Source organism: Paenibacillus sp. N3.4 (assembly GCF_008017805.1).
Lineage (GTDB): Bacteria > Bacillota > Bacilli > Paenibacillales > NBRC-103111 > Paenibacillus_E.
Map to the genome: position 1 here is coordinate 1 of NZ_VRTT01000018.1, position 57,671 is coordinate 57,671.

Sequence of the window (57,671 nt, forward strand, 5' to 3'; positions counted from 1 at the left end):
GAATATTCGAAATTTGAATGCTTTATGATGCAACATGGCGAACACGACCTCCTTTCGTCTTGGCATATACATCTATTATAGCACATATGTTCGCTACATAGCATGGTTTGTAACCGTTTCCTAGATATGTGTCGGATCGTTGACGTGGCAAAAGCCACGCCCTATCCGAAATTTTCTAACTCACGACTGAAGTCACGAGTTTGCGAAAGCTGTTCACCAAGCCGAGAATGCAACGCTAGTGATTATATGCTTTTTCTGAAGAATCTTTTCTTTGCCACAATCGGGTAAAAAGAAAAACCGCCAGAAAATCCTGACGATCCTATCGTAAGCACGGTTTTCAGCGTTAAAGTGGCGTTGTTGCTTGGACTGACTGCTGTAGCACTGAAAAACAGCGTTAATATTCCAAATATGTCACTTTTGATCTACTTGTCTATCAGTAAGCACAGTTTTCAGCGTTATAGTAGAGTTGTTGCTTGGACTGACTTCTGTAACACTGAAAAACAGTGTTATCTTTCTAGACATACCGTTTGCGGAACCATTTCCTTTTGGGACTCTTCGTAGGTCATGACATCCTTTACAGACTAAGTGTTTAAACCCGTTCCATGGAGCGCTTCAATTTTGGTACTTCCGATTACGTTCATCGCCAAACATCATCTCAAGTAGGTTTGACTCCACATGTTTAACAAAATATGAAATAAGGGTTAAGCTTCCGCTTAGCCCAAACCAATCTCTTAACGAAAAGAACCGCGCAGCGCGCGGATCTCCTCTACGGATAGATGTTACATAAAGCTAACTCCCATATACCGAATACGGATGTCCAATGCTTGGCAGTGTCCCTATAAGCGACAGTTAGCCTAGTCTCCTCGACTAAAGCGGAAAAAGCGCTAACGTCGTCTTCCCCTCAAGAGCCCCAACCATCTCGTGCCACGACTTTGGCTTATTAGGTAAGAAGGAATAATACTGTTTCAGAAACTGAGCTACCACATCTGCATTCAACTCCACTTGTTCCTCGGTAGTAGGTAGAAAACAGAGGTCCAGCTCTTCGACAGCTTCGCCATTATTCTCCCAAGATGGATGCACATAGTCAAAGTCCAGACGCTTGTAACCCATGTGCGACAATACTTCGCGGCGCACATAAGGGTCCATTGGCTTCACCCCGCCGAAAGCATGTCCTTCAATACGATATGGATCGTAAATCTCAGCAAACATCCCTTGCATAGGTTTGCCCGATGCCAAGGCTAAGCTCTCCAAATCGCTCCATCGTTTCTTGGCCAGGAATCTGCCAATACCAAGTCCGGCTTGTCCAATAATCGTAAAATCCGTCATCGCCACTTGAAAATCTTCGTAATACCGATATTCCGTAGCTCCCACGACTTTCCCTTCATATACAGCCACAAATACACGAATTCCCGGATCTTCCAACGGTTCTTTCCATAGGGAGTATTCCAACACCTCTTCTGGTGGAAACACCTCTTTCATCAAATCGTGCATAGAACGAAACAACGGATTTTCTATATGGGTAATTCGAATATACTCCACCCTCGCTCACTCCTTCGGTTCATTTAGAAAAGGATTACGCCACTCCATCAAAAGACCATAATCGAGCGATTCCTCATCCTTTAAATAATTCTTCACAACCTTCACCGGTGTTCGTCCACATCGCAGCAAGAAGGTAATCACAGGGTCCTTCAAGGAACCATCCAGCAACGCCGCCACATAGGCATCCACACTCATAGCAGCAGCAACCCGCTGATAGCCAGGCATTCGTCCCCCTCCAATCAGCCGCTGCAAGCCTTGGTTGACGACAACCTCGTACATGGACTGCATCATCCATTTACCGAGTCCAAACTTCCGATAAGCGGGCCTAATGCATATATCCACGATATAGAGGGTATTTCCATCAGGAAGATGCGTACGAATGTAACCATCATCTGTTAAAGCAGACCAAGTATGTTCCACAGCCTGCTCCACATCATAATTCACGCGAAGTCCCGTCATGGACCCGACAACTTCACCAGCCACCTCTACACACAGAGCTCCTTCAGGATATCTTTGCACATGCTCAGTTAGCTGCTCTTCGTTCCACCACTGTTCAGGCGGATACGGCGGTGGAAAGCTTTCTTCCTGTACACGGATCAAAGCTGGGAAGTCATCTTTCGTGTACGTACGAATGACGGCTTCCACTGGCCTGTTTTCGTCAAATACGAATAGCTTTTTGTAGTACAGATAGGCAGGATCGTATATCCTACTATCCTCAGACTGGCCCATCGCTCCCACCCCCCCTCTCTGGTCCGCTTTAGGACCAATCGGTGTATAAATCCGTGCGGCGATCACGCCATGTGGTGACGGTACCTTTTTCTCGCACTAAGGTTAATAGCGCCAGATCGAGATCAGCCGTAACCACCATATCTCCGTTGATTTCGCCTTCCACAAGAATCCCTTTCGGCGGAAAAGGCACATCGTTAGGTGTAAGGACCGCCGCCTGACCGAAGTTGCCTCTCATAAAATCAACCGTTGGCAATGAACCAACCGTCCCCGTTGTGACCACATAAATTTGATTTTCGATCGTTCTTGCATGACAGGAATAGCGCACACGGTGAAAGCCGTGTCGATCATCCGTGCAGGATGGCGCGAAAAGCACGTCGGCTCCACGGGCTCTGGCCATTCGAACAATTTCCGGAAACTCCATATCATAACAAACGAGGATCGCAATTCGACCTTTATCTGTGTCAAAAACCTGTAGACTATCCCCGGCACCCATATTCCAATCCTTCACCTCAGAAGGCGTGATATGCAGCTTCTTCTGTTCAGCCACTCGTCCATCCGGATAAAATAAATGTGCCGTATTATACAATTTGCCTTCTTCGGACGTAATGTGCGTGCCGCCAATCAAATGCATGCCCGTTCGCTGCGCCAAACCTTGAAAAAGACTGCGATAAGCTTCCGTATAGGAAGGCAGCGCATCAATGCGCAAAGCTTTGCCTTGAGCGTCCCCTATCGACATCAGCTGGGTCGTAAACAATTCCGGAAAGAGCACAAAATCAGCCTCGAACTCCTGGGCTATCTTCACATAATGTTCCACCTGAGCGGCGAATTCCTCAAAGCTGTGTATCGTATGCAAATGATATTGCACCGCAGAAACTCTCATCTTCAACGCTAATCTCTCCCCTATTTTCATGTTGCCATTCACTTGTTAGTCGGATAATCGAACAAGAATCCGTCCACGTACCCGGCCGTCAAGCACCTCCTGTGCAGCTTCCTTGACAGTATCCAGTGTAACTTCTCTATAGACAGTTCGCTCTAGCATGACAGGTTTCAAATCATTAGCCAATCGATCCCAGAGGCACTTTCTCATTGGCATCGGACAATAAACCGAATCAATACCTAATACATTCACACCGCGGAGTATAAAAGGATAGACAGAAGCCGCGAATTCACCGCCCCCTGTCAACCCGCTCAGGGCAACAGAACCGCCATATTTGATACAGCTTAGCACGTGGGCAAGCGAATCTCCGCCTACCGGATCGATTGCCGCTGCCCAGTATTCCTTATTCAACGGCTTGCTTGCTGCGGACGCGACCTCTTCCCGGGTCCGTACTAATTTAGCGCCAAGTTCCAGCAGGTAGCCATGGTCCGCAGACTTCCCTGTGCTTGCTTCTACCTCATAACCGAGGGCAGCCAGCATGGATACACTGTTGCTGCCCACACCACCGGTTGCACCTCGCACAAGCACAGGACCCTGCTCCACACGAAGTCCGTTCTCTTCTATTCGCTGGATCGAAAGGGCCGCGGTAAAGCCAGCCGTCCCTAAAATCATCGCTTCGCGATGCGTCAGTCCTTGAGGCAAGGGTACGACCCAATCAGCTGGTACACGCGCATACGCACTCATACCTCCATAATGTCCGGTTCCCAACTCGTAGCTGGTCACCAGCACGTCATCTCCTTCTCGAAACCGGCTGTCCGCAGAAGCTACAACAGTACCTGCCAAGTCAATGCCTAGCACCATCGGATAGGAACGCACTACACGGATCGTCGGACTGCAAGCCAAAGCATCTTTATAATTAATTCCGGAGTACAAGACACGGATCGTCACTTCACCGGCTGGCAAATCCTCAAGCAGCAGTTCTCTCACTTCGACCGTAAAATGCGTCTCTGTCCGCTCTACCAGTAACGCTTCAAAGCTGTCCATTTGCATATCCTCCTTCAAGGGGATTACGTTTCTTCGCTTCCTCTCTATCTTACTAAATTCACCTTCCTGATGCCATCCATGCTGCATACTTTAGTCCCACGAGGATAAACGACTTCGTCGTCCTTTAGGGACGAGCGAGTTTACCAAGATAGATGCGAAGCAAATGTATAGAATTATACTTTCTTTTTGCAAAAAAAGCCTGAGGGATATCCCCTCAGACTACGTTTGCTTCTATTTTTATTGTGCTGTAAAACCCGCAGCGCTTAGAAAACGCCCGAATGCGGCTTGCCCGGCGGCATCTCGCTTGAACACGCCTGCGTCGAGCAGTACGTCAAGGAACTTGCCGCCGACTTCGCTCTGCAGCACAGCGTTGGCTGCGTCTGCCTGCAGCGCAGCTCCGTGCTTCGCGAGCAGCGCTTCAATCCATCCCGCATGCTTATGCAGCGGATGACCGGCATCTTCGCGGATGTCGCTGTCGAATTCGGCTTCGCCGGCAAGCAGCTTAGCGATGTCCGCCAGCTCCATTTGCAAGCGGCCTGGGAGCACCGCGAGCCCCATAACCTCAATCAAGCCGATGTTCTCCTTCTTGATGTGATGCAAGTGCTGATGCGGATGAAAGATGCCATCCGGATGCTCATCACTGGTACGGTTGTTCCGCAGCACCAGATCAAGCTCGTACTCGCCCCGCGCATTGTTGCGGGCGATCGGGGTGATCGTGTTATGCGGTACCCGCTGTCCGTCCTTCTCGCTGAAGGCGAGGACGTCCGCTTCCGCATCACTGTAAGCACGCCAATCTTCTAGCAGCTTGCTCGCAAGTTTGTACAGCAGCTGCTTATTATGGCCGCTTAAGCGCAGCACGGACATCGGCCATTTCACAATGGCTGCTTTCACGCCAGCAAATTCCCCATGCGAGAAAGCCTTCTCGCTTGACGCTTTTTCCATAGGGAACTGATGTCTTCCGCCTTGGAAATGATCGTGGTTCAGAATAGAACCACCCACAATGGGCAGATCGGCATTCGAACCGATGAAGTAATGCGGGAATTGATCGATGAAATCGAGCAATCGATAGAATGTGCTCGCTGTTGTTTTCATCGGAATATGATTCTCGTGGAAGATGATGCTGTGCTCATTGTAGTACACATAAGGCGAGTACTGAAACAACCATTTCTCGCCATCAAGTTCAAGCGGAATCACACGCAAATTTTGTCTCGCCGGATGATCGACACGTCCTGCATAACCCAAGTTGTCTACACATAGTAAGCATAAAGGGTAGCTGCTTTGGGGCAGCGTCTTGAGCAAAGCGATTTCCTTCGGATCCTTCTCAGGTCTGGAGAGATTAATCGTGATCTCAAGATGGCCATAGTCGGTGTCAGCAAGCCAATATTCATTTTTCCGTATGCGGTCCATGCGAATATAATTGGAATTGATCGATTGTTTATAGAAGTAATCCGTTGCACGCTCTACACCCGATGATTTGGCTGTGTTCCAGAAATGGTGCACAACCTCGGACGACGCGGCATCAGCAGGCCCATAATCCGCGCGTCCAACAAATCCCGATAAGTTGTCGTGTTCTCTTTCAAAAGGCCCACCTCATAAGCGGCATCCAGCAGTTGTTCGAGCAAAACAACCGGACTATCCAGCTTCTCGGTCGGAACTTCACCTTGATAAGGTTCAGCAAGTCCGAATACATCAAGCAGCGCATTTCGGGATGTGAATACATCAAGGTGTTCCACCAGCCCATTTTGTAAAGCAAACTGCAAAAGGCGTTCTATCGTCAGCGCCGCAAGCTGCGGCACATTGTTTGTTCGTTCCATGTGACTCATTCCTCTCTGCACAAACCTACTTTTCGTAACCACTCGGATGATTTTGATGCCAGTTCCATGCGCTCTCAATGATCGATTCCAGCGAATCACGAGTCGGCTTCCACCCAAGCTCCTCTCTCGCTCGGTCAGAGGAGGCAATCAAGGAAGCAGGGTCACCTGCTCGGCGCGGCTCAACAATAGCCGGAATTGCATGGCCTGTCACTTTGCGAGCAATGTCAATCACTTCTTTGACGGAGAAACCTGTTCCATTCCCTAAATTATAAATATTGCTTTCTGCACCATCGCGCAGCTTCTCAACTGCAAGGACATGCGCACTGGCCAAATCGCTAACATGAATATAGTCGCGTACACACGTGCCATCTTGTGTTGCATAATCTTCTCCGAAGATCGAGATATGGGTTCTTTGACCCAACGCCACTTGAAGAATGATTGGAATCAGATGAGTTTCCGGGCTATGATCCTCGCCAATTTTACCGCTTGCGTGAGCCCCGGCGGCATTGAAGTAGCGAAGCGAAACATATTTAATCCCATGGGCGGTATCGAACCACTTCATCATTTTCTCCATCGCCAGCTTGGTCTCACCATACGTATTCGTTGGCAGCGTACGATCGCTCTCCAGGATAGGAATGTTCTCAGGCTCCCCGTAGGTTGCTGCCGTGGATGAAAATACGATTCTTTTTATATCGTATTCTGTCATTTTCTCAAGCAGGCAAAGCGTGCCATACACATTATTATGATAATATTTAGCCGGATTCGTCATACTCTCGCCAACTAATGAATTTGCTGCGAAATGGATAATAGCGTCAATAGCGTTCTCTGTGAATACCGTGTCCAAAAAAGCTCCGTCACGCAGATCGCCCACGTACAGCTTGCCCCCAAGTACCGCATCGCGGTGTCCTTGCTGCAAATTATCTACGATGACCACTTCTTCACCTTTAGCTAACAACTCAGCTACAGCATGAGATCCGATATACCCTGCTCCACCCGTTACCAGAATAGCCATCTTACAACGCCTCCCTTACTTGCTCTACACCGTTACCAATATCACAAACATAAAAACTTGGAATTAAGTCTGTTTTCTCCGTGTATTCTTGACCGACTTGATCAATAAATAGTTGTACACTATCTTCATGAACAAGTGAGACTGTACACCCGCCGAATCCTGCTCCTGTCATACGTGCGCCTAACACACCTGGGACTTTGAGCGCTGCCGCAACCATTGTATCTAATTCTAAGCCTGTTACTTCATAGAGGTCGCGAAGCGAATCGTGCGAACCGATCATCAGCTTGCCAAACGATTCAAGGTCATTCGCTTCCAAAACCTCAATAGATTTCAGGACGCGATCAATTTCCTCGACTACATGCTGCGCTCTGCGGCGTACGGTTTCATCCGTAATTAAATGTTTGAACTCGTTAAACTGCGTCAGGTTGATTTGGCCTAGTAACGTGATGTCGGGGAATTGCTTTTGCAAATAGGTCACAGCCTGCTCGCATTGACTTCTTCTTTCATTATAAGCGGAGTCAACAAGACCTCTTCGTTTGTTGGTGTTACCAATAACCAGCTTGTAGCTGCCACTCTGGAATGGCACATGGCGGTACTCCAGTGTATCGCACATCAGCAAAATCGCGTTATCTTTCTTGCCATTCGCGACTGCAAACTGGTCCATAATGCCACAATTGACACCGACGAATTGATTTTCCGTTTTTTGTGCCAACAGGGCAATTTTCACCGTATCGATAGGGTAGCTTTCAAGCGTCAACAAACTATATGCCGTTACTACTTCAATCGAAGCAGAGGAAGAAAGTCCCGCACCATTCGGAATTTCACCGTGGAATAGTAGATCGTAACCTTTCGTTACCGGGAAGCCTTCTTTCGCCAGATGGACGAAAATCCCCTTCGGATAATTCATCCAATCATCCTCTTCATGATAAGACAAATCATCTATGGAAATTTGTTTACGGAGTGTCAGATTGGTGGATGCAAAACCAATGACACGATCTTCTCTCGGACGAATGATCAAAGTCGTTCCGAAGGTTAAAGCTGCCGGAAAAACATACCCACCATTATAATCCGTATGTTCGCCGATCAAATTAACTCGACCCGGCGCGTGAAATGCTGAAATCGCCGCAGTGGATTCACCGTAAATGTCAATAAACGTGTTTTTTAGTATTTGCAAATCTGCCATTCTGGCACCGCCTTTAGAGGTATTAGAAGTCATATAAATACGTATGATTGTAACTTCAGTATAAGAGAATAATCTAGGATTGGCTATGGATGCATGTTATTTTAACATGGATAAATATGATTTATGTATGCCTTCAAGTTTAAAATTTATGTTATAGTGTTGAATATCAAGAAGCACATCGAAGAGGAGAAAACGCGATGGCGAAGTCGGCAAGTTACTATGTGGTATCGAATCCACTGCCCTTACATGAGAATGAGTTGACCGTACTTTTCGCTGGAGAGAGCCAAACCAAGCCTGAACATCGGCTAGGTCCCAAAGTGTATGACTATTATTTGATACACTACATCATTTCCGGCAAAGGCGTCTTCTCCTCTCAAGGACAAGACTACAAGCTGGGGGCCGGAGACAGCTTCGTCATTGAACCGGAGCAGCTTATTAGCTACGTCTCCGATGAGTGTGATCCTTGGCACTATTGCTGGATTGCCTTCACGGGCGCACAAGCAGCTGCACTCGTTGCTTCAACAGGCGCTACGCCTTTGCAGCCTGTTATTCATACAGAGCGGAACCGCCATATTTCCGTCCTTTTTCGCCAGATCCAACAAGCCTTAAAGACTAAACGTACGAATGCCCAACTAAAGGCGATTGGTTATTTGCATCTATTACTCGGTGAGTATTGCGAAACCTTGTCAGCCTCTGCCTTAATCGGGGATATCACGCATGCAGAAAATGACCGTATCGTTCAGCAAGCTATCCACTATTTATCCACCCAATATGCGGAGCCAATCACCATCGAGCTAATGGCAGAGAGCTTAGGCTATAACCGCGCCTATTTATCCCGCATGTTTAAGCGACATACCCAAGTCACCCCCGTCACATTTCTCCTAAAGCTTCGTGTCGATAAAGCTCGTTTGCTGCTAAGAGAACGCTTAGAACTAACGATTGAGCAAATCGCTTCTTCCGTAGGATTTTACGATCCGTTATATTTCTCTAAACAATTTCGAAGGTGGTATGGAGTATCGCCAAGTGAGTATCGCAACCAAATAAAATCACTTTGAAAAAAAAACATGCATAGCTCAGGGTTGCCCCTAAGTCTATGCATGCTTTTGTTTTAACGCTTACCTGGATCGTAAGGCTCACCAACGCCGATGGCGCTTTAGCACGGCCTACTGCGCCTGCCAGAACTAGAATGGTCAGTACGTACGGCAGCATGTAAAGGAATTCCTGCGGAATATTTTTCGAAAATTCGAATAGTCGCATGAAGTTGTTCAATGCCTGCGCCATCCCGAAGAATACCGCAGCACCTAAGGCCCCAAACGGGTGCCACTTACCGAAGATCATCGCAGCCATGGCGATAAAACCCTGGCCGGAGATTGTGTTATGCGAGAAGCTGCTTGTAGTCGTAAGCGTAATCGTCGCTCCGCCTAGTCCGCCTAATGCCCCGCTGATCAATACAGCCAAGTAACGCACTCGCTTCACTTTGATCCCTACGGTGTCAGCAGCACTCGGATGCTCGCCCACAGAGCGAAGACGCAGACCGAAAGGTGTTTTGAATAACACATAATACGTGACAGCAACCAGAATTAAAGCAATGTACGTAGTCGGATAAGCGGTGAAGATGGCATAACCGAGGTAAGGTATTTGGGACAGCAACGGAATCTCAACTTTAGAAAAAACATTGTTTAACGTTTCCGTTTGACCAGCTCCGTGGAACAAAACTTTAACCAAATATACAGTTACACCCGCAGCCAAAAAGTTAATGACTACACCACTGATGACTTGATTCGCTTTGAATGTGATCGTAGAGACTGCATGAATCAAAGCAAAAATTAACGCAAACAGGATAGCTGTTAGCAAACCAATCCAAGGTGACCAAGCGCCCATGTTGGCTTCTTCCGCATAATAAGCCCCTACCGCAGATGCAAAGGCCCCAGAAACCATTAAGCCTTCAATCCCGATATTGACAACACCGGAACGCTCCGAGAAAATCCCACCTAAAGCTCCGAATATGAGAGCTGTCGAGTAGACAAGCGTCGTATTAATAAGTTCACTGAATTTCGTAAAAAATGCGTTAAGCATGGTGAGCATGTCCATGTTACGACGCCCTCTCTTTCTTGCGCTTGCCATAGAATGGGATAAGAACCCATTTGACAATGCCTTGGGTAGCTACGAAGAAAATCACGGAACCGATGACGATTCGCACGATTTCAGGCGGAACATCCGCACCAAAGCTCATCCCCGCTGAACCGTAGGATAGTCCTCCAAACAAAGCTGCTCCCAGAACGATTCCTATCGGGTTATTCGCTCCCAACAGAGAAACCGCAATACCATCAAAACCATAACCTGGCGATGCCGCGGCTATGACTTGATAATGAAACACGCCCAGAATCTCGAACACACCAGCCAGTCCGGCAAAAATACCACTAATAAACATGGCCTTAATAATATTCTTATTCACATTCATCCCCGCATATTTGGCGGCATCGATATTATGACCCACGGCGCGCAACTCATAACCTTGCTTGGTTTTCCAAAGGATGACATAGAAGGCCACCGCCGCTAAAATCGCAATCACGGTCCCCCAGTGCATTCTGGCATGATTGAGCAGCTCAGACAACCAAGTGATGCTAAGAGAAGCAGAATCCTGAATCATGTAAGAACGCTGCTGCTTCGGCTCCAGCAGGAATTGATTCACGATATAGTTGGACAAGAACAAGGCGATCCAGTTCAACATGATCGTTGTGATGACTTCGTTGACGCCTCTTTTGGCTTTCAAATAACCCGCGATAGCGCCCCATAGGCCGCCGAGGAGAGCTCCAACAATAACAGCTAACGGCGCATGGATAATCCAAGGAAGTCCATGTATTTTCACACCGATAAAGGTTGCGCCTGTCATCCCCATGACTACTTGTCCCTCAGCACCAATGTTAAACAGGCCCGTACGGAAAGCGAATGCGACCGATAATCCGGTTAAAATCAGCGGTGTTATCGCCCTGATGGCTTCACCCATATCATAAGCATTACCGAATATCCGAGAAAATAATGCGCCATAGGCCGTAATAGGGTTATATCCGCCGGCGAGCATAACGAGCGCTCCGAATATAAGTCCAAGCACAATCGCCACAATTGGATTTACTGCCGATTCACTTGTAAAAATACGAGCAACCTTATTCATGAGCAGCTCCTTTCTCTGTGCGCTTACTGCCAGCCATTAGAAGACCGATCTCTTGATCGTTGGTCTCTTGCGGCATGACTTCCCCGACAATTTGTCCTTCATAAATAACAGCAATACGATCTGAGACATTCATAATTTCGTCCAGCTCAAAAGAAATCAATAACACGGCTTTCCCATTATTCCGCTGCTCAATCAATTGCCGGTGTACGAACTCAATGGCTCCGACATCCAAACCTCGGGTAGGTTGAGCCGCAATGAGAAGGTTCGGGTTCTTATAAATTTCCCTGGCAATAATAGCTTTCTGCTGATTACCGCCTGATAGAGAGCGCGCTTTATTGTAAATGCTTGGCGTCCTAACATCGAACTTCTTCATGAGTTCTTCGGCATGACGATCAATTGCCTCGTAATTCAAGAATCCGCCCTTACTATATGCAGGGTGAAAATACGTTTCCAACACCATGTTTTCGCTCATTGAAAAATCCAATACGAGTCCGTGTTTATGCCGATCCTCTGGAATATGCGATAACCCAGCTCCGAAATCTGTCTCGGTGTATGGTTCGTAATATCCTTGCCCAGCAGCAGCACACGTCCGCTATCAATAGCTCTCAAGCCAGTCAATGCTTCAATTAACTCACTTTGACCGTTCCCATCAACACCAGCAATACCAAGGATTTCTCCGGCTTTCACTTCAAAACTGAGCCCTTTTAACGCAGGCAAACCTTGATGATCACGGGACAACAGATCCTGAACTTGAAGAACAGGCTCACCCAATTTCACATCTTCTTTATTTACCTTGAAAGTAACATCGCGACCAACCATTTTCTCTGCCAAAATCTGTGGATTCGTGTCGGAGATCGTTAAGGAGTCAATGACTTTTCCTCGACGAATAATCGTCACTTTATCCGCAATCTCCATGATTTCTTTAAGCTTATGCGTAATGAGGATGATTGATTTTCCCTCTTTGACCAAATTTCGCATAATGACGATCAATTCTTTGATTTCTTGCGGTGTTAGAACTGCCGTAGGTTCATCAAAAATAAGGATGTCCGCGCCGCGATACAGCGTTTTCAAAATTTCCACACGCTGCTGCATGCCGACGGATATATCCTCAATTTTCGCTTTAGGATCAACGCGGAGACCATATTGTTCAGAAAGCTTACGAACTTTATCTTGTGCTGTTTTGTAATCGACATTCATGCCCTTTTTGGGCTCCATGCCGAGAATAATATTTTCCGTCACGGTAAAAGGCTGAACCAGCTTGAAATGCTGATGCACCATACCGATGCCTAGCTCAATCGCACGATTCGGGCTATCAATGTCAACTTCTTTACCCTGAACCTTGATGTGACCTTCATCTGGCTGATATAGACCGAACAAAATATTCATCAATGTCGATTTACCAGCGCCATTCTCACCAAGCAAGGCATGAATTTCACCATGCTGCAGCTTCAAGCTGATTGAATCATTTGCGATAATGCCCGGAAATCGCTTCGTAATGTTGCAAAGTTCAACAACAGGGGTTAATTCACTCATCAGATCACCCTAAGGATCAATTTTTTTTATAAAATGCCTCTTAAACTAAAGAACAAGGCTAGTTAGTATAACTAGCCTTGTTTCAACGGTAATAAACAGATCGTACCTCACCTTTAAACGGACTCAGTTACTCTTGCCGATTAAGGTTTTTCAGGAACTTTGATTTCGCCGCTGATAATTTTTGCTTTATACTCATCTACTTTTTTCAAGATGTCAGCAGAAACATTTTTCTTGGATGTCTCAGGAAGGCCTACACCATTGTCCTTCAGACCCAGAACAACGACTTTACCACCTTGGAATTTATTGTCGATCACGTCTTTGGATACACGAGCAACCGCTTCGTCAACACGTTTCAACATGGACGTCAATGTCACTTCATCACCAAACTCTAAGGATTGGTCTTTATCTACGCCGATAACCCATACTTTTTTACCGGATTTTGTACGGTCTTTCGCTTCATTGAATACACCGTTACCTGTGGAACCAGCAGCTGGGAAAATGATATCCGCTCCATCGTTATAAATGGTTGCTGCTGCTGCTTTACCTGCATCGGGCTTGTCAAAAGCGCCTGTATAGTTAATGGTTACTTTTGCCGCTGGGTTTACAGCTTTAACACCTGCAACGAAACCAGCCTCGAAACGTTTGATAACCGGGATTTCCACGCCGCCAACGAAACCGATTTTATTCGTTTTTGTCGTCAGACCTGCAACAACCCCTACAAGATAAGATCCTTCTTGTTCGGAGAAAGTAACAGATTCAACGTTAGGTGCTTCAACAACATTGTCAATAATAGCTAATTTAGCATTTGGGTTCTGTGTAGCTACTGTTTTCAGTGCATCGCCCATCAAGAAGCCGATACCCCAAGTCAAGTTGTAGTTATCTTTAACAAATTGGTTTAAGTTCGGTGTATAGTCGGCATCGCTTTTACTTTCAAGATTTTTGACTTTAGCACCTGTTTGTTTCTCAAGCGCCTTCAAGCCTTCCCAAGCGCTTTGATTAAAGGACTTGTCATTAACCCCACCGATATCTGTAACCATACCGATTTTGAAATCTTTACCGCTGTTATTACTAGGTGCCGCTGATGTGCTTGCAGCTGGAGCTGCCGAAGATCCTGGTTTCGTATCTTCTTTTTTAGCACATCCGGATAGAGCCAATGCCGAAACTGTTACAGCCATAAGAACTGTCGTAAACACTTTTCTCATCATGATTACCCCCGAAAAATATCGATTTTTTTTCTTCCTGGGTTCCCCCATTGTAGGTTGGCCAAAATCAATGAAATTATGTAAGCCTACCTTATTTACAATAGTATCATTTTAAAGCTCAAGATAGAAGAGTTACATTAGAAAAATGTGATAATTCGTGATGTTAAACAAGTTAACATGGTCTAACTGTCATTATCCACAATGTTGGCCACAACCCAATTGCTTATTATACTACCAGCGGTTAATTAAATCCAGATTATCCTATGTAAATTCCTCATGGAAAAGCCTTACAAATTCTTTAGGTTCAAGCGGACTGCTGAATAGCTTTCCCTGTGCCTCCGTACACTGCAAGTGCCTTAAACAGGCCAACTGTTCTGGTGTATCAACGCCTTTCGCGATCAAGTTCAAGCCCAAACGCTGAGCCATTCGAATAATGGCGGCAGCTAACAGTTGATTTTCATCATCATCAACCAAATCTCGGATTAGCGTCTGATCGAGCTTGACGCGATCTAACGGCATACGTTCAAGTCCACTTCTTGTAAACAGTCCTGTACACAGGTCGTCCATCGCAATGTGAACACCTAGTTTTTTGAGCATGAGCAGTTTCTCATTTGCCTTTCGAACATTGGATGAAGTAATACTTTCCGTCAGATCCAGTTCTACCTGTATCGAATCTATCCCTGTTTCGCTCAAAACAGCAGCAAGTTCCTCTATAAAATGCTCGGCTTTAAATTGCGAAGCCGTAATAGCAACTGTTACTCGCATTGCGGCAAAGCCGTTATCCTGCCAGCTTCTCATTTGTGCACACGCCGTTCTCAAAACCCACATCCCTATTGGAACCATAAGGCCCAATTCTTCAGCAACTTTTTTCCAATCGATATCTTGGAGAGGAGGACTCTGCCCTTTGCTCCAATGAATCGTCGCTTCCATGCCAATCAACCTATCCGTCGAGAGATCATATTGAGGCTCATACCGTAGTTCAAACTGAACATTTTCCAAGGCGCAGCGGAGCTCTGTTTCCAAATAGGCCTTTTGCTTCACCAGCGCATCGATATCGGAAGCATAAAATTGGAACTGGTTATTTCCTTGATTTTTGGCGATGTACATCGCTTCATCAGCATGTCTTAACAGTTCTTCAGACTTTAACCCGTCTAGCGGGTATAAAGCGATACCGATACTGGCCGTTATCGAAACGGGCAAGCCTTGTAAAATAAATGGTTCCTCCAGAGCAGCTTGAATCCGAGATGCCACCATTCTTACGTCCTCCGGCTTCGTAAAGGATTCCAAAAGAATGGTAAATTCGTCTCCCCCTTGTCGATAAACGGTATCCGACTCTCGCAGACAGCTAAGCAATCGTTCTCCCGCCGAGCGTATTAATTGATCCCCAAATGCATGGCCTAACGTATCATTTACATCCTTGAAGCGATCCATATCCAAAAACATAACAGCAGCAAGCTGTTCACTGCGCTGAGCATGAAGCAGCGCCTGCTTCAATCGATCATCGAATAATCGGCGATTGGGCAGTCCCGTTAACGTGTCATGATAAGCCAAAAGAGCTAGATGCCTGCTTTGCTCTTCCTGCTGTTGTTTAGATAAAAGCAAATAACGCATGCCACCGGCAAAAAACAAACAAATCACGGTTTGAACGAGTATTCCTATTATTACCCGTGCATGCAAGGAATAAGACGCGGTCGCAAGCAGATTAACAATCAACAATATGAACCCCAGTAAGCCGCTATAAGCCCATGCATGCGCTCTCATATGTTGTATCCCCTTGAACTTTTCTCCCCGTCCCATGCTTATCCCTTCCTCTCTTTATACAATAAAAAACGCTATTCCATATTGGAATAGCCGTTAGGTGTACCTTAAATAGGTAAACTTCAACCTGTCGCAGCTCAGCCATCATCGTTGCGTAGGCAACCTTAGACCTGAAGCTTTGCGTCCTTACCTTTCGGTAAGTTTGCCTTTTTCACGATATCGTAATAAATGGGATTATTTTACTATATCATACCCATTCTTCAATGACTAATACAATATCATTCGGAAAATCCCTGCAAGTCTGTATCAAATCAACAGATTGAACAGTTTCGGGTCCTTATTGATTTCTATGTAGCCATAATCTTTTTGGGAAAGACGCTCGATCAATCCCTCGTAGTCGTCCTTATTTTTGAGTTCGATTCCGACGAGCGCAGGTGCATCGTCCCGATTATTCTTCTTCGTATATTCGAAACGAGTAATGTCATCAGTCGGCCCTAAGACTTCCTCCAGAAATTCACGCAGCGCCCCCGCACGTTGAGGAAAGTTAAGAATAAAGTAGTGCTTCAAGCCCTCATAGACGAGCGACCGCTCCTTAATCTGCTGCATACGATCAATATCATTGTTGCCACCGCTGATGATACAGACCACATTCGTACCGCGAATTTGTTCCCGATACGCATCAAGCGCCGCAACAGGTAACGCGCCAGCCGGCTCTATGACGATTGCATTATTGTTGTAGAGCTCTAGAATCGTTGTACATTCCTTACCGGAAGGGATAATAACGATGTCATCCAGCTTCTCCTTGCAAATATCAAAAGTAAGCTGACCAACTTGCTTCACGGCCGCACCATCAACAAACTTCTCCAGTGTCGCTAGCGTAATAACTTTCCCTTGTTGGAGCGCCTCCGACATACTCGCCGCACCTTCAGGCTCCACACCGATGATGCGTGTCCTAGGGGACACGCTTTCCACATAAGTCGCCACTCCGGCAGCAAGACCGCCGCCACCAATCGTTGCAAAAATAAAATCCGGCGTTTCCGGCATCTGGTTCATAATTTCCAAACCAACTGTACCTTGTCCAGCAATCGTGCGAACATCATCAAAAGGGTGAATAAAAATCTTATTTTCTTGTTGGCAATACGCTTTCGCATGTGTAGAGGAATCGTCGAAGGAATCTCCCGTGAGAATCACTTCGACGAAGGAACCGCCAAAGAGTTTAACTTGGGAAATCTTTTGTCTAGGCGTCGTAGTCGGCATAAAGATTTTGCCCTCTATGCCCAACGCCTTGCAAGAATAAGCCACACCCTGCGCATGATTTCCGGCACTCGCACAAACGACGCCAGCTGCGCGCTCCTCTGCGGTCAGGCTTTGAATCACATTGTAGGCCCCTCTTATTTTGAAGGAACGCACCACTTGCATATCTTCACGTTTAAGATAAACGTTGCATTCATATAAGTTAGAAAGCAGTTCGTTGCGCTGTAAGGGGGAAGGATCTATCACTTTGCTGAGCACATGATTGGCCCTAATAATATCTTCCAAACCTACTTTTCCGGAAACAACCATATTCTCATACTTCCTTTCTGTGCATGCTGTTCAAAGTTTTAAAGCTTATTGTAACATATCCAGAACAACCTGTGAGGAAATATGAAAAAAGTGACTGAAGGATACATGATCCCTCAGTCACTTTTGCCGTTTAGTAGTAGTATCTAGGCTGCTCCTGCAGTTCCGAACGTCTTTGTAAGAAACGGAAGAAGGCGCTGGCCGCTTGCGCTTTGGTTACTTCTTGTTTCGGCACGAATTGTCCGTTATTCAGCGACATGATATCCAAGCCAACCACAATAGCTGCTACACCCACATTTTTGACTTTAGCTGCATCTGTGAAGCTTGTGTTGAACACGCCATCAAACTTCGTCAAGCTCTTGTAGCCTAACGCTTTCACAATAAGCTGTGCCATATCTTCCCGATCCATGACGGCTTCAGGATTGAATTCTGCCCCAATATCGATGAGCCCACGATCAACGGCATTTTCAACATAAGCAAAATACTGCGAAGTGGCGCTGACGTCCGAAAACGAAGCCTTACGTTCCGCCCCGTAGTAGATCCCCCCATTACCGCCGTTCATGGCGATGACAAGCATTTTGATCAACTCACCACGCTTAATGGTTTGATCTGGATTAACCTTTCCATCTTTAACATCCAGCGCTTGATAATCCAGCATAAGTTGAAGCTCATTTTTGGCCCAGTGTTTGTCAATATCGTCCACTTTCACTTTTTCCAAAGAAATGTTTTCACCTGTATTCGCATCTCTCCACTGACCAGTTTGCGCCTCTAGGAAAAACGTTTCCCGATTATATTTAGGAACCAGGGAGTAGACTAGCTTTGCTTCTACCTTTTGATCCGCTTGATCCGGAGATGGCATTTGCGAAATCTGACCTGCGGCCACCATCACTCTATATTTCTCGATGGGCAACCCCCCCAGAAATCCACTGCTATCCACGACATAGTTCAACTTGATGTCATATTGACTCATCCAGAGTTCCTTCGCCTTATCCACAGCGAGTACGCTTGGTTTTTTGTTTGGATACGGCAACGTGCTGATGGAGAAATTATAAGCGACAATTTTGCCTGTAAGACGGTCAATACTTATGTTCACGTTCTCATTGTTTGCGATGACTCCGTCGATGACTCGTTTGAAACGAATATCCCAATTACGCATATGCTTCAGCTGCTCGGCGGAATAGTCTTTGGCTGCGGGGACATCAAGAACGAGCTGATCCGTATAAGCAGGAAGATATTTCTTCACAAAGTTAACCCCTGTTGCTTTTGCGTCATCAAGGGAGATCTTGCCCTCGATTTCTTTATCAGCATCCGAACCGTAAAAAGCATAGCTGTAGAAGTTCGTAATCTCGCCCGTCTTACTGTTCACATTCGCATTGGCGCTTCTTCCACCCATTTTGCCTAAGGGATCTTTGTCGTTTGGTTGGTTCCAATTTAAATTCCAGTAGGAATTCGTCTCCCCGGTCTCTGGATCTGTTGATTCATTGTAGCCGGCTCCTTGAAGCTTGTAGTCCGCAGGTAAGTCAAATACAGACGTCACCTTCTCCACAGCCTTCTCCTTCGTTAAATCTTGGTTAGCCAAAGGCTTATCTCCCAGTGGTTTATCCGTTAAAGGCTTTTCACCATCCGCAGCCAGTGCGGGTCCCATTCCCGAATTCCATTGTTCTCCGGTTTCTGCATTTAGAGAGAAGGCATCCATGACATAAGAAATAATCGGAGTTTTCTTACTCTTAGCCGAGTAAGGAATTTGGTACACTAAAGAAAGCTTGGCTTTATCGCTGAAGAGCTGGGCGGCCTTCTCCTTCGTAATCGGTGTCACGTTCTGTTGGAAGGTCACATTATCGTCCCAATTGTAATTGTAGCTCACTACTTGTCCTTCACCATTGACACTCACATTAATGCCGTTATTGGCAAAAGCTACGCCACCTACAGAACGGTCAAAGCGAATATGATATTGATAGTTCCCATTCAATGGCGTACGGAATGCATTCTCTTCTGTATCGTTATAAATCAGATCTTTTTGTTTCTCCGGGTTCACCTTGGCAATTAGAGCGGAGGCCACATCTTTGGCTGCTTTAAAATCAACTTTAGGCGGATAGCTCGGTTTATGATCAGGATCATTATCATTGATTGAAAAAGCAGTCAAGGTGCCGTCCATACCGTTAATGGACACGTTTAAGTAACCGTAGTTTTGCTCCTTCACCTTTTTCGTGTAATTGATATTCCAAGTAGGAAAGTTACGCCCGTTCATGCTGTAGAGAGCATTCAAGCTAATGGATTGCAGAACAAAGCCTTCCGGTATCGTAATGTAGTTTTTAGCTCGTTCCAGCGCTTGCTCTTTCGAGATTTTAGCGTCCAACTGTTTACCGTCGTCCTTACCTGGCATAATCGGGAGCGAAACCGCCTTGGATTGCACGATCGCTTCGTCCGCCCGTACCCCTGGTGCCGCCGTCAGCAGCAGCGTTGATGCAAGAGCTAACGAACCTGCTTGTTTGAGTATTTTCAATACCATCTTCCTCCTTAACGTGGATGAGAATCTCCATAATATTTCTTAACGTGGCAGGATGAATAAAGGTTGCTCAATTAGCGGCCATAATTTACCTTTTTTTTATTATCGAACATACATCTGTATAAGGACCACAGCCGCTCACCAAGGATAACGACTTCGTCGTCCTTCAGGGACGAGCGAGTTTGTCAAGGTAGATGCGAAGCAAACGTATAGACATAGTGTGCTTATCTACCAAAAAAAGCACGAATGGCTTTCAGCTCAAGGGCTGTTTCCATTCATGCTTATTACGGCTACTTACCCGCTTTGGAGCTGTCCTGACGAAGTGTCAGCATGAAATCCTGTACTTCGCCCTGCGTTAAATTCCGCCACTTGCCCACCTTTAGATTGCCCAGATGGATATGCATAATCCGTATACGCTGCAGGCGCACAACACGCAAGCCAAATGCCTCGCACATACGCCGAATTTGGCGATTTAATCCTTGTGTAAGAATGATACGGAATACGCGATCCCCGATCTGATGAATTTCACAAGGCTTTGTCATCGTCCCGAGAATGCGAACTCCGCTCGCCATCCCCTGCAGAAACATCGGTGTAATCGGACGATTCACGGTCACAATGTACTCTTTATCATGATTATTTTCCGCCCGCAAAATCTGGTTGACGATATCTCCATTATTGGTTAGGAGAATGAGTCCCTCCGAATCTTTATCAAGTCGCCCTATCGGGAAAATACGCTCCGAATGCCCAACAAAATCAACGATGTTGCCTCGAATATGCGCTTCCGTTGTACTTGTGATACCCACAGGTTTATTGAGTGCGATATACACATGCTCCTTTTTCTCGCCGATCGGTCGACCGTCGACTCTTACCTCATCACCGGGACCTACGACACTGCCTAATCCGGCAGCTTCCCCATTAATGGTTACGCGCTTCGCTTCTATCCACTTGTCCGCTTCCCGTCTGGAGCAAACACCGGTTTCACTAATAAATTTATTAATTCTCATTCGTGGGAGTTCCCCTTCTCATTATGTATCCGTTACTTGCCTACAGCCTTATTATGCTGGATTCACTCACGAGGTTCAAGTCGAATAACCAGGATGTGCAGGAAGCCTCTTTTTGAGGTGCTTGCACCTATTCTGGTATACTAAAGCCAACTACGAACCGGATAAGGGGGTTAATTCTATGCGTATCCTTCTATTAGGAGCCACAGGCCGAGTCGGCAAAAAGATTCTTAAACAAGCCTTGAGCGATCAGCATGAGGTGACTGCGTTAGTTCGCTCTCCTGAGAAAGTGGAGTCACCCCCTAGTGGGCTTGCTTTACTTCAAGGAGATGCTTGTAACGCTGCACATTTGCAAAATGCCCTCCGCGGAGCAGAAATCATCATAAGCTGTCTGGGAACTGATGGCGGCTCTGTCTTGACCACATACACGCCGATCCTCATTGCGGCTATGCAGTCACAGGCGGTGAGCAGAGTCGTCACGATTGGTACCGCCGGCATCCTCCAGAGCCGGGAACATCCAGGGCTACTCCGTTACGAAGCACCTGACTCCAGACGCTCCTCTACACGGGCTGCGGAAGAACACCGCCGATCCTGGGAGCTCTTTGAAGCCTCGGGCTTGGAGTGGACTGTGGTGTGCCCAACCTATTTGCCCGATGGCGAGCCTATTGGCCAGTACCGCTTCGAACGAGATTACTTGCCCGATGGCGGCATGTCCATTTCTGTTGGGGATACCGCAGCGTTTACTTATAGAACCGCCTTGGAGAACCAAGATATAGGCTTTCGTGTAGGGCTTGCTTATTAAACGGCTTCTGCCGAGATCACCATAAGCAAGCAAAAGACGGATTGCAGTCAGCGAAGCTGATTACAATCCGTCTTTTGTATAAACAGCGCCTAATTATGTCTTCTTCTTTCATTGGACAAGGCCACGATATTGATCCAAGAGATGAGGATACCGAGCGCCCGGAACAAATACCCCACCACGGGAATAAAGCTTAAGAAAGCCATGATGATATTGAGCACAGTCTTGATCGTTGTGCCATTGCCTGTAAGCAGAGCCACTATGAGATTCACGAACACGAGCGGGATGACCCACGAACACGACCATAAGTAGAAAAACGGAATGAGACCGAGCAAATAACCCACTGCAATCGCAATTTCGGATAAAAGCTGAACGACATTTAAAAGGCGAATCGTATCAGAACGCATGAGTCATCCTCCATTTCAGGTAAGTGCATTGTAAACTAACGCTTACATTGTAGCATAGCCTTATCACTGAGTCTTTAGCCTTTTTTCTCAATTTGTCCACGAAAGCCCTCAGAAACATGTTCGGCAGTTTCCTCACACCAATGGGATTCCATTCGGCGTCTCGACTCCAGCCTTATGGGTCTTAGCCATTGCCTGATGTCCCTGCTGCAGCTGGTACATTTGGTAGTATCGGCCGCGGAGCTGCATCAGCTCTTCGTGACTGCCCTGCTCGACAATTTCGCCGTGGTCGAGTACCAGAATCTTGTCGGCGTTCTTGATCGTCGACAAGCGGTGTGCAATGATGAAGGTGGTCCGCCCCTTCGAGAGTACATCGAGCGCGGCCTGAATGATGGCCTCAGTCTCGGTATCGATCGAGGCCGTCGCCTCATCGAGGATCAAGATCGCCGGGTCGAACGCTAACGCCCGAGCGAAAGAGATCAGCTGCCGCTGCCCTGCAGACAGCGTAGAGCCCTTCTCGATGACGGGCTCATCTATGCCCCGCGGCAGGCTCTTGAACATCTCCGCTGCGCCTACGTCGCGCAGAGCCGCTTCTACCCGTTCCCGGGTGATGGACGGATCGTCCAGACTTACGTTGGACGCAATCGTCCCTGTGAACAGGAACGGGTCCTGCAGCACAATACCCATGTGCTGGCGCAGCTGCTGCTTAGGTATTTGGCTGATATCTCGGCCATCCACGGTGATTCGGCCTTCATTTACATCGTAAAAGCGGAATATCAAGTTCAAGATCGAGCTTTTGCCCGAACCTGTGTGTCCCACCAGTGCAACCGTCTGCCCCGGCTTTGCCTCGAAGGAGATGTCCTTGAGTACGTCCTCGCCTGCTTTGTAAGCGAAACGAACATGCTCGAACTTTACATGTCCGAGATAGCGCTCCGCCTTCTCTGCGACGACATCCAATCCCTCTTCATCCAACAGTTCGAAAACACGATCCGCTGAGACGATAGCTCGCTCCAGATTCGGCAGTTGATTCACAATACCAACCATCGGATTGAACATCCGGTTCAAATAATCCACGAAAGCGTAAAGCACACCAACCGTAATCAACGTATTCAAAGAACTTCCCCCGACATACCAGATGAGACCGAAGAAGAATACGTTTCGAACCACATTCATCAAATTATGGGACATCAGCGAGTTCAGGCTGAGCAGTTTGTTCTGATAATTCGTGTACTCTTCGTTTAATTGATCGAATTCCTCGATCGTTTCCTTTTGCCTGCGAAAAGCTTGAATAATCGTCATACCTTGAATCGCTTCGTTGATCATTCCGTTAATCGATCCAATTTTTTCACGGATGATGTGATTATAGCGGGAAGCATATTTCCGATACACGATAATCCATACATAGAGCATCGGAATAACCGGAAGCGTAAATAAAGCCAGCCTGTAATCCAGCAGGAATAAAGCTGCGATAATCCCTACAATATAAATCGTTCCTGTGAAAAAGTTCGCTAGCACCTGCACATATAAGTCCCTTATCGATTCCGTATCATTCGTAATTCGCGAGACAACTTTGCCCGCGGGCTGATTGTCAAAATAGTTAATAGGGAGCCTCTGAATTTGTGCAAAAACATCGCTTCGCATCCGTTGAATAATTCGATTCGCAGCCGATTGCAGCAAATAGCGCTGACCATACGTAAATCCGGCCCCAATCAAGATAAGGATAAAATACAGACCTGCAAGCTTCATTAAGCTGTTAAACTCGGGTTCGTAGAACGTGTACAGTTCTTGAATACTTAGCTTTTGGGCTGCATATTCAGCCTGCTCCTTGCCTTGGGTAATCGTGAGCCTATTATTCCCAACCAACTTGCGGACGCCATCAAAAGAAATCGGCTGTTCGATCCATACGAACTGACTGCCAACCTGCAAAATACGGACCTCCTTGCCCTTCGGTTCGCCTTCCGCAAAGTTATCGCTTCGCTTATACCACGTGCCATTATGCGGAACGGCTTGAAACGTTTGCGTCACGGATGTCGTGGCATACCAAGGCTTCTCAATGCCAAGAATGTGACGGTCGATCATTTGCTTCGCGATGAAGGGTCCTGCCAGCTCCGTCGCCACCGCGACCGATAAAAACAGCAGCGCGATGAGCAGCGGCTTTTTGAAAAAAGCCGCATATTGAAATAGTCGTTTTCCAGTATGTTTCATAAGGGTTCTCACCTTCTTTTTTATCTGTTGTGTGTCCCATTTAAACCTGTGCTTGTTCCTTCAAGCTGCTGTCGGTCGTACTGTTCTTTGTACCAGCCGCCAAGCGCCAGAAGCTGTTCATGCGTGCCTTCTTCCACCACATAGCCTTCATCCAATACAAGAATCCAGTCAGCATGCTGAACTGCGGAAAGACGATGCGTTGTGATCAACGTCGTTTTACCGGCTCGCTCGGTGCGAATGCCGCGAATGATTTCCGCTTCCGTCTTCGCATCGACTGCCGAGAGCGCGTCGTCCAGCATCAGGATTTCAGGATTGATATAGAGCGCACGGGCAATGGAAACTCGCTGTTTTTGGCCTCCGGATAAGGCGACGCCTTTCTCACCAACCAACGTTTGCAGGCCATCCGGCAAGAACTCGACATCCTTGCGGAATGCGGCAAGCTCCAACGCCTGCATCAGTTGTTCCTCTGTTCCTTGGCTGCGGCCAAACATCACGTTTTCTCTCACTGTTTTGGAGAAAAGCAGCGGTTCCTGCGGCACATAGCCGATCCAGCCATGTACGGTATCCATCGTCAACCGCTCAATCGGAGTCCCCGATAAGGCAATCTTACCTTGACCTAGCGGATACTCTCTAAGCAATTGCTTAAGCAGCGTCGTTTTCCCGCTTCCTGTTCTACCCACGATTCCTAGCGTTTGCCCCCGTTCTAAATGGAAATTAATATTCACCAAGTTATCAATCGAGGAGGAGGGATAGCGAAAGGTAACCTTTTCAAAGATGATCGAATTCGGCACCAACAGCGTTGTTGCACTTGGGTCTTCTTTGACATCCGGCTTATAACCCAGTGTTTCATTGACGCGGTCCAAAGAAGCGTTCCCCCGCTGCATAATGTTCATCAGTTCGCCAATGGCAAACATCGGCCAGATCAGCATTCCTAAATAGGTATTGAAGGAAACCAGCTCGCCAAGCGTCAATTGACTATGAAATACCAGATAACCGCCATAGCATAACCCGATTAGATAGGAAATGCCGACGAGAATTTTGACTGTAGGCTCAAACAAGGCATCGATGATGGCTACTGCGATATTTTTACGATATACATCGTCTGTCATCGTTTTGAAGCTTCGTTCGCTAGCCTTCTCTTGGACAAAAGCACGAATTACGCGGACGCCAGCGATGGTTTCCAGCACGCGGTCATTCATTTGGCCGAAGGCATCCTGCGCAAGCATGAATCTTTCGTGAATCCGCCCGCCGTAAATCGTGATGGCAACAGCCATAATCGGCAGAGGCAGGATCGAAACAAGCGTCAATTTCCAGCTTATGAAAAAGCCCATCATGCCTAGAATCGTTAACATGAAAAGCGTAGAGTCTACAAAGGTGAGAATACCAAACCCTGCGGTTGTTGAGACAGCCTGCAGGTCATTGGTTGCTTTGGCCATTAAATCTCCCGTACGATTGCGCTCATAAAATGTAGGCGTCATGCGCAATAAATGCCTCATATACCGCGAACGCATAATGCGTTCTAAGACAAAGGCACCCCCGAAGAGCTGATAAAGCCAAATATAGGTTAATCCATAACCAACCACAATCAATGCGCCCCAAAAGGCAAGCAGTTGAAACAACTTGCTGCCGGTCAATGTACCCATGTGGATGCCATCAATGGCGTAACCAATTAGCTTAGGCGGAATCACATCAATAAATCCTACGAAGATAAGCAATCCCACAGCAATCGAGTAGCGTTGCCAATTCATGCGGAAAAACCAGCTTAATTTCTTTAACACGGTAAACATGCGATACGTTCACTCCCTTTCAAATAGCACCAATGCGCAGCAATTGTATAGACATCTGCTCTCTTATCCATGCAAAAAGGCACACCGCGTGCTGCGATATGCCTTCTAATGAACATAAAAAGCGCACGTTACGAACTTCTTCGTAACCCGCGCTCACTGAAACCTATGTTAAGGTTGCGGCACAACCTGGCATATAAAATCCAAGCTTCTTGCTGATAGACGGGCTACAAAATATGAAATTGTATGGTTAGCCTTACTTGTATGGTTAACAATACCCTTCATCTTGTTCCCCTCCTTCTCCAATAGTTGGTTATTTTTCCTTACAAAGGTGATCTTAACACCCCTCCTGAGCCGATGTCAATCGGATAAAAAGACTATAACTAAAGTCTCATCTCCTCTGATTTCGTCACACATGATTCATAAATAGAGCGCATATGGTGAAAGTAAACGCTTATATGGAGGGGCTTAGGATGGTCGATCACGTATTTGCTTTGATGGGTTGGATCGTAGGGTTCGGATCTTGTGTGGGAGGAGTCGTTGCTGCAATTGCTCACTTCGTGCGTGTCGATTCCACCCAATATGATAGGGAATTTCTATGGAACTTTCGCTACTCGCTGGAAGAGCTGGAGTTGAACAAAGCGGATTAGGTGCTGCAAAAAAGTGTTAATAAAAATATTTATTTTGACTGCCGAGTGGCTTTCGGATCCTGGCCGTCAGTGCCGCCTTGGTTATTTTGACCTTGGCCTGCTCCATTCTGCCCTTGTCCAGATCCACCCTGGCCGGGAGAGCCCTGTCCAGGACCCCCTTGCATGTTAGGGCCACCATTAGGGTTAAGGGGTCTATGTACCATTTGACCGCCCAGATGACCGGTATATGATACCAGAATAACAACGGCAAGCGCGCCGACCAGATAGATCGGATGACGTCCGATCTCTTTCTTCTTCCAGATGAGCAGTCCTACTCGGATAACGGTGAGCAGAATAGCCGTATATAAAGCAATCGGGAAATGACACTACACCTTGTAGTGTGTTTGTATAAAAAAAGATTTAGGTGAAGGTCACCAAAATCAGTAAAGCCAATATGGAGATGACTGTACGCAGGAAAGGCATCCGGAGGGAGAGCTTTGTTTGCGGCTCCAAAATGTGCAAAATCCGCACGTTAATCGATGTTTCAGCAAATGAAGCGTACGATACAGACGTATGCGGTGCTTGTCCTTGTTTAAGCATCTTAATCAGTGCGCCGCCCAAATCGGTGACATGATGAATTCTGGATAAAGCAAATTGGTCAGCCATAATCTCGATGATAATTTTGTATTTATCAAGCACCCATCGGTATAGAGGAATGTACCACATCGAAATGGCTAGCATCGATAACAAGAAGATAGCTAACGGATCTCTATGTTTCAAGTGAAATCTCTCATGCTCCAACACGGCTTGCAGCTCGTCCTCCTCCAATAATTCCAAAAGAGCGGTGGACAAAATAATTCGGGGACGAATGATTCCAAGTGTGAGCGCAATGGGTACTACATTATGAATGATCATCAGCTCATGCTCTTGCAATAGATACTTACGGCTGTAAAACTGGGTGCGCGCAGTATCAAGCTGGCGGTTAAGCCGCCGCGTCGAGCGAACCGACACGAATAGTTGTCGGCTGATTACCCATAGACAAGCGGCAAGCGTATACAGCACAATTGCATGAATCAAATAAAAAACCAATGGAGAACGAAGAGAATGAAACAATTCAATACACAGCTTAAACATATTAAAAGAAATACGGATTCCGAACAGCATATGCAGCGAAAAGAAGGCCATTTGCAACATCATAAAGCCTGCTGTTAGGAGAGAAGCGTAAAGCATCCATCTAGACCTAGTTTCCCACATATGTTATCTGTCCTTTTTCAATTGTTTAATTTTCTGCTCCAACCGATCCAAAAGCGCTGGATCAACTTGATCCAAGGCATCGACCATATGCACGACGGCTTGGGAGCCAAATTCCTCAATCAGATCAAAAGTAAGCTCTTTGGACTGCGCCTCCATGAATGCTTCACGAGACATGACAGGACGGTACACAAAAGACCGGATCTGTGAACGTTTCTGCAATATACCTTTGTCGACAAGACGATTCATGACCGTCATCACCGTGTTGAAGGACATAGCCTTCTCCTGGTCAAGCTTATGATGGACATCCTTAATGGTAATTTCCTCAGCGGAACTCCACAGGATTTCCATAATCTTGGCTTCTAAGGGACCGAAAAAACGCTCTAAACCGCTGCTTTGAAACTTGAAATTATGCATTTTCATTGTTCAAACACTCCTTACACTACATATTGTAGTAGCAAGAAAACCACACGTCAAGCCTTGTATTCGCCGACTGGTAAGGAAGATCATTTCTTGGTCTTATCGTTAGATTAGACTGCTAATGTGATGGCACATTGACAGTCCGAAGGTAACGAGCTACAATACTTACATATAGTTAGTAAGTTATTTAATTAAAGTTAATAGAAGGAGTGATTGCAATGGGTATTGAACTCTTTTCCGCTGGTCAGCAGGGAGTTGGCGCTTTTGACGGAGGTAAATTCGTCGAGCAGCGGCCCATCTCTTTTCCCGGAGAGAAAACAGCCGTTAATCGGGTTGGTTCTTTATTTTACTGGGCTTGGGGCAAAGCTACCGAAGTTGCCGAAATTGGCATGCATCCACATAAATCATTTGAGATTTTAACTTATGTCATTGAAGGTATCGTGGAGCACCGCGACTCTCTTGGATCGTTAGAAACAGTGACAAATGGCGGTGCCCAGGTCATACAGGCCGGCTCCGGCGTGTATCACTCGGAAGCTTTCCGCACGGCAGGCAGTGAAGGCTTGCAGATCTGGTTCGAACCGCATCTGAGTGTGACGGTGAAGCAACCGGCGACCTACCATCAGTATCAGCACGAGCTGTTTCCAAGCAGCAATGAAGAGGGAGTAACTGTCAAAACCGTGATTGGCGGAGAAGCTCCCATTAAGCTGGATACGGAAGCGACGATGTACGATTGGACATTCGAACCTGGAGCCTCATATCGCTACAAATTAAGCCCAAACCGTCTGCTTGCTTTGCTCGTTATTCGCGGCCAGGGCACAACCCAGATTGACGTAGAAGCATCAGGCACACTTTCTCACAAAGACTTTGCCGTTGTCCAAGCCACTGGAGAGCAAAATCTTCTTCAATTAACAGCAGATAGCGAACAAGGCTTACGCATCATTGCCATTGAAGTGCCCGAGGATCCCGGTTACCCGCTCTACCATAAATAAGCTGTTTATAGAGAAACAGCCCCATTCCTCTAAGAAAGGGAATAGGGCTGTTTCTTTTTATTGCAGAATTTGTAATTTGGATTTCTCTTCATTTAGCGACTGCTGGGCTTGCTGCACGGCCGGTTGATCGGACTGGTCCATCGCCTGCTCCAATGCCCTTTCTGCTTGCGCAATCGCGTTTTGAGCCTCTTCAATCGTTTGCGAAGTAGGATGCGATAGCGCATGGGAAACGGCGTAATGAACGTTATCCACTGAATTTTGAGCTGAAGAAATAGGGTTTTGTGATTGCAAGCTTGAATCGGGCTGTGTCATCGACGATTCTCCTTCTAACATATTAATACGGTACATCCGCTATGTTGAGGATTAAAGCGATTTTTTATGCACAGCGGAGCATCCTAATTCTTGGAAGGAACCACAAACTTCATAGACTCAAATGCTTTATTTAACCGTTTCTCATTGGCATCGGTACGGACCGCTTCATCAATACGGAGGGTTACCGTGTAGGAGATATTATTTTGACGGAACATGTAGATGGTTTCTGTGTAAGGAATTTTGGCACTTACATAGGTAACGACATATTGCCTCGCATTCACATCATTGAACACCGTAACATCTGAGCTAGTATACGTATAATCATTATCATTATCATGGCTCTTTTTCTGAGCGGCTTCCTGCTCTTTTATCAAATCCTCGTAAGACATCTTGGTATCTGCCTTAACGCCGAAGTACCCGCCTGTGAAAAGGAACGTCTTATTGACTTGATCCTTGTTATCATAAGACTTACTGCTCCAAATCTCCGGAATTTGCAGGTAATATTTATATTTATCGTTTTGGTACACAACCGTGCGATTAGGGTCTGTCAGTTCGTCCAGATCTTGAATGTAACGGAGTTCCTGATCCATGTCGGCTTTATCCACTTGAATCGAACTCGTTAATGTCATCAGAAGCCCTTGAATCTCAGTCTCGTCCTCATTTTTGGGATACGTAAACTGTACTTCATACTTATATTTTTCCTTAATGAAGAAGAGCGAGTAGCCTGCTGTCCATTTATTGCCAAGCGTGTTCGCATAGGCTACTTTCAGAGCTGGCACCCCAGCAAGCATGAGTTCCTCAGAAGCATGGATATTGCGGTATTTAGGTGTATAGAGAGCTTCTAACTGCGCACGTTGACGATCTACCCAAGCTTTGAGTGTATCCCCGGAGGAAACCGACGTTACACGAACCTGCACCGTCTGTGAGTAGTCATCCTTGAAGAAGGAGGAGCCGCTTTTCTGCCAGCTGGTGGGCAGGTCAAAAGATAATCCATACTCATTCTTGTACGTCGTGTTTCCATTTGAAAATACCGAAATATCTTTGAGTGCATCGTCTTTCTCATTGAAAGACAGCTTAAAGCTATCCAATAAATCGTTATAGCTATTCTGTTTGAAGTTATTATTATAATGATCTTTGCCAACAAATAAATGAACGGTATACAAACGACCTGCATGAAGATAACCTCGCGTTTGAATGTAGCCGTAGTCGCCTGAACGACTGACTACCTTGGCATACGGGCTGACTTCTCGCTTGATATACTGCCGTTCCAGAATGGTTGAATTTCCACCCGCGTAACTGCCATTCTCGCCCCCTGTCAGTTTATTCAGCAGAGCCGAAGGGGACAGTTCGTCGCTTTGGTGATTTTCTACTTGCACCATGATGGAAAATTCACCTTTAGCATCTACAAAGCTGACTTCATCTCCATCATCAGACTGATGATTTTTGACCAAGCCTGCCGGATACTTCATCGACCAACCGAAATGGCTGTCACCAATTCTTGTTTTGCCGCGGTCTGCGTCCAGATATGAACCGTCTGCATCCTGTGTCCATTTGGTCGCCTTATTCTCAGCTTCTCCCAATGTAACTGACTTTGCTAAGTCCGAAGAACCGGATTTAATCGTGATGTCTACCTTTTCACCAGGCAAATAGTTTTTAAGAACCTCATTATAATCGACCAATGTCTTCACTTTATGGCTTCCAATGGACATGAAAATATCATCCTGCTGGATGCCGGCCTGCGCCGCAGGGGAGCCCGGATCGACGTAAGCGACTCTTAGCCCCGTTGAGCTTGGTAAACCAACAACCGCCTCCCAGCTATCTTCCAACTCCAGACCGAGATAAGGACGCTTCACTTTCCCATAAAGACTGAAATGCTTCAACACATACTTAACTGTATCGATCGGAATCGCAAAGCCTAAGTTCTCGACCCCAAACTCTGCATATTTCATGGTATTAATGCCGATGACCTCACCATTCATATTAATCAGAGCCCCGCCGCTATTCCCTGGGTTAATCGCCGCATCGGTTTGGATGAGCTGGTATTGAGAATTAACGGAGCGGTCAATCCCGCTCACAATACCTACCGTAACCGAGTTTCTCAAAGCAAAGGAAATTGGTGTCCCGATGGCAGCTACCGTTTCTCCGACTTTAATATCCGAGGATGAAGCGAACTTGGCAGGTGACAGGCCTGAAGCTTCAATTTTGACCAACGCCAGGTCGCTTTCCTCATCTATATTTGTTGCGTGCCCATTGTACGTCGTACCCTCTGATGTAACAACGATGATATTTCTCATGTCCTTCACAACATGCGCATTGGTGACAATAACACCGTTTGATTCAACAATAACGCCGGTTCCATGCGCAAGATTGAAACGATTCTTCTCTAGTGACTTATCCGAATTGATGGATGGTTTACCGATAATGGCTACGACGGACGGTGATGTTCTTTCGACAACTTTGGGAATCTCTGTGTTACCCTCCGCTGCATAGCTAGGTGCCGGAGCCACGAAAGACATAACCAATAGGGCGGCTAACAGCGCCACAACCCCTTTATTCATAAAACCTTTCCAATTCCCCATTGTGGTCTTCCTCTCTTGGAAAATGATTGCAATAGCTAGAATCTAGCATATTTACAGGAGAGAAACAACACAATTTTTCCCACAAAAAGGTAGTTTTAGCGACAGCAATCCACCGTATACCGATAAAAGGAGCAGACATTTCGTCCGCTCTTTAGCGCTTAAGTTAAGTTAAGTAAATCAGGTTAGTCACTCCATTACTTTTTCAAAAAATACGTTTCCAAGTCATCCAGTAACAAATTAGCCGCTTTAATGCCACCAGCGGTATTCCAAACCGCATCATTTACTTTATTCACTTTGCCTTGTTTCACCACGTCGAGGTTTTTCCAGAGGGGATCATTCGTCCATTCTTGCTCCGTTTTGCTGGCTTCCCCCTTTTCGTTATCCCAAGTGAAGTAAAATAGCCTGTCGCCATTCATATCTAACGCACGTTCCTTCGTCAAATCATCCGCGAATTTATTATGATTCTGCGAGTCGGGACGTTGGAAGCCCAATTTACTCAGAATTACACCGGAAAATGTATCTTTCATATAGATGCGAACTTCCCCGGCATAAAACGAACAATGGATACTTCGTCTTTAACTGATCGCCAGCTTTAGCTTTGAAATTTGTGATACGCTGCTCAAAATCGCCAATGATTTTGTCACCCTCAGCCTTTTTGTTCAACGCTTCCGCATATAGCTTATAATTGATTTGCCAATCTCCAGACAGTCTCTCGGAAAATACCGTAGGAGCAATCGCTGATAGCTGCTCGTACACTTTTTCCTGACGCACCTTATTTCCAAGTATTAAATCAGGCTTTAGGGCCGCTATCATCTCTAAATTCGGTTGGTTTTCGTCGCCAAGAACCTTCACGCCTTCCATGTCGGCTTTGATATGATCATACCAATCCCCTATCGTGAAAGATTTAACAGCGCCAACAGGCTTAATGCCCAACGATAAAACAGCTTCCGTACCTTCATTCGTTAAGACGACAATTTTTTTCGGTGTACCCTTTATCTTTGTTTCTCCCATGGCATGTTTAACGGTATACGCCTCCGATTGAACAGGCTGACTCTCAACCTTCGTATCCTTGGTAGGTGTTGCGGCCGACTTCGAAATCTCTGTTTGTTGCCCGCAACCTGTTAGAATGAGCGTGATCATTGTAACAAGAACGAGCAGCTTTCCCCCTAATATGCGGCTCATAGCTGAAAAACGGTTATGCATAACTTGGTAGCACCCCTTTAAATTATTATGAGAATGATTATCATTATCTTTATATCCTAAAACCTTTAGGACCCAATGTCAATTCTTATTGTGAGAGTCAGGTCAGAAATTAGAGGGCTTGAAATTCCTATACCAACTAAGTATGATACAAAGATAGCTACAAAAGTTGGTATGTGACTGGCGGAACATGGGGAACCATGAGGGAGCATATCGATGTCAGAGCCGTTCGCCTGGGCAAAGGTAAGGGAGATCAATGATCCCCCTTGCCTTTTCGTGTTTTATAAACCAAACAAAAGGAGTTGGCAGCGCATGAAATCAGATAAAATCATCTTGGACGGTACCCGCGTGGCGAATGAAATTAAAGAAAAGTTAGTGGGACGGGTTACAAGCCTATCCGAAAAGGGGATTACTCCTTGTTTGGCAACCATTCTTGTAGGGGATGACCCATCCTCCGAAACGTATGTGCGGATGAAGGGAAATGCATGCAAACGGCTTGGCATCGACTCCAGACGCATTCACCTGCCACAAGAAACAACCACACAAAATTTAATTACCGTCATTCAACAGCTCAATGATGATCCGACTGTTCATGGCATCCTTCTCCAACATCCTGTTCCCCATCAAATCGATGAAAGGGCAGCGTTTGATACCATCGCCGTTGAAAAAGACGTAGATGGCGTTACAACATTAGGCTTTGCGCAAAACGCCTTTGGATTCGCTAACTATCCCTCGTGTACACCGGCCGCTATTATGGCTATTCTTGATTATTACCAAATCCCGATTGCAGGCAAACATGCCGTTGTCGTAGGCAGAAGCCCTATACTTGGCAAACCCGTTTCTCTTATGCTTTTGAATCGCAATGCGACCGTAACCATATGCCATTCCAAGACAGAGGAGCTTCACCGCATCGTCCGTTTAGGCGATATTGTCGTTGCGGCTGTAGGCAAACCCCAGTTTATAAAGTCAGACTGGATCCAAGCAGGTGCCGTCGTTATTGATGCGGGCTATAACCCCGGGAATGTGGGCGATGTGGATTATGAGGGTTGCCTCCAACAGGCACATGCCATTACGCCCGTTCCAGCCGGTGTTGGGCCTGTCACCATCGCTATGCTGCTTAAGCATACGGTTGATGCTGCTGATAGGGTGCTTGGATAGCCTTACATTTCATAAGTTTAGATAACTGAATTCAAGAGAAGATGAAAAATGATCCGCCGCGGCGGATCATTTTTGTTTGGATAGGACGTTTAATTTACTCAGTACTTTCCAGTCATTATTTAAATGAAAAATAAATTCCACTGGCGGATCTCACTAGAAAGTTCTAAGAGGTTAAACATATTAAGTGTTAAAGCAGTTCTTAGTTCTTAGGAGGGCTCTACCTATTTAACTTTTCGCCAACATTTGTCCGAATAACGTCTCAACCTCTTGCCGCAGGGCAGCATCCGTAATCGTTCCCTCAGTGTTTATCTTCTTATTCACCAAGGGTACGAGAAGTTTCCCCTTTATCTTGGCTGTCATCATCACCAATGTGAGCAGGAGTGACGCGTGTGCATTCGCACCGCCTGTTTGCAGAGGAGAAGCGCTAATAACCGCCGTTGGTTTATCCAGAAATTCTCCCGAGGATACGATCCAATCCAAGGCGTTTTTCAAAACGCCGGGTACTCCGTTTGCATATTCCGGCGTGCAAATGATAACGCCATCAGCGGCCTGCAGCTCCCGACGCCAATCTTGCACCGCTGCAGGCGGCTCCTCTCCGTCTAGATCCGGATTAAAATGCGGCAGCTCCCCGATACCTTCATAGATCGTCACTTCTGTACCCGGAGGTGCTAGCTTAGAGACCGCTCGAAGGAGGGTTGTATTCGATGAATTCACGCGGAGGCTTCCAGAAATCGCTAAAATGTTCAAGGTGCAGGCTTCCTTTCCTGTTTGAAATGGTAACGAACTTTCATTCAGCATAAACAATGACATTAGTGTGAGAGTCAATTCTTATTTTTCTCATGTTGCAGCCATCATAGCGAAAACACTCAGCGGCTGCAGACGACAAAAAGAGCCGCAGTCGACATTCACCTGCAGCTCCCGGGTCAAGTATCACGATTCATGACTATTCACACACTTAAATAGAATAACTCCAATCCGGTACCCTACCCGTTAGAAACCGTTTGGTGCGCTCTTCCTTCGGGTTATGGAACAATTCGCTGGGCGCCCCTTCCTCAACCACAACGCCTTCGTCCATCAGAATTACCTTATTTGCAACGTTATAGGCAAAGGACATTTCATGCGTGACAACGATCATGGTAATCCCTTCTTGGGCCACCTTCTTCATTACCGCCAACACTTCGCCCACCAGCTCGGGATCAAGTGCCGAAGTCGGCTCATCGAATAATATTACTTCCGGGTTTAAGGCAAGTGCCCGCGCTATGCCGACGCGCTGCCGTTGCCCACCGGACAATTGGCTCGGATAAGCGTCCAATTTATCCTCCAGACCCACTTTTATCAGGAGTTGCTTACCAATTTCCATGGCGTCCTGCTTCCTCATCGAACGAACGATGACCAAGCCCTCCATCACATTCTCCAGCGCCGTTTTGTTATGGAATAGGTTATAGGATTGAAACACCATAGCCGTTTTCTTACGAATCGCCAAAATGTCCTTCTTGCTCGTCTTCTTACAGCTCACACAGGTATCGCCAATGATGATTTCACCGCCGTCGGCACGTTCAAGGAAATTGATGCAGCGCAGCAGCGTCGTTTTCCCCGAGCCGCTAGGCCCTAGCACAGCAACCACATCGCCTTTATTCACGCTTAAATCGATGCCTTTCAATACCTCCAGCTTGCCGAACGATTTGCGAATTCCCTTCAACTGGATCATAGCGTCGTCCTTTCCGCTTGGAGATTAAACCGTTTTTCAAGCCATTGAAGCGTTTTGTCAATGAGGTAGCACAACAGCCAATACAAAATAGCCGCTGCCACATAAGCTTCTAAATATTTATAATTCGAGCTGGCGTACAATAACGCCCCGTTTAATAAATCGACGACCGATATCGTGAAGGCAAGCGAGGCGCTTTTGACAGTAGCTGTCAGATTGTTGCATAGATTCGGAAGTGCCTTAGGAATCGCCTGCGGAAAAACGAAGCGCATTAGCCCCTGGGTCGTGGTCATCCCTATGGAATAGGCTGCTTCCATCTGCCCTTTGTCAACCGCTAGCAGCGCACTGCGCATCGTTTCGGCCAAATAAACCGTTCCATTCACCGATAAAGCAATAATCGCTATGAAGAGCGGAGAAAAGTCCTTGGATGCTACCTTCCAATCAAAGGATTTGGCCAGCACATCAATCCCGCCATAAATCGCGTAGTAGAAGATGAATAATAGTAGTACCACCGGAATACCCCGAATAATAACAATAAAAAGGCTGCAGAACCTGGCGAAAAACGGAACTTTGAACATCCTGGCTAAAGCAAACAGCGTACCGAATAGAAACGAAACAAGAAACGGCACAAAGGAGAGCAGCAAGGTAGCCGGCAAATAACGAAGCGACATTTTCATAGTCTGCACAATAAAACCGATATCAATCGATGGATTCATGGAGTTCACCTGCGAATATAGATTGCCTGAAACTGCGTATTCCTTACGTTGTTCGATATTTTCGGCCAAGCCGATCTTCTATGCTTGAGAACAATTTTTCGAACACCAGGCTCAGTATGATGAATATGATCGCAGCACCGACATAAGCTTCCAAGGTGTGAAAGCTCCTGCCTCCAATTGCTTTCGCCTGACCGACCACATCCATAACTCCGATCGCATAGGCGATTGACGTATCCCGCATGAGAGCAGATATGTTGATCCCGATAATTGGAAAGGCAATAACAAACGCCTGTGGAAGGATAATCCGCCGGTAGGCCTGCAATCTGCTCATACCGACCGAGTACGCTGCCTCCATCTGACCGGGATCAATACTGAGCACGGCTGTACGGATCGCCTCCGAGAAAAAGGCTGATGAGTTGATCGTATACGCCACAATGACAAAAACTAGCTTATCCCAGGTATTGATATTGATGCCGAACCACGCATTGAGCAGGAGAGGCAGCCCATAATAGATGATGAACATCTGGATGACGATTGGCGTATTTCTTGCGTAGCTCGTCAGCATGATGGACAACTGCTTCAACACAGGAATGTCGAACAACCGAAATGTTGCAATTAACAGGCTCAGTACCATGCCGGCAAGAGTTACCGACACGAGAATAATCAACGTAACATCGAGACATGCGAGGAGCTTCGGCAAGTACGCGACGATGAGCTTGGGATCAAAGAAATTATCCATTTACTTTGGGCTGTAATCATTTTTCAGCCATTTGATAGACAATTCTTTAAGCTTGCCATTTTCCCTCAATGTTTTGAGGGCGCCGTCCAGATCTTTCTTGAGCTGATCCTGTCCCTTGGCAAGCGGATAGTACGATTTACGGTTTTGGATCGCATCTCCAACTGCTTTCAGCTTTACGCCATAAGCATCTCCATAAGTGATTACGGCCGTGTCCCCGCGAACGAAAGCATCTGCTCGTTTATCGACAAGGCTTTTCACAACGGTGGAAGGATCGGAGATATATTCAAGCTTAATCGGCTTGTCTTTATGGTCATTATTGTACTGCTCGAGGAACTTGGCATCGCCGCTTCCCGATGCTACAAGCACTGTCTTTCCTTGCGCATCAGCGAAATTTTTGATGGTATTGTTATCTTCCAGCACAATTAATTTGGTCATGAGGATGGAATACGCCTCATCTGTAAACAAGTATTTCTTCTCTGTCTCCGCATTGCGCTCCGCTTGAAGGGCGATTGTATTAATTTTGCCGCTGTCCAAGCTAACGTATAGATTTTCAAACTGCATCGGTTCAAATTTGACCTCATATTGCGGCAGCAGCTTGCCGATTTCCTTGAACACCTCGACTTCAAAGCCCGTTGGCTTGCCATCTTTATCCAAGAATCCGTAAGGATTCCAAGCATCCACCGTTCCAACGACAAGGGCTTTCTTTTTTCCTGAATCCCCGGCACTCGTTGCGGAGCACCCTGTCAGGAAAATAAGGACTACTATAAATGCACTAATAATGATCTTTTTCATTTGCACGTCTCCTTAAACATTCGTATGGTATTTACGCTATTTTAGATATGTTGATATCTAGCCTTGGCTTTCTCAATCATAGGCTGCTTGGCATATTCGAGATATTGCCCGGCATAGGTTCGCGCCGGATCTCCCGCATAAAACCGTTCATAGAGCTCATGACGCGCTCCGAGCGGACTTCCAACCAGCTCCCACGTAAGCTTCAGCAAGTTAATCCTTTCTTCAGCACTGCGGTCTGCCCCTCTATAATAGAGTTGCATCGCGTCGCCTAACGGTCCTCTGAGGTCAGCAATCGTGGAAGGTGCTTGAAGAACACCGGCCCCTGTCAACAGCTGCAGAATTTCCAAGGCACGCGGATAGTAGCGATTGCCTAAATTCTTGGCTGTATTTAGCGGCTGCATATCCGGCGCCCACACCCCGTTCGGAAAAAGGACGGATCGCTGCTCAGCTGCCAACAGCAATGCCTTGATGGATTCGAGTTGGAAGAAAAGCTCGGCAAGCTTTTCACGGACGTGAGTGAACTTCTTAATGCCGATGGAATCAGCAAGCTCATTGCCTACTGCAGCTACGAACTCCAATTTGCTGACAAGCCGTACAATATTCTCATGTAGACCGAATGCGCCAAGAAACGGGTTCGAGCGAAGCTTCCAGAGCGCCTCCGGATCTTCTTTGATAAGCACCCGCTCCCAAGGGATAAGCGCATCGTCAAACACGATAATCGCATCCATCTCATCATACTGAGCGCTAAGCGGATGGTTTTCCTCGTTCGTTGAAGCGAATGACTCTCGACAGATAAGGTGAACGCCCGGGTTGTTAACAGGGATGACGAACATTAGCGCATAGTGCTGTTCATCCCGCGTTTTTTTACCGACAGGAGCAACGATAATTTCATCCATGTAAGGGCCGCCTGTGGCAATCATTTTAGCTCCCCTGACAATAATGCCTTCTTCCGTCTCCCGAACGATCCGAACTGCTGTGTACAAATCTCCAAGTTCATTGGAAAGCTTGCTCCGATCAATTTGCGGATCATGTCCTGCCGACGTAATAAGCAGATCGCGATCGCGCAGGTCTTTATAGTAACGGCTTATTTTCTCAGCAAACCCCGGCGCATCCTGGCGGAGCGTATCCCTGACCGCGTAAAACCCCGTAATCTGGGACCGATAAGCGCCTGAAACGCGGCTCATGACGCCGAATGTCGCCTCCGACCAAATTTTAAAAGCAAGGCTGCGGCGATCGATATCATCCCGGTTCTCAGGAATAAGAAAGGCTCGATTAGCCCTTACACCCGTTTCCGTCTGGAACGTCAGGTTCGGTCCAATGTCCGGATGCTCCTGCAAATCCATCAAGCTGGCAACGCTTGCGACCGTGCCCCGGAAGTCCGGATGATTCGGCAAATCCTTGATGAGCTCTCCGTTCAGCCACACCCTTCTTCCATCATTCAAACGCTGTACATACTGTTTGCCCGCCGTCATGTCTTTCACTTCCTTGTCCTTACCATTTTTCAGCGCTATCCTTCGTGCGCCTTGTTTTCCAGAACAATTGGTATCTGCTTCTCAGAGCTTCGAGTCCATATTCCTCATAAAAACTCAGCGTTTGCCGAATCGGATCGCCGAACGCATACAGCTCATGCTGGAACTGGCGATATGCCCGTTCGCTTCCCACCGCATCAAGCGCCCAGCCCAGCTTCGCTCCCGAACCCGCATCGATATGTGGATTACCTGCGATCAAGCTGCCGCCAATCCGGCGCGCTTGCTCAAAGACACGATCAAGAACGCCCACTGCCGCTTGTTTGGCCGCTTGCAGCGGAACAAGCGCCGGTAAGAAATAACCCGCATCGCTCGGCTCGCCGCCAATTTCTGCCGCTAGCAAAAGTGCTTGTACCGTCTCAAACTCCTGAATGATTTCCCCAAGTGTCACCTGTACGTGATGCTCGCCATTGTGCCCGCCTTCTTCCGCTAAAGCAAAAGTCGTACCGATCAGCGATTCCAACAGTACCGTTTGCCTAGCCGTCCACTGGAAATCCGCGATCGCGCTCACCTTCGATTGACGAAGTCTTTCGTTCACATGTACCGAATTTCGCTCCACAAGGACGCGTGACCATGGAATTAAAACGGAATCGTATTCAACCGCTACTCCGACATCCAGATGGCTCGAGACTCGGAACCGGACGTTCTTATCGTTGACTGGAAGCAGCACAACTGTAGAAGGTGCCGTCTCCCCTGCTTCCTGGATCCACACCAGCAGCTCATCGACAAACAACGCGTCTGCAAGAAAGGTTTGCTTGCCACGCAACACGAGGCCCTCCTTCACCGACTCTATGTAAGGAGCAACTTCTTGCGTGGCATCGAAAGGCTTTAGCCTATAGAAAGAAGTCGTCACAAGCTTACGAGTCCGCTTGCTTTCTTCATACCACTTGGAAAAAGAGTCATTTGGCGATTGATCTGTAAAAAGTAAACGATCATGCTGAACGTACCAGGATGCCAATAAGGCATGCGCATAGTCCGTCAGGCCGCCCGCAAAAACGGAACGCCCACCCGCGATTCCGTATAAGCCAGCTCGCTTCCTGCCTAAATGCTCCGAAGACGTCGGCAGCTCATAGGCTTGTCTAATGGCGTTTGCCGGATCATCTGCATCATGCAGCAGATCCGCAAGCTTCTCTCGCTCATGCAGATAGGCTCCATGTTCATTCAACGTGAGCGCCGATCCATCCGAGCGAATCACGCTTCTGGGGATCCAACGCGCTTTCACTTTCGTGCTATCCATTAAGAAGCACTCCTTCTATTCTTGATCTTCCGGCTTAGGCAAAGACAGGGCTTTGCGCCGAAGCGGCAGGCTTCGCCAGCACAGGAGCGGCAATATCGAGCTCAAGCAGCGGCAGCAGCAGCTCTGACACATAATTGGCCTCGTCGATCAGCGGCCAACCGGAAAGGATGAACACGTCGATGCCCAGTGTTTCCTTCAGCTCCCGCAGACGTTCCGCCACCTGAATGGGACTGCCAACGATATACGAGCCCCATCCGTTGTCAAACACATCAAGCGGCGACCATGGGGTCGTTCCAGCGTACAAGTTCGGATGGAACTCCAAATCCGACAGTTCAGGCAAATGACCGGCGCGCAGCGCATCAATTCGTGCCTGCACCTGCGGATTGTCGTTCGTCAGCGATGCCAATCCGCCCTCGATGCCGTTTACATTCACCAGATTCGCGTTCAGTCGATCGGCAATCGTATCGGCTCCCGTTTTCTGCTGAAGCCAGAGAAAATGTTCCAGTGCCTCCTCCTCGGTTTCTCGAACGATGACACTTGCCAGTGTACCAATGCGCAGCGTCCGCTCTTGGGACGCTGCGGCCTCTTTGGCTGCCTCAATCTGCTTGCTAAGCTTCTCGGGACGCTGAAGGAACGTCAAATACGTATCTACGACCTCGGCGGCATGCTGTATGCCAGCTGGTGACGCCCCCGCCCCCCATAATGGAATATGTGGCGACTGTATCGGGCCAAGTGGTAGGAAGGTAGGGCTGCTTTCGCGCCCGCCTTTGCCCACAAGGTCGAAGTGTTTACCTTGATAAACCACAGTCTCCCCTGCATACAGCCTTTTGAATAGCTTCCAATATTCAGCACTCATTTCGTACCGATCGTCATGCTGTAGATGAACGCCGTATTGAGCCAGAACCGAATCGCTTCCGTTCACGAGATTCAGGATGAGTCGGCCGCCCGAGTAATCATCAAACGTCAGCGCTTGCTGTGCCAGCAAAGTCGGTGCCGTGACACCGGGATACACGGGTATGAGGAATCGCATCCGCTCCGTGAGAGGGAATAAAGACGCAGCGAGAGTAAACACGTCATGCGCATAAGTACCCAGCAATGCACCAGAAAACTTGGCGCGATCAATGGTACTTGCCAAGCGGCGCAAACGGTGATGATCAACCGGGTAACGCCCTTCCTCCTTCCAAGGAAACCGTCCGTCGACAGGACTGATATACCAAAAAATTTCCATAAGCTTACCTCCATACATCCTACATTTGTTTCTAGCGTCAAATGGATTTTCCTATAATCATCGAAATCTGAAGTTTCTGCGTTCTCGAGGAGAAACAAAAAAGGCAAAGTCAAGCGCATTGCGCTTGCTTTTGCCTCCATTCGTCAGGTCAGCATTCTTATTTAGTTACCTGGTAATCTTTGTGCACCTTCTCATCATATTAGCAACCTCAAGAGATTGTGTCAATACCCTAGTTTATCGATGTGTTTAATTGTTATTCACTCGTGCGAGTTTGCTTCTCCTTGTACCAGACCCTAGAACCGAAAGGGCTCGCTGACAATCTCTCGTCCTACCATTTCACGTGCCAAGTAATTGACAGGTCCCATCAGCGACACACCCCGGGCATCACGGTACAGCCTCTCGATTTTATGACCACGCATATATCCGGTTCCTCCGACGATTTGCTGTACTTCGCGGCACACCTTCTCGCTTACTTCCGACGCCAGAATCTTGGATTGGCTTGCGCTCAGCTTCAGATTATCGGAGCTGCGCTCAGCTACTTTATCTACGAGTGCGCGTGCAGCATCAATCCACATGTGGAGCTCAGATAGCCTTACTTGCAGAGATTGACTCGCAGCTAACCCCTTCCGCTCGACATAATCCAGCGCAATCCGGAAAGCCGCTTCGCTGATCCCTACGGAAATTGCACCCAAAGTAAGCCCACTTTCCCGCAAAGCGATTTTCAATTCTACACTCCCGCCCACTTCTCCTAGAATATGATCCGAGGTGAGAACACTGCGATGAAACTCAATAAATCTAGTGGAGGAACCCCTCATGCCCGACAGCCCGCTTTGGGTATCAACAGCTACAACCTGCTCTTTCTCAATTAAGAAAAAGGTCTGTCCGTGCTGAGCCGCTTCCGTCCCCGCATCGGAAGAAACCGTCTGCACCAGTACTAGGTACAAATCCGCAAGTCCCGCTCCCGTCGTAAATGTTTTGACGCCATTAATGACCCAATTTCCTTCATCATTCTTTGTGCCTACTGTTTGTTTGCCCGCTCCCGAACCCGTCTCGGACCAGGCCGACGCGGCAATCCATTCTCCGCTGGAGAGCTTTGGCAAATACGTTCGTTTTTGCTTTTCGCTGCCCTTGTTTAATAAGCTGGTCACCACTAATAAGTGTTGGTGCACCACGATCGCAATGGATGGATCGACGGTCGCCAACTGTTCAATCAGCTTGCTTGCAAACCATATCGTCTCGCCCTTCCCGCCGTACTCTGTGGGGATAATGCTGCCAAGCAATCCTGAGCTGCGCAGCGCACGGAGCGATTCCGGCTGCGTTTGGCCTGTTTCATCCGCCAGATACGCATGCTTCTCCAAAGTGCTCAGCAATGATGAAAGTGAAGCTTCATGGATAAAATTCTGTGTTTGCAATATGATCAAGCTCCTTTAATATCGATATGAAATCATTAGTTTTAGTTCACTTTAATGATCCTCATGCGCCTTGCGGAAAATATAATAAGAGGCATCCTCGGACACCGTTAACGTTCTGCCTTTTCCCCAACCCAACTGCTCCCGATAACTGCCAAGCCATCCTTGCTCGGCAACCGCAGTTTCCTCAATATCAACATTCTCATCGGCTAATGGCGTAACAAACAGTGCGTCCACCGGACAATACAGCTCGCACATAAAGCAGCTTTGGCAATCTGATTTCCGGGCAATGACAGGTATTCCGTCCTCGGTCGCGTCAAAGACGTTGGTCGGACACACGGAGACACACTGGTTACAGCTAATGCATCGGTCCTTGCTTAGCAGCTCAATCATCGAATTATCTTCTCCTTCATCTAAATTTGCGCAAGCTCCCCTGTCAACGCTCGGGTCCAAACATGATTGAGACCTCCGCTGAGCAGCCGGTAATGCTGGTTCGGATCGGTCTGAGGGAAGTCTTCGCGGCGATGCATCCCCCGCGTTTCCGTTCTTTCGATCGCGCTGGCGTACATCCATCTGGCTGTCGCTGTCATGGCAGCCGCTTCCCTGATTTTATAGCTGCTCCCATTGCCATCACGAAGGCCTAGCTTTTGTTCACGCCACAACTCGTCAAGACGATTCATGGAATCTCGAAGTTTGGTTTCCGAGCGAAACCAGTTACGATCCAGCGGAAACACTTCATTCTGCACCAAGCGAACAACTTCATCCGTCCGCAATGCGCCGCTGCGCTCAGAGACGTAAGCCTGTACCCCCGATGTCTCGGAGAGCCCCCGCGGACGCCGACTCAGTCGCTTCTCGCCAAGCTTTAACGCATAACGCGCTGCACCTTCGCCCGACCAGTAGCCGGAAGACATCGCCCAAGCGGCGTTATGACTTCCACCTCCTGTGAAGCCTCCACAAATCAGCTCGCGGGTGGCAGCATCGCCGGACGCGTATAGACCTGGTACATGCGTCGAGCAATGCTCGTCCACGATGTGAATGCCGCCTGTTCCACGCACGGTTCCTTCATATCGGAGTGTAATCGGGAATTTGCGCGTGAAGGGATCGATCCTCAAACGATCGAACGACAGGAAAAAATTCGGCTGCGCTTTTCTCATAGCCCGCTGCAGCTCAGCGTCGGCTTTATCCAGCCTGGCGAATACCTTTTGTTTGGCTATCAAGGTTTTGGCTATCACGGATCGGCCACGTTTCGAGCCTGCACCCTCAATCACGGTCCCATCCTCGTAATAAAATGTCGCCCAATGGTAAAAAGCTGACTTTGTGACCGGGGAAAATGCAGGCGCAATGGAATACGACGTGGAAAATTCCATCCCCGACAACTCTGCTCCAGCCTCCGCTGCCAATAAATAGCCGTCTCCAGTGAGCACATTGGTGCCAAGCGCTTTGCTCAGAAACGCGCAGCCGCCAGTTGCGATAACAACTGCACCTGCATCAACACGCCATTTGTTGTTGTTCTGACTATGTAAACCTGCAGCCCCAGCGACGCCATGTTCATCAGCCAGCAGTTCTAAGGCAGGGCTGTGATCAAGAATGCGAACTCCGGCTTTGCGCACCTGCGTTCTCATCAACTTCATATAATCCGGCCCCTGAAGACTTTGCCGCTGTATCGTCCCTGTTTCGTCGATTGGAAACCGGTACCCGAGCTCCCCAATTTGATTCATGTTGTGATAAGTGAAATCGAGCACCCTTTGCATCCAATCGGACTTCGCCAGATAACCGCCAAGTGCCGCTCGACTTGCCATCGCTTCTTCACGCGCCTTCGCATCGGGCTCTACGTACCATACGCCCGTTCCGGAAGGCGCCGTCGCGCCGCTTGTCCCACAGTAACCCTTATCGACCAATACCACGTTCGCACCTTCCTTGGCGGCGGCAATGGCTGCCCACGTTCCCGCTGGCCCACCTCCAATAACCAAGACATCTGCACGAATATGGACATCCTGCTGATCTTTCATCCTATTACCTCCTCTTGATTTTCGCTCTTCATGCTCGCGGAAAACAAAAAAAGCGAAAACGATGCGCAAGAATGCGCACGGTTTCGCTTCCAGTGGTCTGGTCATCGATACTCGTTTAATTACCTGATTATTATTAGTTACCTATATTGTACAAATGCTATGTTATGGTTTATCATAATAAATGTCAAGTAAATTTATTTGTTTAATATACTTTAACCTCGTGATCCTTTACATAATAAACGTATTTGGCTTATTAAGCATTATGCTCAACAAACGGAGGTGACACAAAATGAGTTCAACCTTATGCTCCAAGGTCGAGAAAGGTCTCCAGATCTTAAACCGGCGTTGGACTTGCTTGATCATTTACCAACTGCATTTCGGACCTCAGCGTTTTAGTGAAATTCAAACCGTTATCGGGATCAGCAAGAGACTTTTGTCTGAGCGCTTGAAAGATCTAGAAGAAGAGAAAATCGTCAAGCGGGAAATCATCATGAAGTCCCCCATTAAAATCGTCTACTCCCTGACGGATAAAGGTTTGGCGCTTACTCCCGTTGTAAAAGAGATTGAGCGTTGGTCCCAAACCTGGGTCGAAGACGAAGACGACGAGGACATGGAAGACTTGAATACACTGCAAGCCTAATTAAACAAGAGCCGCAAGCGCTAATTCGCCTGCGGCTCTTTACATCTTTACCCGCTATCGCAGATTCATGCCGGATTTCTAAACATTTTTGCTTATTACTGGTATACAAACGAACCCCTCCCTTCCTTATACTTGAAGCAACGTACAAGCTACGATGATCAAGAAAATCAAAGATGTAAATCAACTACACTAGGCTTATCTCATTCCAGAAGCGTTTTACGTTATTCATACCAATCTTGGAAGCTAGTTTACATTCTTCCATTCCTTCGAATTCAACCGTGAGATAACCATCATATCCTGATTGTTTAATGAGTTTGATGATTTCCCGAATCTCAATATCCCCATGTCCGACAATCGCACCTCTCAAGAAATTTCCGTTGGATGTCCTAAACCACTCTCCTTCTCCAGGATCATTATAGTAGGGACGGAAGTAAAAATCTTTGATATGTATGAGTGATGCGTACGGCAAGTTTTTCTTCACACCGATAATTGAAGGTTCATCCACACACATGAAATTACCTATATCCAGCGTTGTTTTAAAATTAGGACGATTGACAGCTTTCAGCACCCTTTGTACTCGGTCACTAGCTTGAACACTTACACCGTGATTTTCTATGGTAGTCGTAATTCCAAACTGTAGAGCATAATCGGCTATCCTGCGACTTCCTTCAACAATTTGTGGCAAGCTGTTCTCGAAGTACGCAATGTCCATTTTCTCTGGAGGCAGCGTAAATGCAGTTACGTCATGACGCATATGTTTGATTTCCATGCGATGAAGCAGATCGACATGCTGCTTCACCCGCTCGACTTCAGCTTCAAAAGCTTCCTCCTTATCCTGAACAAAGTTGGCAGGCATGGAGTAGCTAGACAGTTCGATACCTACTAATTTTGCTTTTTCACGAACCGCGTCTGCCAGTTCCGAGTTATCTACCAGTGTAAAGCCGTACGGTACGATTTCCATATGTTCGCCACCGTTGTCTTTAATCCATTGAATGACATCAAGGACAGACATTTCCCCTGATTGGATTGCATTTAATAAGCTGTAGGTACTCAAACCAATCTTCATCGCTTCACCTCTTTTAAATCTCCATCTATTCCACAGTTCTGCTGTAAAGTGTCTATGTTTATCTAGCAGCTAGCATTTGCTTGATTGCCGCTTCCGTCCCCGGCTTCTGATACTCCACAAATATGTCCCTCATGTACATTTTCCAATAAACCACCGCGGTATTCTTCGACCAAAACTTCGTTCATTTCACTGCACCCCACAACTCCACTTTTATTTCACTGCTGCTTTGCGAAATCGATGACGACCATTTGATGGCATTCCAGCTCAGGAACAACGTATTTGATTCCCTTATCATTTTGTTTAAAAGCAATCGGAGTCATCTGAGGCGCCAAATAGACTTGCTTTACGGTGCGATCCTGTAAAAGCAAGAACACCTGAATGTTATACAACGGCAAAATATCCTCGATGATTTCGATGTCATCTCCCCGCTTTACAGGCGATGCATATAACAGATGATTGATCATTCTTCCTGCCGTTTTTTGCTCCTGCAGTGTCACAATACCTTGTGCGGGAAGATTAGTTGTGAGCGTCTTTTCGGGCAATAGCCGGTTAATTGCATGCACCACCGTCTCCTTAAGTGCTAAACTTCCTTTGACGGCGTAATCCTCAAACACATTCCATGCAATATAAATGCCTTTCTCACTTTCCACCATGCCCGGACCACCGTCATTCATGCTGCTCGGTGTATGCATATGCGAACAGAACGTGAATATATCACGGTTAAAATATGGATCTTCGCGCCGCCCCAACTCTATTCCACCGTTCAAAGCAATCTTCTGTCCTTTGGAATAAAAAACGAATGAGGACTTGCCTAAGCTTGGGAGTGTAAATCCTGGTCGGAAATAATCGGGCTGGTATGGATTTTCCATGATATGCCTTACGCCCAAGTCGATGGCAAAACCATCCCCGTTTTCATCCAGTCCGGATTTACCCGTTGCGAGCACTTTACCGCCATTGCCGAAAAACGCGTTCAGCTTTGTTTTTAACTTATCGGATATAACGATTTGGTCCGGTAAAAGCAACACTTTGTAATCATTAAAATTGGTTTCCATATCCACAACATCAAATAAAAAATTGCCTTCAAGCAGGATTCGAACTGCCCCCGCGTCAGCTCGTCCCGTATACATAGCACTATCCATATTGCCTACTCCGGCTGCTTCTGCTGTAAGTAAAGCAATATCCGCAATATTGATTGTGTCTGTGCACCATGGCTCTTTTTGCTCCACCTCTGAATAGGCTTTACCGATGAGCTCATAAGTGCCTTGATCCATGAATCCTTCTGGATGCAGCTGGTCTCCGATCGAGCAGCGCGCCCCATTTGCCAAGCTTAAAGATGTCTCATAGCGCAGCGCATTCGGATGCTTGTATCCGCCAAACTCTCCCCAGAATGTATGGAATTTCCCCGTCATCCCCAGAAATTCCATGCCAAGTAATTGAGCATAGCGCGCTGAAAGTGGGAAGTGATCGTAGCCCCAGCCTCCTGTAGGCAGTGATTCTACCTCCAGATGCGTATTCATTGCTGCCAAATCCCTCCGGCCTTGGGCAATATGTCCCGCATTATGAAAGATGGAGGTGCCAGGTTTAATGGCGTGAATCGCTTCTCGCATCTTTCGTGTATAATTGGCATAAATTCGTTTGCCTTGTGCGATAATGTGTTCTTTATTACGCGGATCTTTACCTCCAGCTCTTAGCTCGGCTATGCAAGTATGACAATAGCAGGTACGTTCCCCAACGATATCCAGAAAAATACCATCACCGTCATATTTCCGCACCACTTCCTCAACCTGACTAATCATGAGCTCCAAATACGGGGAATTCAGGCAAAACTGGTGCCATCCAGGCGTCATAAAGCCTTTAACCCAGTTGGTTTGGTCATTTTCATCCCGCATCAACCATTCAGGGTGGCGTCTTGCCAGCTTTTCGTCAAATCCTACCGAAAGATAAATCGGTGCCTTTACGCCAATTTCATGGGCAGCTTCAATTTGTGCCCCTAGTAAATCAAATTCTAGATGAGGATGCATCACGTTTGTTTCAGCTGGGAAATAAGCCCAACCATGATGACATTTAGCAAACACCGTTATGGAATCTACATGTCCCACCTTCAACATGTCTTGAAATTGCTGCTTCGAAAATTGTTTGCCGATATTTTGAATCATTTCGGACGTATGAAAATCCAGATGAACTTGTCTGAAACGCATCTTATCTCTCTCCCTTCAACTATCGTTCAGCTATGCTTTCACTGCGCCTGAACTCAGGCCGCCTTCAACTTTTTCTTGGAACAACAAATAGACGATAACGGTTGGAATAATCGTAAGTATGATACTTGCGAAGGTAGGTCCCATTTGTGCGGAGCCTCGTTCTCCGACAAACGACATTAAAGCCATGGATATGTTGTACATATCCCGGTTCGTAATTAAAATCACATTCCACATGAGGTCATTGTAAATACTGAAAAAGGCCAAAATGCCAGCTGTCGATATGGCAGGCATCGCTAACGGAGTCAATATTTGAAACAAAAGCCGGAACGGTCCGCATCCATCCATTTCGGCCGATTCGTCGATTTCCTTATGAATGCCTTTCATGAAACCAGTAATCAAGAAAATCGTTAAAGGCAGCTCAAATGTGCCGTAAAGAACCATCATGACCAAGTAATTGTTAAAGCCATTAAAACTTCCTATCATTCGAGAGATCGGAATAATCAAGGAAAATACGGGGATCATCAACCCCAATATGAAATAAATATATATAAAACCATTCATTTTCAAATTAAATCTCGATAGTATATATGACGCCATGATACCCAAGATTAAAGTCAGACACGTGCCCGCAATCGCATAAAGAAACGAGTTTAAAACAGCATGATCGATATGCGCTTCTTCAAACGCCATTTTGTAATTGCTCCAAAGCCATATGCTTGGCAAGGCAAAAATTTTACTCCCATAGATGCCTGTGTTGTCTTTATAAGAAGAAAGCAATGTGAAAACTAGTGGATAAATGAAGATCACCGAACAAATTCCCGAAAAAACATAGATAAACCACTTCGTAACGTTGGTCATTATCTTGTATCACCTGCCAATCTTGTTTATCTTGTACTGCGGGTTTTCATTACCCCATTCAAAATGATCGTTGAAATTAATGCCGCAATGATGATGAAAGTACCTATACTGTTTCCCACACCGAAATTATTATATTTAAACGACTCGTAATACAATAACGTTGTTGGAACATCTGTCGCACCGTTCGGACCACCATTGGTCATAACAAAGATCTGTCCAAAAACCCTTAAAGACTGCGTAACAGCTAAAATGGAAAAAATTTTGAGCGTTTCTTGCATCATCGGCACTGTAATATACAGCAGTCGCTTAAAACCTGTTGCTCCATCCAATGCTGCCGCCTCATAAAGATCTTCAGGAATGGCAACAAGCCCGCTGGCAAAAATGATCATGTTCAGTCCGGCATATATCCATGCATTGACCACAACTACGACATAAATAGCTATATTAGGTTCTCCAAGCCAATCTCTTGTTAGCGAACTCATACCTAAAACAGATAGGATCGCATTGACAAGTCCTCCGTCTCCTTTTAACAGAAACTGCCACATTAGTCCGACAGCGGTCAGTGGGAGGATAGACGGCATAAAATAAGCGACTTTAAAGAATCGTTTACCTTTCAATTTACTCGTAATAATTAACGCAAATGTAAATGCAATTGGCAAAATTAAAATAAAAGATGAAAGGATGAATATACTAATGTTCTTTAAGGCACGGTAAAATTCTGGTTTGTGAAACATTTGAACGTAATTTTTCCATCCTACAAATTCCAATGGCACGTTTTTTATCCCATTCCAGCTAAAAAAGGACATATACGCCGTTTGGAACATAGGAACGACATACGCGATCGTGTACACCAAAAGCGCAGGCAGCAAAAACATGGCTGCAATGAAATATGGTTTTCTTCTGCTCACTAGATTTCTCCTTCCAGTAAAACCCGAATCCACTTTAAAAAGTAAACCATACCCCTAAAGAAGGCAGTATGGTTTATGGTAAGGTTCGATTTACTTTTTGTTTGAATCAACCAAGCCTTGGATCGCATCAGCTGTTTTCTGAGGACTGCTACCGGCGAACATACCTTGAATTTCGTTACGAACTTTGTCCTGCAGCTGCAAGAGAGGGCTGTATTCTTCAATTTCACCTTTAAAATCTGAAGATGATTTCAGAGCCTTCATGTATTGAACCGTAATCGGATCTAATGATGCTGGATCTACATCCATTTTAACGGGGTATACGCCACCTTTGGTTTCCTTCAAGTAATACTTAAACGAATCAGCCGAAGTCAAAAATTTAACTAATTTAATCGTTGCAGCTTGTTTAGCTCCCTTAGCTTCTTTCGATACCGAATATCCGCCTGCGCCACCAAACCAATTATCTTTAAATTGCGGCTTATCTTTATATCCTGGGAATGGAATGACACCGATTTTGTCTGCAATTGGCGATGCTGCCATTTGTGAGAGTGCCCAAACACCTTCGAAGAGCATAGCGCTCTTCCCGTCGAAAAACATCGTAGTTGCCGTATTGCCGTCCATCGTTACGATATTTTTACCGAATACCCCAAGATTCTGCCAATCCTTCATCGTTTGCATCAAGGCAACCATTTCGCTATCGTTCCATTTTGCAGTTCCGCTCATTAAATCCTGCGTTTTCTGAAAACCATACTTTTTAAGTGATAAATTTGTTAATAAATGGCCTCCACGGAAGTTTTCTTTTTCCCCCATAGCCATCGGCACTACATTCATTGCCCCAAATTTCTCTGCCAGAGCAGGAATTTCCTCCACTGTCTTCGGCGGTTCTATACCCGCTTTTTGGAATAATTCCTTGTTGTAATAAATGGCCACACTATAAAATTCAGTTGGAACTCCAAACGTTCCTGGGTACTCTTTATATTTCCAACTGTCGAGCAGCGGCAAAAAGTCTCCTGCCCATTTGGGATCTTCTTTTAAGAATGGATCCAAATCCAAAGCAACATTTTTGGCATACTCTTTGAAAGACTCCCCGCCATAGTTCATCCAAATTTCTGGCATGTTACCTGTAGCTAAGCTAGCCTTAAATTTATTATTGTAAGCGGCTTCATCATTAAGTGATTCATCAACAACGGTAATATTCGGATTTTCTTCCATAAACTTTTTTAGCAATCCTTGATATGCCGTTACGGTCGGACTTGTACCGGCTGTTCGCGTCATGATTCGTACAGTGACCTTTTCTTCTTGCGTGGCTTTTTTAGTAGGCGTTGCGCTTGTATTGTCTTTGGAACTACTACAACCTGCCAATATAGTCGATACAATAAGGGTAGAGATGAGTACGAACGATAAAGTTTTTTGGGTCACGATCGATTGCCTCCCTTTTTAATTCTTATTTTTTATGCACACTTTTTTCTGCCTTACACCAACTTATTATAATGAGCCTAAATGTGACATAACATGCAATTTCTTTACTACAGGGGGAATTTATTTAACATCTGTAGGATAACGGGCAAAAATCCCGCGAGAAATCTCGCGGGATTTTTGCCCGAAATGGAGAGTTACAAGCTATCCGTTAACCGTATCTTAATCGGGTGAGATATATTTGGAGGGAGAAACACTGTAATATTTCTTGAAACATTTGCTAAAGTAGTGCGTATCCTTATAGCCAACCGACTCCGCAATAAAATACAAATTTTTGCATCCTTGCTCCATTAAATCCTTGGCTTTCACCATTCTACATTTCGTTAAATATTCCACAACCGAATATTCCGTTTCGCTTTTGAAAATGCGACTGAGATAGCTGGGATGGATATAAATGCTTCCAGCTATCTCTGTTAAGTCCAGCTCTGCATTCGCGTAATTATTGTCTATATACTGTTTCGCTTTTTCCACCAGCTTAGCCGGAGTCGATTGTTTCAGACTTTTTACGTGCTGCAGCACACTCCGATATTCGTCCTGCACCCAACCTTCAATTTCCTCTATCGTTTCTAGTTCATCCACGAGTTTGGACGGATTGAATGGTTCACTAAACGATCGTCTCCAATCCAGCTTATTTTCTGCAGCAAATATACCCAAAACGACTATGAATTCATACAGAATGGCATATAACTTAATAATAGATTGCTTGTTTTCCATTATCACTTCAAATCGTTTATGCAATTCTTCTTGAATAGCTGTAAAATTGCCTAATCTTAATTGAATAATGATATCTTCACGGATATACGACAGATCGTGGGATAATGTCTTGTCCAACAAGGTGTCGTAGCGTATGATCCTGTTCCTTCCATAAATTGTTTTATTCTTACATGCCATTATCGCTTCTTTATAAGAAACTGTTACATCATTAATGCTTTTGACTACAGTCCCAACTCCGGTCGTTACTGTGAATTTCAAATGTCTGCTTACCGCCTGGGTGGCATCCAAACAGGTTTTTAATATAAAGCCAAGCTCTATATCCGCATGATCAAATTCCTTTATATGAATGATTAAAATAATCTTATTTTCCACATCATATGAAATCTCAAAATTTTTCACTCCCCCCTTTACAAAAATCTCACTAAAAATATTGGATACAGCAAATCGCTTCCATAAAGGTTGAGTCTTGCTATCCGCCAAGGTCTTGTCGATACTAATGGCAATAACGAATAGTGCGCCTTCTCGCAAGCCCGGGCAGTACAATTGGAATTTCTCCAGCTCCTTCACGGATGCGGTTCCATCCAATAACGACTGGATGAATTTTCTTTGAAGAATACTGTCGCTTTCCTTTAAGCTTTGCTGTAGATGCTCATTCCTATGCTTTTGCTGCAATTCCACTTCGATCCGATCTTGCAACTTTTTTAATACTTGTGTCAGTTCATCCATATTGATCGGCTTCAGTAAGTAATCGGAAACACCTGCTTGTAAAGCGGTTTTCGCATATTCAAAACTGCTATAGCCTGTTAGGATGATGATCTTCATTTCAGGATAGTTCATCTGCACCACTTGGGCAAACTCTAAACCATTAATAATTGGCATATTAATATCTACAATCGCCAGTTGTACAGGTATATGCTCTAACATCATTAATGCATCTTCTCCGTTACCTGCATCCCCTGCGATTTCGTAACCGAGATCATTCCAATTTACGCATTGTTTCAATCTTTCTCGAACTAGATATTCGTCATCGACAATCAACACTTTTATCATTCCGTATCACTCCGTGTTTCAAGTGTTGGTAATTTAATTTTAACCAGTGTACCTTTTCCATATTCACTTTGAATTTCTAAACCGTATTCTACGCCAAAATAAAGCTTGATCCGCTCGTTTGTGCTTTTCAACCCGAAGCTTTTCTGTTTATAATCGGCAGCTCCAAGATTGAACATGTTATCCAATTGCTCTTGCTGTATACCAATCCCATCATCGGCGATAACAATAACCAATTGCTTGTCTTTAATACCGGCTTGAATATGGATATGACCCTTTCCACGTTTGTTCTTTAGACCGTGGTAAATTGAGTTTTCCACAATTGGCTGAAGCAGCAGCTTGATGGTCTTGTATTTATACACCTCTGGATCGAAATCCAACGTGTAATCAATCTGGTCTCCATAACGGACTTTCAAGATTTCCAAATAGGTTTGCGTAATGATAATCTCGTCTTCCATAGAGATAACAGGATTTCCTTTACTAAGCACACCACGATAAAAAAGCGCAAGCTGATTAACAATTTTGACCACATCTGCATTTCTTTTCAGATCAGCTAAACCGCAAATGCATTCAAGTGTATTATATAAAAAATGCGGATTGATTTGCGATTGCATGACAGCTAGCTCGTATTCCTTCTTCTTCTTTTGTTCCTCGATGATATTCTCCATTAACATCTTGGTATTTCCAACCATTTTATTAAATTCTTTGGCCAAGGCGCCGATTTCATCCCTTGATTTGATATCAAGCCAAACATCGAGGTTCCCATCTTGAACATCTTTCACTGTTTTTTTATTTTATCCAAGGGTCTCGTGATGGATTTGGCGATTAATAGCGTAAGGATAACAGCCAAAACGACAAATATGACACCGATTCGCAGAAACTTTTCAGTAAGTATCCGGTTGTCTTTCGTAATTTCGTAAATCGGAACGATTCCGATAATTACCCAGTCAAATCGCGGATAGCTTCGTGAAACAACTAGAAAATCCTTACCTTCCATGCGGAATACTTTACCACCTTCATGACTAACTGCCCAAGGATAATAAATAGCATGACTTATCGAAGTATTTAGTTTGTCTTTATGCGTATCCGAAGAGATGATGCCATTTTTATTGACAATAAATAGGTTCCCACTGGCACCCATGTCAATATTGGCATACTGATCAGATATATACCTTTCATCGATGGAGAGCTGAATCAAGCCTAACGGGTCCCCTGTTCTTCCCGAATTAAATTTCTGGAATAAGGAAATGACATTCCGTCCCTCATTGGACTTCGAATAATTACTTGTTCGAGTATCCTCCCAAGCAAGACCATACAAAGTAACTGCAAATTTCTTGAAATACTCTTCACTTATATTGGCAATACCTCCGAGACTCCCGGAGTCATAGATATGATTATAACGGTCGTAAATCATCATGGCATCGATGAACGTTTTGTTATCCACGATATTCCTCAGTTCATCCTGCACGGCTACATATTTATTGTAGTTTTCCAATGGATTGTTAGTGGCAGGCTCACTTAGGACTTGTTGAATCGTGTTATTCGTGATGACAATTTTAGAATAGTTTTCTGCATTTACAAAGATGATTTCTAATTTCTCAGAAACCAGCTTTAAATTTTGAACTGTATTTTCAATCGCTTTGTCGATTACAATTGCCGATGAAATGCGATAGGTAAAAACAGCCAATAAAATAATCAACAGAGATAGTGCGAACATAAAATAAAGCGTTATCTTTTTAAAGATCGATAATGAATAATAATAATCCAATACTTTCCCCTTTATTTTTGCCGGCATTTTCCCGCCCCCACCTTCTCGCCTTATTGTACACTATTATTAGAATGCAAATCGAGGTGATGGGGAGGGGGGTAGCATATTCGAACGTGGTCACACCAAGTCTGAGATCCTCGCTTATTGAGTTTACGAGAGTTTACGATTCAGTTCCAGATTTAGTAAGCCCGCATATTGATAAATAATCATTCAAACAAATCCATCTGCCTAGGTGCCAATCCTTCATAGTCTAATCCGAGCATTGCAATCAATTCCTTAGCATTCCCTGCGGCATGGCCTCCTGAATTATTATTAAATATCACGCACACTTCGCGCGATTGTTTATGTAATTCAAGCACCCTTTCCTTCCACTCCAGCAATTCCTGCTGATTATAGTGATACAAGTACCTAACCTCACGCCAGTTTGTTTCGCTATTCTGCACCCAACCGCTAACATTCCGTCCGTGGAAGCGAACCATGGTCAGATCCGGATGCGTAACTTGAAGCACTGTCGGCACAGATCCAATCCCAGCCTGAGGCTCATCACAGATGCTGTGCATCCACTCCTCCCGTTCCATGAAGGAGAGCGTCTTGTCCCTCATTTCTTCTGTAAACCAGCTCTGATGGCGGAATTCGAGTGCTACGGGCACATCCCCCATCTTCGCTCTCGCGTATCGAAGCACCTCAACATTGGCTTTGCTGCAATCGAACCATGGTGGATACTGGAACAGCACAGCTTTAAGTTTTCCAACTGCTTGTACAGGTCGGATAGACTGCAGGAACACATCAAACATCTGCTCCATCCCACCAGCAAAAGGATTCTCTCCTCGCAAATGACCCGTCATTCCTTGGTAGGCTTTAATAATGAAACCAAAGTCATCCGGCGTTTCTTGCAGCCATTTTATATAGTTGCGTTCGGGTTGAATTGCATAAAAAGAACTATCCAACTCCACAATGGGAAAATGTGCGCCATACTCC

47 protein-coding genes, 4 pseudogenes and 2 riboswitches (1 of these 53 running past the window's edge) are annotated in these 57,671 nt (G+C 46.1%); of the genes and pseudogenes, 6 read left to right on the top strand and 45 right to left on the bottom strand.

Going from position 1 to position 57,671, the window contains the following annotated elements; genetic code table 11:
* Positions 1 to 867: 867 nt before the first annotated feature.
* The 7 genes and pseudogenes from FU659_RS11330 to FU659_RS11360 form a co-directional block, all read right to left on the bottom strand.
* Entirely contained in the window at positions 868 to 1,539 is a 672-nt protein-coding gene (locus FU659_RS11330) for a GNAT family N-acetyltransferase (RefSeq protein WP_147947682.1), read from the bottom strand.
* Between the two features lie 6 nt (positions 1,540 to 1,545).
* Positions 1,546 to 2,268, bottom strand: coding sequence for a GNAT family N-acetyltransferase (locus FU659_RS11335; protein ID WP_147947683.1), 723 nt, complete (start codon positions 2,266 to 2,268; stop codon positions 1,546 to 1,548).
* Between the two features lie 28 nt (positions 2,269 to 2,296).
* Entirely contained in the window at positions 2,297 to 3,154 is an 858-nt protein-coding gene (locus tag FU659_RS11340) for a carbon-nitrogen hydrolase family protein (RefSeq protein ID WP_147947684.1), read from the bottom strand.
* A gap of 39 nt (positions 3,155 to 3,193) precedes the next feature.
* Entirely contained in the window at positions 3,194 to 4,189 is a 996-nt protein-coding gene (locus tag FU659_RS11345; RefSeq protein ID WP_187274083.1) for an acrylyl-CoA reductase family protein, read from the bottom strand.
* A gap of 237 nt (positions 4,190 to 4,426) precedes the next feature.
* A pseudogene (locus FU659_RS11350) lies at positions 4,427 to 6,012 on the bottom strand (UDP-glucose--hexose-1-phosphate uridylyltransferase).
* A gap of 16 nt (positions 6,013 to 6,028) precedes the next feature.
* Entirely contained in the window at positions 6,029 to 7,015 is a 987-nt protein-coding gene (gene galE / locus FU659_RS11355) for a UDP-glucose 4-epimerase GalE (RefSeq protein WP_147947686.1), read from the bottom strand.
* Position 7,016: 1 nt separating this feature from the next.
* Positions 7,017 to 8,198: a galactokinase gene (locus FU659_RS11360; RefSeq protein WP_147947687.1), complete on the bottom strand. Its 1,182-nt coding sequence runs from the start codon at positions 8,196 to 8,198 to the stop codon at positions 7,017 to 7,019.
* A gap of 197 nt (positions 8,199 to 8,395) precedes the next feature.
* Between FU659_RS11360 and FU659_RS11365 the strand changes: the two genes are divergently transcribed.
* Positions 8,396 to 9,253 (top strand): AraC family transcriptional regulator, encoded by an 858-nt coding sequence (locus FU659_RS11365; RefSeq protein ID WP_147947688.1) that lies wholly within the window; start codon positions 8,396 to 8,398, stop codon positions 9,251 to 9,253.
* 53 nt (positions 9,254 to 9,306) lie between these two features.
* Here FU659_RS11365 and FU659_RS11370 read toward each other — a convergent pair.
* The 8 genes and pseudogenes from FU659_RS11370 to rluF form a co-directional block, all read right to left on the bottom strand.
* Positions 9,307 to 10,289: pseudogene (locus FU659_RS11370) on the bottom strand (ABC transporter permease).
* Between the two features lies 1 nt (position 10,290).
* The gene (locus tag FU659_RS11375; RefSeq protein WP_147947689.1) at positions 10,291 to 11,370 is read right to left on the bottom strand and encodes an ABC transporter permease; all 1,080 of its coding nucleotides are present in this window, start codon (positions 11,368 to 11,370) and stop codon (positions 10,291 to 10,293) included.
* Positions 11,363 to 12,903: pseudogene (locus FU659_RS11380) on the bottom strand (ABC transporter ATP-binding protein). The gene FU659_RS11375 and the pseudogene FU659_RS11380 overlap by 8 nt, the downstream one beginning before the upstream one ends.
* A 140-nt stretch (positions 12,904 to 13,043) precedes the next feature.
* Positions 13,044 to 14,105 carry a BMP family lipoprotein gene (locus tag FU659_RS11385; protein ID WP_147947763.1) on the bottom strand — a complete coding sequence of 354 codons (1,062 nt, stop codon included), beginning with the start codon at positions 14,103 to 14,105 and terminating at the stop codon, positions 13,044 to 13,046.
* Positions 14,106 to 14,366: 261 nt separating this feature from the next.
* Positions 14,367 to 15,866 carry a putative bifunctional diguanylate cyclase/phosphodiesterase gene (locus tag FU659_RS11390; RefSeq protein WP_187274084.1) on the bottom strand — a complete coding sequence of 500 codons (1,500 nt, stop codon included), beginning with the start codon at positions 15,864 to 15,866 and terminating at the stop codon, positions 14,367 to 14,369.
* Positions 15,867 to 15,991: 125 nt separating this feature from the next.
* A riboswitch (cyclic di-GMP riboswitch) is annotated at positions 15,992 to 16,080 on the bottom strand.
* Between the two features lie 89 nt (positions 16,081 to 16,169).
* Positions 16,170 to 17,426: a threonine ammonia-lyase IlvA gene (gene ilvA / locus FU659_RS11395; RefSeq protein WP_147947691.1), complete on the bottom strand. Its 1,257-nt coding sequence runs from the start codon at positions 17,424 to 17,426 to the stop codon at positions 16,170 to 16,172.
* A gap of 130 nt (positions 17,427 to 17,556) precedes the next feature.
* Complete coding sequence (locus FU659_RS11400; RefSeq protein WP_187274085.1) at positions 17,557 to 19,926, bottom strand: YcdB/YcdC domain-containing protein; 2,370 nt, start codon at positions 19,924 to 19,926, stop codon at positions 17,557 to 17,559.
* A gap of 293 nt (positions 19,927 to 20,219) precedes the next feature.
* Positions 20,220 to 20,933, bottom strand: coding sequence for a 23S rRNA pseudouridine(2604) synthase RluF (rluF, locus tag FU659_RS11405; protein WP_147947693.1), 714 nt, complete (start codon positions 20,931 to 20,933; stop codon positions 20,220 to 20,222).
* A gap of 178 nt (positions 20,934 to 21,111) precedes the next feature.
* On the opposite strand from rluF, the gene FU659_RS11410 reads away from it, so the two are divergent.
* Complete coding sequence (locus FU659_RS11410) at positions 21,112 to 21,732, top strand: NAD(P)-dependent oxidoreductase (protein ID WP_147947694.1); 621 nt, start codon at positions 21,112 to 21,114, stop codon at positions 21,730 to 21,732.
* Between the two features lie 89 nt (positions 21,733 to 21,821).
* On the opposite strand, the gene FU659_RS11415 is transcribed toward FU659_RS11410, so the two are convergent.
* The 3 genes from FU659_RS11415 to FU659_RS11425 form a co-directional block, all read right to left on the bottom strand.
* On the bottom strand, positions 21,822 to 22,136 hold the full coding sequence (locus FU659_RS11415) for a hypothetical protein (protein WP_147947695.1): 315 nt from the start codon (positions 22,134 to 22,136) through the stop codon (positions 21,822 to 21,824).
* Positions 22,137 to 22,268: 132 nt separating this feature from the next.
* Complete coding sequence (locus FU659_RS11420; protein ID WP_147947696.1) at positions 22,269 to 24,338, bottom strand: ABC transporter ATP-binding protein; 2,070 nt, start codon at positions 24,336 to 24,338, stop codon at positions 22,269 to 22,271.
* A 20-nt stretch (positions 24,339 to 24,358) separates the two neighbouring features.
* Positions 24,359 to 26,125 carry an ABC transporter ATP-binding protein gene (locus FU659_RS11425; RefSeq protein ID WP_147947697.1) on the bottom strand — a complete coding sequence of 589 codons (1,767 nt, stop codon included), beginning with the start codon at positions 26,123 to 26,125 and terminating at the stop codon, positions 24,359 to 24,361.
* 470 nt (positions 26,126 to 26,595) lie between these two features.
* Here FU659_RS11425 and FU659_RS35385 point away from each other — a divergent pair, with 470 nt between their 5' ends.
* Positions 26,596 to 26,772: a hypothetical protein gene (locus FU659_RS35385; protein WP_187274086.1), complete on the top strand. Its 177-nt coding sequence runs from the start codon at positions 26,596 to 26,598 to the stop codon at positions 26,770 to 26,772.
* Between the two features lie 29 nt (positions 26,773 to 26,801).
* Here the strand turns inward: FU659_RS35385 and FU659_RS37065 are convergent, their stop codons facing one another.
* From FU659_RS37065 to FU659_RS11435, 3 genes are all read right to left on the bottom strand, one after another.
* Positions 26,802 to 26,936 (bottom strand): hypothetical protein, encoded by a 135-nt coding sequence (locus FU659_RS37065; protein ID WP_261807764.1) that lies wholly within the window; start codon positions 26,934 to 26,936, stop codon positions 26,802 to 26,804.
* A 235-nt stretch (positions 26,937 to 27,171) separates the two neighbouring features.
* Complete coding sequence (locus tag FU659_RS11430; RefSeq protein ID WP_187274087.1) at positions 27,172 to 27,948, bottom strand: M56 family metallopeptidase; 777 nt, start codon at positions 27,946 to 27,948, stop codon at positions 27,172 to 27,174.
* A gap of 60 nt (positions 27,949 to 28,008) precedes the next feature.
* Positions 28,009 to 28,425 (bottom strand): BlaI/MecI/CopY family transcriptional regulator, encoded by a 417-nt coding sequence (locus FU659_RS11435; protein WP_147947699.1) that lies wholly within the window; start codon positions 28,423 to 28,425, stop codon positions 28,009 to 28,011.
* A gap of 215 nt (positions 28,426 to 28,640) precedes the next feature.
* On the opposite strand from FU659_RS11435, the gene FU659_RS11440 reads away from it, so the two are divergent.
* Positions 28,641 to 29,411, top strand: a complete 771-nt coding sequence (locus FU659_RS11440; protein ID WP_147947700.1) for a pirin family protein — start codon at positions 28,641 to 28,643, stop codon at positions 29,409 to 29,411.
* A 57-nt stretch (positions 29,412 to 29,468) separates the two neighbouring features.
* Here the strand turns inward: FU659_RS11440 and FU659_RS11445 are convergent, their stop codons facing one another.
* The 3 genes and pseudogenes from FU659_RS11445 to FU659_RS11455 all read right to left on the bottom strand — a co-directional run bounded on the left by FU659_RS11445 (position 29,469) and on the right by FU659_RS11455 (position 33,505).
* Positions 29,469 to 29,723: a DUF1090 family protein gene (locus tag FU659_RS11445; protein WP_147947701.1), complete on the bottom strand. Its 255-nt coding sequence runs from the start codon at positions 29,721 to 29,723 to the stop codon at positions 29,469 to 29,471.
* Between the two features lie 83 nt (positions 29,724 to 29,806).
* Entirely contained in the window at positions 29,807 to 32,302 is a 2,496-nt protein-coding gene (locus FU659_RS11450) for a S1C family serine protease (protein ID WP_261807765.1), read from the bottom strand.
* A 194-nt stretch (positions 32,303 to 32,496) separates the two neighbouring features.
* Positions 32,497 to 33,505: pseudogene (locus FU659_RS11455) on the bottom strand (ABC transporter substrate-binding protein).
* A gap of 163 nt (positions 33,506 to 33,668) precedes the next feature.
* Positions 33,669 to 33,748, top strand: a riboswitch (ZMP/ZTP riboswitch).
* Positions 33,749 to 33,814: 66 nt separating this feature from the next.
* Between FU659_RS11455 and FU659_RS11460 the strand changes: the two are divergent.
* Positions 33,815 to 34,660, top strand: a complete 846-nt coding sequence (locus FU659_RS11460) for a bifunctional 5,10-methylenetetrahydrofolate dehydrogenase/5,10-methenyltetrahydrofolate cyclohydrolase (protein WP_147947702.1) — start codon at positions 33,815 to 33,817, stop codon at positions 34,658 to 34,660.
* Between the two features lie 225 nt (positions 34,661 to 34,885).
* On the opposite strand, the gene FU659_RS11465 is transcribed toward FU659_RS11460, so the two are convergent.
* From FU659_RS11465 to FU659_RS11515, 11 genes are all read right to left on the bottom strand, one after another.
* Positions 34,886 to 35,407 carry an NADPH-dependent FMN reductase gene (locus FU659_RS11465; RefSeq protein WP_315971306.1) on the bottom strand — a complete coding sequence of 174 codons (522 nt, stop codon included), beginning with the start codon at positions 35,405 to 35,407 and terminating at the stop codon, positions 34,886 to 34,888.
* Between the two features lie 208 nt (positions 35,408 to 35,615).
* The gene (locus FU659_RS11470) at positions 35,616 to 36,368 is read right to left on the bottom strand and encodes an amino acid ABC transporter ATP-binding protein (RefSeq protein WP_147947703.1); all 753 of its coding nucleotides are present in this window, start codon (positions 36,366 to 36,368) and stop codon (positions 35,616 to 35,618) included.
* Entirely contained in the window at positions 36,365 to 37,150 is a 786-nt protein-coding gene (locus FU659_RS11475) for an amino acid ABC transporter permease (protein ID WP_187274088.1), read from the bottom strand. Before FU659_RS11475 ends, FU659_RS11470 begins: the two co-directional genes overlap by 4 nt.
* The gene (locus FU659_RS11480) at positions 37,125 to 37,820 is read right to left on the bottom strand and encodes an amino acid ABC transporter permease (protein WP_147947705.1); all 696 of its coding nucleotides are present in this window, start codon (positions 37,818 to 37,820) and stop codon (positions 37,125 to 37,127) included. The genes FU659_RS11475 and FU659_RS11480 overlap by 26 nt, the downstream gene beginning before the upstream one ends.
* Positions 37,821 to 38,612: a transporter substrate-binding domain-containing protein gene (locus tag FU659_RS11485; protein WP_147947706.1), complete on the bottom strand. Its 792-nt coding sequence runs from the start codon at positions 38,610 to 38,612 to the stop codon at positions 37,821 to 37,823.
* 41 nt (positions 38,613 to 38,653) lie between these two features.
* Positions 38,654 to 40,084, bottom strand: coding sequence for a 4-hydroxyphenylacetate 3-hydroxylase family protein (locus tag FU659_RS11490; protein ID WP_147947707.1), 1,431 nt, complete (start codon positions 40,082 to 40,084; stop codon positions 38,654 to 38,656).
* Between the two features lie 19 nt (positions 40,085 to 40,103).
* Positions 40,104 to 41,375, bottom strand: coding sequence for a 4-hydroxyphenylacetate 3-hydroxylase C-terminal domain-containing protein (locus tag FU659_RS11495; protein WP_147947708.1), 1,272 nt, complete (start codon positions 41,373 to 41,375; stop codon positions 40,104 to 40,106).
* A gap of 34 nt (positions 41,376 to 41,409) precedes the next feature.
* Positions 41,410 to 42,621, bottom strand: coding sequence for an LLM class flavin-dependent oxidoreductase (locus FU659_RS11500; RefSeq protein WP_147947709.1), 1,212 nt, complete (start codon positions 42,619 to 42,621; stop codon positions 41,410 to 41,412).
* 275 nt (positions 42,622 to 42,896) lie between these two features.
* Entirely contained in the window at positions 42,897 to 44,015 is a 1,119-nt protein-coding gene (locus FU659_RS11505; protein WP_187274089.1) for an acyl-CoA dehydrogenase family protein, read from the bottom strand.
* A gap of 51 nt (positions 44,016 to 44,066) precedes the next feature.
* Positions 44,067 to 44,405: a 4Fe-4S dicluster domain-containing protein gene (locus tag FU659_RS11510; protein ID WP_147947711.1), complete on the bottom strand. Its 339-nt coding sequence runs from the start codon at positions 44,403 to 44,405 to the stop codon at positions 44,067 to 44,069.
* A 20-nt stretch (positions 44,406 to 44,425) separates the two neighbouring features.
* Complete coding sequence (locus FU659_RS11515) at positions 44,426 to 46,021, bottom strand: FAD-dependent oxidoreductase (RefSeq protein WP_147947712.1); 1,596 nt, start codon at positions 46,019 to 46,021, stop codon at positions 44,426 to 44,428.
* A 289-nt stretch (positions 46,022 to 46,310) separates the two neighbouring features.
* Between FU659_RS11515 and FU659_RS11520 the strand changes: the two genes are divergently transcribed.
* Positions 46,311 to 46,661, top strand: a complete 351-nt coding sequence (locus FU659_RS11520) for a winged helix-turn-helix transcriptional regulator (RefSeq protein ID WP_147947713.1) — start codon at positions 46,311 to 46,313, stop codon at positions 46,659 to 46,661.
* Between the two features lie 184 nt (positions 46,662 to 46,845).
* Here the strand turns inward: FU659_RS11520 and FU659_RS11525 are convergent, their stop codons facing one another.
* The 10 genes from FU659_RS11525 to FU659_RS11570 form a co-directional block, all read right to left on the bottom strand.
* Positions 46,846 to 47,727, bottom strand: coding sequence for a sugar phosphate isomerase/epimerase family protein (locus FU659_RS11525; protein WP_147947714.1), 882 nt, complete (start codon positions 47,725 to 47,727; stop codon positions 46,846 to 46,848).
* Positions 47,728 to 47,789: 62 nt separating this feature from the next.
* Positions 47,790 to 47,912 (bottom strand): hypothetical protein, encoded by a 123-nt coding sequence (locus FU659_RS37070; protein ID WP_261807766.1) that lies wholly within the window; start codon positions 47,910 to 47,912, stop codon positions 47,790 to 47,792.
* Positions 47,913 to 47,942: 30 nt separating this feature from the next.
* Positions 47,943 to 49,925, bottom strand: coding sequence for an alpha-amylase family protein (locus tag FU659_RS11535; RefSeq protein ID WP_147947715.1), 1,983 nt, complete (start codon positions 49,923 to 49,925; stop codon positions 47,943 to 47,945).
* Positions 49,926 to 49,955: 30 nt separating this feature from the next.
* Complete coding sequence (locus tag FU659_RS11540; RefSeq protein ID WP_147947716.1) at positions 49,956 to 50,783, bottom strand: carbohydrate ABC transporter permease; 828 nt, start codon at positions 50,781 to 50,783, stop codon at positions 49,956 to 49,958.
* 26 nt (positions 50,784 to 50,809) lie between these two features.
* The gene (locus tag FU659_RS11545; protein WP_147947717.1) at positions 50,810 to 51,691 is read right to left on the bottom strand and encodes a carbohydrate ABC transporter permease; all 882 of its coding nucleotides are present in this window, start codon (positions 51,689 to 51,691) and stop codon (positions 50,810 to 50,812) included.
* A 90-nt stretch (positions 51,692 to 51,781) separates the two neighbouring features.
* Positions 51,782 to 53,107 carry an ABC transporter substrate-binding protein gene (locus FU659_RS11550; protein WP_261807767.1) on the bottom strand — a complete coding sequence of 442 codons (1,326 nt, stop codon included), beginning with the start codon at positions 53,105 to 53,107 and terminating at the stop codon, positions 51,782 to 51,784.
* Positions 53,108 to 53,326: 219 nt separating this feature from the next.
* Positions 53,327 to 54,928 carry a response regulator gene (locus FU659_RS11555; RefSeq protein ID WP_147947718.1) on the bottom strand — a complete coding sequence of 534 codons (1,602 nt, stop codon included), beginning with the start codon at positions 54,926 to 54,928 and terminating at the stop codon, positions 53,327 to 53,329.
* Positions 54,925 to 55,707, bottom strand: coding sequence for a sensor histidine kinase (locus FU659_RS11560; RefSeq protein ID WP_147947719.1), 783 nt, complete (start codon positions 55,705 to 55,707; stop codon positions 54,925 to 54,927). The genes FU659_RS11555 and FU659_RS11560 overlap by 4 nt, the downstream gene beginning before the upstream one ends.
* On the bottom strand, positions 55,704 to 56,720 hold the full coding sequence (locus FU659_RS11565) for a cache domain-containing protein (RefSeq protein ID WP_147947720.1): 1,017 nt from the start codon (positions 56,718 to 56,720) through the stop codon (positions 55,704 to 55,706). The genes FU659_RS11560 and FU659_RS11565 overlap by 4 nt, the downstream gene beginning before the upstream one ends.
* 179 nt (positions 56,721 to 56,899) lie before the next feature.
* On the bottom strand, positions 56,900 to 57,671 hold the 3' portion of the coding sequence (locus tag FU659_RS11570; RefSeq protein ID WP_147947721.1) for a DUF72 domain-containing protein. Its footprint extends 65 nt past the window's final position; 772 of the gene's 837 nt are visible here — the last part of the coding sequence; its start codon lies off the right edge, out of view; it ends in the stop codon at positions 56,900 to 56,902.

Bases quoted from the DNA above. Each gene is read 5' to 3' on its own strand.
- FU659_RS11385 (WP_147947763.1), bottom strand. From the start codon at position 14,105: ATGAGAAAAGTGTTTACGACAGTTCTTATGGCTGTAACAGTTTCGGCA.
- rluF (WP_147947693.1), bottom strand. From the start codon at position 20,933: ATGAGAATTAATAAATTTATTAGTGAAACCGGTGTTTGCTCCAGACGG.
- FU659_RS11480 (WP_147947705.1), bottom strand. From the start codon at position 37,820: ATGGATAATTTCTTTGATCCCAAGCTCATCGTCGCGTACTTGCCGAAG.
- FU659_RS11515 (WP_147947712.1), bottom strand. From the start codon at position 46,021: ATGAAAGATCAGCAGGATGTCCATATTCGTGCAGATGTCTTGGTTATT.
- FU659_RS11430 (WP_187274087.1), bottom strand. From the start codon at position 27,948: ATGATGTTGCAAATGGCCTTCTTTTCGCTGCATATGCTGTTCGGAATC.
- FU659_RS11415 (WP_147947695.1), bottom strand. From the start codon at position 22,136: ATGCGTTCTGATACGATTCGCCTTTTAAATGTCGTTCAGCTTTTATCC.
- FU659_RS11555 (WP_147947718.1), bottom strand. From the start codon at position 54,928: ATGATAAAAGTGTTGATTGTCGATGACGAATATCTAGTTCGAGAAAGA.
- FU659_RS11435 (WP_147947699.1), bottom strand. From the start codon at position 28,425: ATGAAAATGCATAATTTCAAGTTTCAAAGCAGCGGTTTAGAGCGTTTT.
- FU659_RS11460 (WP_147947702.1), top strand. From the start codon at position 33,815: ATGAAATCAGATAAAATCATCTTGGACGGTACCCGCGTGGCGAATGAA.
- FU659_RS11445 (WP_147947701.1), bottom strand. From the start codon at position 29,723: ATGACACAGCCCGATTCAAGCTTGCAATCACAAAACCCTATTTCTTCA.
- FU659_RS11565 (WP_147947720.1), bottom strand. From the start codon at position 56,720: ATGCCGGCAAAAATAAAGGGGAAAGTATTGGATTATTATTATTCATTA.
- FU659_RS37070 (WP_261807766.1), bottom strand. From the start codon at position 47,912: ATGAACGAAGTTTTGGTCGAAGAATACCGCGGTGGTTTATTGGAAAAT.
- FU659_RS11375 (WP_147947689.1), bottom strand. From the start codon at position 11,370: ATGAATAAGGTTGCTCGTATTTTTACAAGTGAATCGGCAGTAAATCCA.
- FU659_RS11535 (WP_147947715.1), bottom strand. From the start codon at position 49,925: ATGCGTTTCAGACAAGTTCATCTGGATTTTCATACGTCCGAAATGATT.
- FU659_RS35385 (WP_187274086.1), top strand. From the start codon at position 26,596: ATGGTCGATCACGTATTTGCTTTGATGGGTTGGATCGTAGGGTTCGGA.
- FU659_RS11520 (WP_147947713.1), top strand. From the start codon at position 46,311: ATGAGTTCAACCTTATGCTCCAAGGTCGAGAAAGGTCTCCAGATCTTA.
- FU659_RS11425 (WP_147947697.1), bottom strand. From the start codon at position 26,125: ATGTTTACCGTGTTAAAGAAATTAAGCTGGTTTTTCCGCATGAATTGG.
- FU659_RS11485 (WP_147947706.1), bottom strand. From the start codon at position 38,612: ATGAAAAAGATCATTATTAGTGCATTTATAGTAGTCCTTATTTTCCTG.
- FU659_RS11490 (WP_147947707.1), bottom strand. From the start codon at position 40,084: ATGACGGCGGGCAAACAGTATGTACAGCGTTTGAATGATGGAAGAAGG.
- FU659_RS37065 (WP_261807764.1), bottom strand. From the start codon at position 26,936: ATGCAAGGGGGTCCTGGACAGGGCTCTCCCGGCCAGGGTGGATCTGGA.
- FU659_RS11345 (WP_187274083.1), bottom strand. From the start codon at position 4,189: ATGGACAGCTTTGAAGCGTTACTGGTAGAGCGGACAGAGACGCATTTT.
- FU659_RS11495 (WP_147947708.1), bottom strand. From the start codon at position 41,375: ATGGATAGCACGAAAGTGAAAGCGCGTTGGATCCCCAGAAGCGTGATT.
- ilvA (WP_147947691.1), bottom strand. From the start codon at position 17,426: ATGGTTGTTTCCGGAAAAGTAGGTTTGGAAGATATTATTAGGGCCAAT.
- FU659_RS11510 (WP_147947711.1), bottom strand. From the start codon at position 44,405: ATGATTGAGCTGCTAAGCAAGGACCGATGCATTAGCTGTAACCAGTGT.
- FU659_RS11450 (WP_261807765.1), bottom strand. From the start codon at position 32,302: ATGGGGAATTGGAAAGGTTTTATGAATAAAGGGGTTGTGGCGCTGTTA.
- FU659_RS11365 (WP_147947688.1), top strand. From the start codon at position 8,396: ATGGCGAAGTCGGCAAGTTACTATGTGGTATCGAATCCACTGCCCTTA.
- FU659_RS11470 (WP_147947703.1), bottom strand. From the start codon at position 36,368: ATGATCCAGTTGAAGGGAATTCGCAAATCGTTCGGCAAGCTGGAGGTA.
- galE (WP_147947686.1), bottom strand. From the start codon at position 7,015: ATGGCTATTCTGGTAACGGGTGGAGCAGGGTATATCGGATCTCATGCT.
- FU659_RS11360 (WP_147947687.1), bottom strand. From the start codon at position 8,198: ATGGCAGATTTGCAAATACTAAAAAACACGTTTATTGACATTTACGGT.
- FU659_RS11335 (WP_147947683.1), bottom strand. From the start codon at position 2,268: ATGGGCCAGTCTGAGGATAGTAGGATATACGATCCTGCCTATCTGTAC.
- FU659_RS11410 (WP_147947694.1), top strand. From the start codon at position 21,112: ATGCGTATCCTTCTATTAGGAGCCACAGGCCGAGTCGGCAAAAAGATT.
- FU659_RS11390 (WP_187274084.1), bottom strand. From the start codon at position 15,866: ATGAGAGCGCATGCATGGGCTTATAGCGGCTTACTGGGGTTCATATTG.
- FU659_RS11540 (WP_147947716.1), bottom strand. From the start codon at position 50,783: ATGACCAACGTTACGAAGTGGTTTATCTATGTTTTTTCGGGAATTTGT.
- FU659_RS11420 (WP_147947696.1), bottom strand. From the start codon at position 24,338: ATGAAACATACTGGAAAACGACTATTTCAATATGCGGCTTTTTTCAAA.
- FU659_RS11440 (WP_147947700.1), top strand. From the start codon at position 28,641: ATGGGTATTGAACTCTTTTCCGCTGGTCAGCAGGGAGTTGGCGCTTTT.
- FU659_RS11500 (WP_147947709.1), bottom strand. From the start codon at position 42,621: ATGTATGGAGGTAAGCTTATGGAAATTTTTTGGTATATCAGTCCTGTC.
- FU659_RS11525 (WP_147947714.1), bottom strand. From the start codon at position 47,727: ATGAAGATTGGTTTGAGTACCTACAGCTTATTAAATGCAATCCAATCA.